Here is a 55,303-nt window from a genome sequence, read left to right as displayed (position 1 = left end):
CAGGCCGTACTCGGTGGCGTTGGCGATCCGCACCGCGTCGCGCTCGCCGCGGAACGGCACCACCGCGACCACCGGACCGAACACCTCCTCCGTGAACGCCCGGTGGTCGGGCGCGATCGGCGCGAGCACCGTCGGCGGGTACCAGAACCCGGGCCCCTCCGGCGTGCGACCGCGGAACGCGACCTCGGTGTCGCCGTCCACGTAGGAGGCGACCCGGCGCCGGTGCGCGGCCGAGATCAGCGGCCCCATCTCGGTCTTCTCGTCGCCCGGATCGCCGACCCGCAGGGCCCGCACCGCCGTCTCCAGCCGGGCCATGAACGCCTCGTAGACGCTCGACTCGACCAGGATCCGGGAGCGGGCGCAGCAGTCCTGACCTGCGTTGTCGAACACCGCGTACGGGGCGGTGGCGGCGGCTTTGTCGAGGTCGGCGTCGGCGAACACGATGTTGGCGCTCTTGCCGCCGAGTTCCAGCGTCACCGGCTTGACCTGCCCGGCGCAGCCCGCCATCACGGACCTGCCGACGGCGCCGGAGCCGGTGAACACCACCTTGCGGACGTCCGGGTGGGTCACGAAGCGCTGCCCCACCACCGGCCCGCGCCCGGGCAGGACCTGCAGCACGCCCTCCGGCAGGCCCGCGCGCAGGCCGAGTTCGGCGAGCCGGAGGGCGGTCAGCGGGGTGAGCTCGGCGGGTTTGACGATCACCGTGTTGCCCGCGGCGAGGGCGGGCGCCAGGGCCCAGGCGGCGATCGGCAGCGGGAAGTTCCACGGGACGATCACCCCGACCACGCCGAGCGGTTCGTGGAACGTCACGTCGAGGCCGCCGGGCACCGGGATCTGCCGGCCGAACAGCCGCTCCGGCGCGCCCGCGTAGTACTCGATGACGTCGCGCGCGTTGCCTGCCTCCCAGCGGGCGTTGCCGATGGTGTGGCCCGCGTTGGCGACCTCCAGCCGGGCGAGGTGCTCGCGGTCGGCGTCCACCTCGGCGGCGAAGCGGCGCAGCAGCCGGGCCCGGTCGCCCGGGCCGACGGCCCGCCAGCTCTCGAACGCGGCCTTCGCGCGGGCGATCGCGGCGTCGGCGGCGGCGGTGCCGGCCAACTCGACGGTGGCGATCACCTCCTCGGTCGCGGGGTTGACCACCTGGTACGGGTCGGGCTGGTCGGTCACGGCACTCTCCTCCGGTGTGGCGGCCGGGCTGTCGGCCGCTCGTCACAGCCGCTCGAAGCCGCGGCGGCGCTCCCAGTCGGTCACGGCTGCCTCGAAGGCGGCGACCTCCACCCGGCCGGCGTGGGCGTAGTGCCGGACCACGTCCTTGCCGAACGCCGCGGTGGCGGCCTCGCTGCGGTCGAACAGCTCGATCGCCTCGCGCAGCGTGGCGGGCACCCGCGGGGCGTCGGAGGCGTAGGCGTTCCCGGTGAACTCCGGCTCCAGCGGCAGTTGGTGCTCCACCCCGTGCAGTCCGGCGGCGATCAGCGCGGCCACCGCCAGGTACGGGTTGACGTCCCCGCCTGGTACCCGGTTCTCGAACCGCAGCGAACCGCCGTGGCCGACCACCCGCAGCGCGCACGTCCGGTTGTCGCGGCCCCAGGCGATCGCGGTCGGGGCGAAGCTGCCCGCCACGTAGCGCTTGTAGGAGTTGACGGTCGGGGCGAGGAGCAGCGCGAACTCGCCGAGGCAGGCGAGCTGCCCGGCCAGGAAGTGCTCCATCGTCCGGGACAGTCCGGCCGGCTCCCCGTGGCCGCCCGCCGCCTGCTGGCCGTTCCCGGGGAACACGGGCCGGTCCTGCTCGTCGCGCAGGCTCAGGTGGATGTGGCAGGAATTGCCTTCGCGCTGGTCGTACTTGGCCATGAAGGTGAGGCTGAGGCCCTCCTGCGCGGCGATCTCCTTCGCCCCGGTCTTGTACACGGCGTGGTCGTCGCAGCAGCGGAGCGCGTCGGTGTAGCGGAAGGCGATCTCGTGCTGCCCGAGGTTGCATTCCCCCTTCGCGGACTCCACCACCAGCCCGGCGCCCGCCATCCCGGTGCGCAGCCTGCGCAGCAGCGGTTCGATCCGGCCGGTGCCGAGGATCGAGTAGTCCACGTTGTACTGGTTGACGGGCGTGAGGCCCTGGTAGTGCTTCTCCCACGCCCGTTCGTAGCTGTCGCGGAACACCATGAACTCCAACTCGGTGCCCACGTACGCCCGCCAGCCGTAGCCGGCGAGGCGCTCCAACTGCCGGCGCAGCACCTGGCGGGGCGACACCGCGACCGGGCTGCCGTCCTGGTGGGCGAGGTCGCACTGCACCATCGCGGTGGCGGGGTGCCACGGCACCATCCGCAGCGTCGTCAGGTCGGGTCGGAACACCAGATCGCCGTAGCCGGTCTCCCAGGAGGACACCGCGTAGCCGTCCACGGTGTTCATCTCCACGTCCACCGCGAGCAGGTAGCCGCAGCCCTCGGCGCCGCCGGCCAGCACCTCGTTCAGGAAGTGCTCCGCCGCGAGCCGCTTGCCCTGCAACCGCCCCTGCATGTCGGTGACGGCCAGTACCACGGTCTCCACGGCGCCCTCGGCCACCAGGGTGCGCAGGCGCTCCACCGTGAGTCGCGCGTCGGTCATCCGCCCTCCACCTTCGCCGCCGTGCCTCCCGGCAGCCTCGTGCGACTGCCGTGCCGCCGGCCACCACGGCGACGATGATCCCGCCCCGGACCTGCTCGCACCAGTGGCCGCGCGCAGGTCGATCCGAACTGATTCATCGTCAGATCTTCATCTGTCCCACGAATATGACGCATCATCAGTTTTCTTCGCCCTTCAATCCACCCTCCCGGGAACCTCCGAGGACCTTCTGCCCCTGCTGGCCTCTCCGAGCCTCCCCGGCCCGGTCGACGTCCGGCCGCAGCCGAAAACCGCTTGCCGCAGCACCGGCTGCGTGCTTCGGTGCCGCGTGCACCATCAGTCGTTCCGTTGTCCCTCCCTTGGAGTTCACCGCCCGTGACGTTCCGTCTGACCGCCCTCACCGACCCCGCCCCGCTGGCGAATTCGAGCCGTCTCACCTGGCTGGCGTCCGCCCCCGACGGCACCCCGCTCGGCACCGCCGTGCTGAGGCTGTTCACCTCGCCCGGCCAACTCCACCTCGCCTCCCTGGCGTTGAACGTCCACCCCGCCAAACGCCGGCGCGGAATCGCCTCGGCCCTGCTGTCCGCCGCCGCCACGGCGGCCGGCGAGGACGGCCGCCGGGTGCTGCTCGTCCAGGCCGTCGAGGGCTCCCCGGGCGACGCCTTCCTGGTGGCGAGGGGGTTTCGGCGGGCGCTGGTCCTGGAGTACGCCCGGCTCGACCTGACCGCTCCCACCGACCCTCCCACCACCACCGACGCTCCGCTCCACCCCGGCTACCGGCTGATCTCCTGGCTCGGCCGCTGCCCCGAGGAGTGGCTGGCCGCCTTCACCGCTTCGCGCACCGCCATGGACGACATGCCGATGGGCGAGACCGACTTCGGCCGGGTCTACTGGGACGAAGCCCGCGTCCTCGCCGCCGCCCAGGCCGTCGCGGACCGCGGCGAGCTCCTGCACACCGTGGCCGCGGTCGAGGAGGCCACCGGCACCGTCGTCGGCTTCACCGAGCTCGTGCTGCCGGACGACCGCCGCGGCGACGGCCAGCACTACGGCACCGGCGTGATGCCCGCCCATCGCCGCCGCGGCCTGGCTCGGGCGATGAAGGCCGAGGCCATCCGCTGGGCCCGCACCGAGCAGCCGAAGATCACCGGCCTGCTCACCGACACCGCCGAGCACAACACCGGCATGCTCGCCGTGAACCGCGCCCTCGGCTACCGCGCCACGCACCGCTCCATCGAGTTCCGCCTCTCGCTCCCGTCCTGACCTCGCTCAACTGCCCACCCGCACCTGCGCGGTCGCCTCCGTCCTCGCCGCCGCCTCCACCGCCGCCCGCCGGGTGGCGGTGAGGCCGGGTCAGTGCCGCCCCGGCGGGGCACGCCAACGCCACCGGCCAGTCCGGCAGCCCGTCCTGTGCCTAGCACTGTCCGGCCCACTGCGCCGGCCCTGTCACGCCCGCCTCAACCGGCGCATTGTCGTTCAGCCACAACCCCCGTTCGCCCGACCGCCTCCGCACGCGCCCCGAGTTCCCAGTCATGCGCTGGGACTCCCGGCCGGTCGTCGACCCAGGTCTGACCAGGTCGCAGTCAAACCCTGGTCAAGGCTGCGGTGGTCCGGAGGGCGGTGGCCCTATCCTGGTCGGGCAAGGACAGACACCTCGTTCGGTGAGGCGTCTTCACGGACACAGGCCACTGATCCCACCCGTCGAGAGACGCTCCGGATCAGGACAGGTCTCCCCGGCCGAAGGGGTGACCCCAAGTGGCTTCCCCTGGCTCGGGGACACACCGTGGAGTGCCAAAGCTCTGACGAGTTGGGGTGCGCCGGGCCGCCGCGGCCCGGTCGCCTGCCGCGCGGCCGCGATCGGACATCGTCGGCCAGTACCGGGAGGAGGCGAGATGGACTGCAGTAGTCCGGGGCACAGTCGGCCCCTTCCCGCTTCTTCCTCGCCGTTGTTCTGCGGTTCGAGGCAGTTCCTCCTTCGCTGACTCCGTGACCCGCCCGGCCGAGTGCCGCGCCGGTTGTCCGCCTTGTCTGTCGTGCCTTCCTGCGGCGGCTCGGCGCGCCGCCGGCAGCGCACCCACGGGCGACCCGGCCGCCACCGCCCCGCCTTGCCCCAGGCCACGGCCGCACCGCCTGCGGTCAGGCCCGATCGGCGCCGGCCACGCCCGGTCTTCCGCCATGGTTTGGCGCCGTACACCGTGGGGCGGCCGCCCCGTGGCCACCGGCCACCCCGGCGGATCGCGACCGGACCGGACCGGACCGCGCCGGCGGACCACCGCACCCGGAACGGGCTCTCCCCCGTACGGGGACGAGCCGGACCCGGACCCGGACCCGGTCCGGGCCGGCGGCACTGGCTGGTCACGGAACCTGATCGGAGCTCATGAGGCGCTGCCCCGAACCGCCCGTCGGCCCCGCCACACCGGGGCAGAGGGGTGTTCGCCATGGCTACCAACACACTCTTCAGTTCGGCTACTTCCAGGCTCCGCGATCGCCGGATCGATCCGGGCCACCGGGCCGCCGCCGGCCGTGCGGTGCGTTCCTCCCTCGTCTCGTTGGCGGGATTGATCGGCTCCCCCGTCACCAACCAGGCGGGTGCCGAGGTGGGGCGGCTCGCCGACGTGGTCGCCCGCCTGTACGGCCCCGACCTGTATCCGCCGATGACCGGTCTGATCCTGCGCATCGGACGCCGTCGGGCCTTCCTCCCGGCCGATGCGATCGGGTGCCTCGCGGCCGGTCAGGTCCGGTTGCGCGCCTCCCGGGTCGACCTGCGGGACTTCCGGCGACGCCCCGGCGAGGTGCTGCTGGCCCGTGACGTGCTGGACCATCAACTCGTGGACGTGGACGGCGTCCAGGTGACCCGGGCCGCCGATCTGTACCTGGCCCCCTTGGTGGGCCGGGTGGTCCTGGTCGGCGTGGACGTCTCGCTGCCGACACTGCTGCGCCGTCTCGGTCCACGCCGCTGGCAGGTCCGGCCGACACCCGAGCGCGTCCTGGACTGGCAGTCCGTCGCGCCGTTCGGCGAGCAGGCCACCGATGGCCCGGCGGAGGTCCGCCTGCGGGCCTCGTGGTCCGCCCTGCACCGCCTCCGGCCGGCCGACCTCGCCGACATCCTGGAGGACCTCGGCCGCACCGAACGCCAGCAACTCCTGGGCTGGTTGGAACCCGAGCAGGCCGCGGACGCCCTGGAGGAGATGGTGCCCGCCGAGCTGGAGAACCTGCTGCGCGAGGCCCTCCCCGAGCACGCCGCCCAGTTGGTCGACGCGATGGAGCCCGACGAGGCCGCCGACGCGCTGCGCGACCTGGCACCCCGCGAGCGGGAGACGCTGCTGGCGCGGATGCCCGACGAGGGGGCCGCCGAGCTCCGTGGTCTGCTCTCCCACCGGGAGGGCACCGCCGGCGGCGCCATGACGACCCGACTGGTCACCGCCCGACTGGAACAGACCGTCTCCGACGTCCGGGCCGAACTGGCGGCGCAGGCCGACCACCGCGCCGAGATCGACGCCGTGGTGGTGCTCGACGCCGACGGACGACTGGTCGCCGACGTGCCCCTGTTCGAGCTCGCGGTGGCCGAGGACTCCACCCGGATCTCCGATCTGGCGGACTGGCTGGCCCAGTTCGGCGCACCCGTCGCACTCGCCCCGGACACCCGGCTCGCCCAGGCCGCCGACCGGCTGACGGCCGCCCGCACCTCCTCTCTCCTGGTGGTCGACGAGGACGGGCGGCCGCTGGGCCGCATCCTCGCCGACGACATCCTCGACGCCCTGCTGCCCGAACGCGGGCGCCTGCACTTCCGGAGGTTCCGCCAGTGAACGCCCACCTCGACCCCGTCGCCGCCGACTCCCCCGCGCAGCACGCCACTTCGGCCCCGGACGGCAACTCTGCGACCCGGCTCGGCGTCACCCCGGTGCCCTCGCTCGCCGCCGCACCCGCACCCGCACCGGCCCGCCGACGCGGGCTGCGCCGGATCGCCGCAGTGGCGATGATCGCCGGGCCCGGTCTGGTCGCCGCCAACGCCGGCAACGATGCCGCGGGCATCGCCACCTATGCCTCGGCCGGCTCCCAATTCGGCTACGACACGCTGTTCTTCATGGTGCTGGTCACCATCGCCCTGGTGATGGTCCAGGAGATGGCCGTCCGGTTGGGGGCCTGCACCGGCAAGGGCCTCGGTGCGTTGATCCGCGAGCAGTTCAGCCTGCGGCTGACGGCTCTGGCGGTCGGCTGCCTGCTGCTGGCCAACACCGGCCTGGTGGTCAGTGAGTTCGCCGGGATCGGTGCGGCGTTCGACCTGCTCGGCGTGCCGAAGTGGGCGGTCGTCCCGCCGGCTGCCGTACTGCTGTGGGCGCTGGTGCTGTTCGGCTCGTACCGGTGGGCCGAGCGGATCTTCCTGGTGCTGTCGCTCGCGTTCTTCGCGTACCCGGTCGCGATGGTCCTCGGCCGTCCGCGCTGGGGCGAGATCGCCGAACACCTGGCGGTTCCGCACCTCCGGCCTTCCGGTGACTTCATCCTCCTCGCGGTGGCCCTGATCGGGACGACTGTCAGCCCGTACATGCAGTTCTACGCCGCGGCCGGGGTGGTGGACCGAGGAGCAAGGCCCGAGGACTACCGGCTGATCAGGGCGGATGCCGTCCTCGGGGCGGTGTTCGCCTGCATCATCAGCCTGACCATCATCGTGGCCACCGCGTCGGCGATCGGAGGGACCGGTCCGCTGCAGTCCGCCGCCGAGGCCGCCCGGGCGCTGGAGCCGGTGGCCGGGCCGGGTGCGGAACTGCTGTTCGCCTTCGGGTTGTTGGGCGCGTCCGCGCTGGCCGGCGCCGTGGTTCCGCTGTCCGCCGGCTACGCGATCGGCGAGGCCGCCGGGGTCGAACGCTCGGTCTCCCGGCGGTTCCGCGACGCACCGCTGTTCCTCGGTGTGTTCACCGCGCAGATCGCCCTCGGTGCGATCGTGGCGCTGACGCCCGTCGATGTCATCCGGCTGCTGATCGGCACCCAGGTGCTCCAAGGCCTGATCAGCCCGATCGTGCTGGTGTACCTGCTGGTGCTCACCAACCGCCGCTCGCTGCTCGGCGACGCCGCCAACGGCCGCCGGTACCGGATCGCCGCGACCACCGTGGTGGTGGGGGTGGCCCTGATGTCCGGCATCCTGCTGGTACAGACCGTCCTCGGCTGGTTCGGCGTGGCCTGATCCCGCGCCTCGCCGGTTCCGCGTCAGCCGTGCCCGCAGCGCCTCCCACCATCCAAGTGCCGTACGCATGTCTGCCTCCTCTGTCGGGGCGCCGGTCCGTGCCCGGCGCCCCGTGTCGAAATCCGGTTGTCCGCCCAGCAGCCGCCCTGCAAGGCTTCGTGTCATGTCCGCCAATGAAACGCCGACCGCCCTCGCTGCTTTCTTCACCGATGGGCGCCTGACGTCGATTCCGCGCAAGCCGGCCCGTCGCACCGCCCTGCTCGACCACCTCGCGCGCTCCCTGTTCGAGCCCGACCGCTCGTACAGCGAGCGCGAGGTCAATGACGTGCTACTCACCGTCCATGCCGATACCTCCATGCTTCGTCGCTATCTGATCGAGGCCCAGCTGCTGGCCCGCACCCGCGACGGATCCAGCTACCGCCGGGCGCATGCGCCCGTCTCCCCGGACGCTCAGCCGCCTGCCGCGTAGCGCCAGAACTCCCGCATGAGCGGCGGCGGGGTGGGGCTGGTCATCTCCTGCTGGGTGAGCAGGATCGTCACCAGCCCGGTCCGCGGAACCAGGTGGGCTGCCGTCCCGGTGCCGCCCACCCAGCCGTACCGGCCCGAGACGTTCCACGGGTCGCGCCGTGTCACGTCCACAGAGCCGCCGAAGCCCCACCCCTGGCCCTCCAGGAACAGTTCGCTGTCGACACGCTGCTGCTCCGTCAGGTAGTTGGTGGTCATCTGCCAGACCGCTCCCTCGGACAGCACGTGGCGACCGTCGTCGGCCCGACCACCGGTCACCAGCATCCGCTGGAAGGCGAGCACGTCGTCCAGGCTCGACACCAGGCCGCCCGCTCCCGAGGGGAAGGCCGGCAGGGTGCTCCACTGGCCGCGCGGCGGGTCGACCACCGTCCGCGTGCCGTCCGCGTTCGGCCGGTACAGCGGGCTGAGCCGGTCGGCCTCGCCCGACGGGGCGGAGAAGCCCGTGTCGATCATCCCCAGCGGTTCGAACAGCCGCTCCGCCAGGGCCTCGTCGAGATTCTGCCCGGTGACCCGCGCCACCAGGACGCCCTGGATGTCCGAGCAGGTGTTGTACAGCCATGCCTCACCGGGCTGTTGGAGCAGCGGGACGCGGCCCAGCGTCTCCAGCCACTCGTCCGGTGGCATCACCTTCTGGGGCTGGGGCGGCCCTTGGAGCAGCTCGCCGACCAGCGGCTCGAGCGCGGGCAGCGAGAAGTCCGCCGAAAACCCGTACCCCGCCCGGGACTCGAGGAGGTCGCGCACCGTGATCGGCCGCCGGGCCGGCACCGTGTCCGTCATCGGCGACTTCGGCGTTCGCACCACTCGCCGGTCGGCGAGCTCCGGCAGCCAGTGCTCCACCGGGTCGTCCAGGCCGAACGCGCCGTCGTCGACCAATTGCAGGACCGCGGCCGCCATCATCGGTTTCCCGACCGACGCGATCCGCACCAGGGACTCCCGGGCCAAGTCGCCCGCCGCCGCGACCTCGACCGCGCCGCCCCAGGCGACCAGTGCCACCGCTCCGGGCACCGTGCCGTCCGCGACCCGGCGCTCCAGCATGCGCTGAAGTTCACGCATGGTGATCCCCTTTCAACTCCTGTGCCTCGTTCGCACCTTCTGTGCCTTGCTGTCTGAAGTGTGCCCGGCCACCATGGCCTCTCTCGAGACGATCGGCTATGCCTGGCGCATCGATCGGTTGACGGCCCATCAGCCGATCGGTTGACCCCGATGTCCACCAACAGGAGATTTCGCGATCGGGAGCTTCGATCCCGGTTACCGCGTCCGATCGTCCGGGTACCTTCGCGAACACCACATTGATCGCCTATGTCCCGGGAGGCACTGATGTCCCAGATCGTCCTGATGATGTCGGTGTCGCTCGACGGCTGCTTCGAGGGCCCGGGAGGCGATCTCGGCTGGCAGTTGATCGACGACCAGCTGCACGAGCACTTCAACCGAAGGCTGGAGGCGATGAGCGGCTTCCTAGACGGCCGGGTCACCTACCAGTTGATGGCGGACTATTGGCCGACCGCCGACCAGGATCCGGCCGCCACCCCGCCCGTGGTCGAGTTCTCCCGCATCTGGCGTGACATGCCGAAGACCGTCTTCTCCCGCACGCTCACCCACGCCGACTGGAACACCACGATCGCCCGCACCGTCGACCCGCAGGCGATCAACGCTCTCAAGGCCGACTCCGTGTCCGACCTGGCGGTGGGCGGCGGCGTCCTCGCCGCCGAGTTCCGCCGGCTCGACCTGATCGACGAGTACAGCCTGTACGTCCACCCGGTGGTGCTCGGCCGCGGCCGACCACTCTTCCCGCCGTCCGACACCCGGACCGACCTGGTCCTGGCCGAGACTCACACCTTCGAAAGCGGTGTCACCATGCTCCGATACCAGCGCCGCTGAGGGCCCGCGCTCCGCTACGGCGAGCCGGAACCCGCCGCCGATCCGCCGCCCGAAGCGCCACCACCCGCCCCGCTCGTACCCGAACTGCCCTGTCCCGATGCCCCCGCGCTCCCGGACGACGAGGCCGACCCAGGCCCGGGCGAGCTCTTGCCGGAGGGTCCGGAGCCCCCGGACGACGGCGCACCGGACGACGACCCGGAGGGCGAGGCGCCGGACGGCGACCCGCTGCCGGGCCCGGTCTTGGACGACGCCGAGCCGGACGCGCTCGGCTTCGCGGAGCTGTCCGTGTTGCCCGTTCCGCCGACCGGGCGGTCGAACTGGCTGCCCGTCGCCTGGTCGACCAGCACGATCTGCGTCACCGGTGCGGCCGCGGGCTTCACCGTCACCACACTGTTCACCTGAAAGGAGGTCCACGCCGTGCCGGTATAGGTGCCGCCCGTGCCGTTCGGCGGGAGCAAGGGGTTGCCGCACGCGCACCGCACCCGTGGCACGCCCTGGTTGTCGACCAGCACTGCCGTGCCGGACTGGAGGACTGCCTGGTAGGCGGTCGCCTGTCCGTTGTGGTAGCCGTGGTTGGTCACCCGGGTGTCCTGCCGCAGCACGACGGGGGTGAGGCCGTGCAGGTAGCCGTCGATCTGCGAGCTGTCGATGCCTTCGACGCCGGCCCAGGCGCGGGCCTTGTCGGCGTTGCCGGTCAGGTAGCCGGAGAGTTTCGGCACGTCGCAGCTGGCGACCTCCCGCGTGCCGCCGTACAGACCGGGCTCGTCACCGTTCACGGTGCCGCCGGCGGCGGACGGGGCGGCAGCGGTCGGCGACCCCGCGCCACCGGTCGAGGAGGCCTGGCCGGATCCGCCGCCTGCGCTCCCGGAGGCGTAGGCGACGGAGTCGGTGAACGGCTCCGGACCGGCCGCCGCGACGGGCTGGAGTGCCACGTCCTGCGACCCGCCGCCCGAGGAGCCGTTACTGAGCACCACGCCCAGCGCCACACCGAGTCCGGCGACGACCACCGCGGTGGCCAGCACCGGCCCCCGCCGCCACCACGGCCGCCCGCCACCTCCGCCACCGTCCCCCTCGCCCCCGACCAGTACTCGCCCGCCGCCACTCGGCGGCTCCCCACCACCCGACGCATCCACCGGCCCGGTCTCGTCCGGCTGACCGGCACCACCCGCCGACAGCGGCCCGGACGGCGGGCCGACCGGCCCCGCTCCGCCCGAGGACGACTGCGGTCCACCCCGGGCCCCACCCCCGGCACCGATGCCGGCGGCGGCAGCACCGCCGACGGTGCCTGACCGCGATCCGCTCGCTCCGCCGCTCGACGGCCGGTCGTCCGGCCGCCCAGGTACCGGCCCGCCCTCGACTCCTGAAGGAGGCCCAACTGCCGTAGGAGGCTCACCCACCCCACTCGCCGACTCGGTCGGAGCCCCACCGACCGAGGCACCGTCACTGCGCGGACTCCGCCCGGAGCGCGCGGAGCCGGCAGCGGCACCGGAGGCCCGGCCGCCCTGCGCGTCCTGCGCGTCCTGCGCTTCCTGGGCGTTCTGCGCGCGCCGCTGTTTCCCGGCCCTCGAATCGTCGACTGCTTCTGAAGGAGGCCCAGATGTTCCGTCCACCAGCTCCGTCGGAGGGCCGCTGCGCGACGCGCCGTCAGGCGCTGCGTCCGGCGCGTCCTCCTCGGATCGCCGCGCGTCCTCAGGCACGGGCGCGGGGCCGTCAACTGCCTCTGTCGCAGGGCCCGGTGTCTCTCCCACCACCTCGGTGGGCGGGCCGGCCGACTCGCCCGCCACCTCGGTGGGGCGGTGGGGCGGCGGTGGTTCGTGGTTGTTCTCGTTGTCCGGTTCTTCGGGTTGCCGGGATGTCGGCTGCTCAGCCACGGGATTGCCTCCGGATCGGACTCCCCCGAGATCGCACTGCGCGTCCACCATTGTCCGTCAGCACCACCGAGTCCGCCGCCTCGCGAGCCAGGGCGCGCAGCTCGCCGGAGCGGCGGCGTCCCCGCCCGGGGCCCCGCCGGGCGGCACCGCGGCGCGCGATCGCGCAATCACCCGGCCTCACCCGAACGGAGGACTCCACTCTGATGGCGGACCGGTGCCGAAGCACGAGTCGCCCCGCCGGCGGGTACGGAGGCGCGGCCGCCTCCGGCCTTCCGCGCCGACCCGGCCCGCCCGACCTGCCCGGCCCGCCCGGTGCGCGTCGGCACCGGGCGGGCGGGGTCGGCGGTCGGAACTCAGCCTTCGATGCGGTGCTGGGTCCAGAAGGAGGTCAGGTCCACGGTCGTCGCGGCCTGCGCGGCGGCCTTGAACTCGGCGGTGGTGGACACCCCGAACCAGTGCGCCGCCGCATAGTTGCGCAGCAGCGTGGTCATCGCGGTGTCGCCGATGGTGCGGCGCAGGTCGTGCAGCGCGCACTTGCCGTAGTTGTAGATGACGGTGGAGTAGCGGGAGGAGTTGGCGTCCCAGTAGGCCATCGAGTTGGTGATCTTCTCGGCGGAGGACGCCCAGGAGACGCTGTTCCAGCAGTTGGTGCCGGTGCCGCCGAGCGCGAGGTCGGTGGCGTAGTCGGTGAACGCCTCGTCCAGCCAGGGGCTGTTGTACTCGTCGTCACCGACGATGCCGTACCACCACTGGTGGCCGATCTCGTGGGTCAGTGCGGTGGTGGAGACCAGGTCGAGGACGAAGCCGGGGTACTCCATGCCGCCGAACCAGAAGTTGTTGTCGATGACCGCGTCGAGTTCGCCGTAGGGGTAGGCGCCGAAGCGGGCTGCGTGCGAGTCGACCGCGGACTTGGCGGTGGTCAGCATGGACTGCGCGCTGCTGGAGCTGATGCCGCTGACGGAGTACACGTTGACGGCGACGCCGTTCGGCGAGGTGCCGGAGATCTTGGTGAACGGCCCGGCCGCCCAGGCGAATTCGCGGACGTTCTTGGCGGTGGCGGTGGTGACGGTCCGTCCGCTGCTGCCGGGGGTGTCCACCGAGGTGCCGGTCGCGGGGACGAGCAGGCTGCTCGGGTGGTCGAGGGTGACGGTGTAGTCGGAGGCCAGCGTGTAGAAGGACTCGCCGTTGTTGGTGTACGGGTCGAGGTGCCAGCCGGCCGCGTCGCGGACGGCGAGCACGGGCAGTGCGTTGCCGATGAAGTTGAACGCGCCGTCGCGCCCGAACCGGTCCGCGCCGGAGGGGACGGCGATGGACAGGTCGAAGCCGACGCTCCCGCTTGCGCCCTGGGCGAGCGGCGCGGGCAGGGTGACCTTGAGCGCGGTGCAGCCGACGGTGAGCGCCGCGGCGGTGCCGCCGGTCAGGTTGCTGACGGTGATCGGCGTCGTGGGGCAGCTGCCGTGGTAGTTGTCCCACAGCCGCAGGTACACCTCGGTCAGCGGGGTTGCCGAGGGGTTGGTGAAGCCGATGCTCTGGTGGCCGGACCAGTTGGCGCCGCTCGCGTCGCTGGCCAGGTTGACGGTGTAGCCGGTGGGCGCGGGGGTGCGGGTGGCGTCGGTGGTCGGTGGGGTGCCGCCGCCGGAGGCGTCGAGTGCGACGTCGTCCAGCACGAAGCTGGTCTGCAGCCCGGAGTCCTCGACGCCGCTGAACGCGAGGCTGACGGTCTGCCCGGCGTAGGCGGACACGTCGAGGGTCTTCTTCACGTAGCCGGCCGCCGCGTCGAGGTTGGAGTACGTGGCGAGGGTGGTGGTGCCGATCTTGGCGGTGAGCTTGTCGTAGGCCGTGGTCTTGGTGGTCTCGGCCGTGTCCACGTGCAGCCAGAAGCTGAGGCTGGCACTGGTGCAGCCCGCCGGCAGGGTGACGGTCTGCGTCAGCGAGTCGGTGTGGGCCGACCCGTAGCCGTCCAGCCAGGCGAAGGACGTTCCGCTGTGGGCGCTCTGGCCTCCGCCGCTGGTGATGACGCCGCTGGAGGTGGTCCACGGCGTGGTGCCGGACTCGAATCCGCCGTTCGCCACCACCTGGGTCGCCGTGCAGGTCGCGGCCGCCGCGCCGGTGCCTGCGGCGGCCTGCGCGGTGGGGGCGGCCAGGGTCGCGGTGCCGGCGGCAACGAGCACGGTGGTGCTCAGCAGTGCGGCGGCCCGGGTGGCGAGGACGCGGAGTCTGTCGCTCATCGGTGCTCCTCTCGGTCGCCAGGGTCTGTGGGGGCCCTGGCCGAGGCGCAGATTGCCAGCAAACTCTCAGGATTGATAGGTGCATGCCAGAGATCGTTACGACTCCCACCCCATCATCAACCTCGGCGAAAGGCACGACCATTGCTCCGAATCCGACCGAAGCGCCGGGCGTCAACGCATCCCGTCCGGGTCGAACACCGGCCACGCCCATGCGGGCGGCATCGGCGGCATCTGACGCTGCTTCTCTCCTGGCCGGGCTCCGGATGCGGTCCGCAGCGCCGCGACGAACTCCAGGCAGCTGTCGTACCGGCTCTCGGGCCGCTTCGCCATCGCGCGGCGGAGCACGGCGCCCACCTCGTCCGGAAGGTCGGCACGCTGCTCCAGCACGTCCGGCGGCGGATCGTTGAGGTGGGCCCACAGCAGCGCCAGGTCGTCGTCCCGGCGGAACGGCGGGCCGCCGGTGAGCATCTCGTACACCACGCAGCCCAGGCTGTACACGTCGCAGCGCCCGTCCACCGGCTTGCCGGAGATCTGCTCGGGCGCCACGTAGTCCAGGGTGCCGACGAACTGGCCGACGCTGGTCAGGCCGGTCAGCGAGAGCGACTTCTTGGTCAGCCCGAAGTCGGTGAGGTAGGCGTGCTCGGGATGGTCGGGGTCGGTGCCCTCGGCGATCAGCACGTTGCCCGGTTTGACGTCGCGGTGGACGAGTTCGTGGGCGTGCGCGGTGTCCAGGGCGCTGGCCACCTGGACGGCGATCCGCACCGCCTGCGAGGCCGGCAGCGGGCCCTGCCGGTCGAGCAGGCCGCGCAGGTCCCGGCCTCGGACGTACCGCATGGCGATGTAGAGCACGCCCTCGACCTCACCGGCCTCGTACACCGGGACGATGTTCGGATGGTCCAGCGAGGCCGCGACCCGGGACTCCCGGACGAACCGCTGCCGGAACGTCTCGTTGCGGGCCAGTTCGGGAGCCAGCAGCTTCACCGCCACGGTGCGGCCCAGCCGGAGGTCCTCGGCCCGGTAGACCACCGCCATGCCGCCCCGCCCGATCACGTGCTCCAACCGGTACCCGGCGAGCGTCCGGCCGCCGAGTTCACCCGGCTCGGCGGCGGCCAGCGACTTCTCCCCGGCCACCCGTCAGCTCCCGCCACGCCCGCTGCCGCCCGCACCCACGCCGCCCGCACGAGCGGGCGATCCGTCGGCCACCGCGTAGCCCTGCACCTGTGCGGCGTCGCTGTAGTACCAGCGGCCCCGTTCGAGGTCGAGCAGCCAGGCGGAAGGTCCGTCGATCACCGCGCCCAGCCGCAGCTCGCGGGTACCGGCTCGGAAGGCCTCCAGGTCGATCCGGCCGGCCGCGTAGTCGTCGAGCAGCCGCCGGTAGGTGGCGAGGCCGTGCTCCAGCGCGTCGAGCAGCGGGCGCGGGTCGTCGCCGGTGGCGAGCGGGAGGCCGTTGGTCGGGGGGCGCTGCGGCAGGGCGACCAGCAGCCGGCCGTCGACCCAGGCGCTCCAGCCGTTGGAGCAGACGATCCGGGCCCAGTTGCCGCGCGCCTCGGCCAGCACGACCGGCAGCAGCGGGTCGAGGGAGACGCCCGCGGCGGCGGGGTCGGGGCCGGTCCAGGTCGGCATTCCGTCGCCGGGGACGACGTGGGTGGGCCGGAATCCTCCGGTGCTGCCCATGGGCTACCGCCGCATCACGGCCGGTTCGTGGCGGCGCAGCAGCCGGGCGACGATCAGCCCGTACAGCACGGCGAGGGCGACCAGCATGCCCACGTCGAGCAGCCAGATGCCGGGCCGGTGCGCGAACAGGGGGTCGTCGGTGAGGCTGCCCGGCACGATGGCGTGCAGGTCGATGGTGGAGGCCATCGCACCGAGCGCCCAGCGCGACGGCACCAGCCAGGAGAGCTGGTTGAGCACCGGAATGTGGTCGAGCTGCAGCAGGGCCCCGCAGAACACCACCTGGACGATGGCGACCAGCACCAGCAGTGGCATGGTCACCTCTTCCTTCTTCACCAACGCCGAGATCAGCAGGCCGAGCATCATCGCGGTGAGCGAGAGCAGCGCCACGGCGATGGTGATTTCGAGCAGCGGTGGCAGGAAGACGCCGCTGCCGCCCTGTGGCCGGAGCCGGACGCCGACCAGCGCGACCATGGTGAGCACCACCGCCTGGACGACGGTCACGGTGCCGAGCACCACGATCTTCGAGCACAGGTAGGCCGATCTGGAGAGGCCCACGGCACGTTCGCGCCGATAGATCGTCCGTTCCTTGACCAGTTCCCGTACCGCGTTGGCGGCCCCGGTGAGCACGCCTCCGACGCACAGGATGAGCAGCGCGTTCAGGGCGGTGTTCTGGTCGAGTCGGCTGCCGGCGAGGGCGTGCGCCATCGCGCCCATCACGAACGGGAGGGCGATCATCACGGCGAGGAAGGTGCGGTCGGCGGCCAGGGCGCTGGCGTAGCGGCGGCAGAGCGTGCCGACCTGTCTGCGCCATCGCCGCGGCCTCGGCCTGGCGGCCGGCAGGTCCGCCGCGGACGCTGCGCCCGCGGACGCCTGGCCTGCGGACGCCGCGGCGGCGGGCCTCGCGGCACCGCCGGGGGGAAGGGCCGCGCCGGGCTGCCGGGCGGCGGGGCGTGCCACGTACCTGCGGTAGGGCTCGGAGGCGCGGAACTGTCCGGCCCAGTCGCGGTCGGTCTCGTTCTCGAACGCTTCGAAGGCCTCGGGCCAGTGCGCGTACCCGAAGTGGTCGAGGGTTTCGCCGGGCGGCCCGTACCAGGCGGTCCGACCGCCGGGGGCGAGCAGCAGCAGCCGGTCGCACAGGTCGAGGCTGAGCACGCTGTGGGTGACCACGATGACGGTCCGTCCGTCGTCGGCGAGGCCGCGCAGCATCTGCATCACGGAGCGGTCCATGCCGGGGTCGAGGCCGCTGGTGGGTTCGTCGAGGAACAGCAGGGACGGTTTGGTGAGCAGTTCGAGGGCGACGCTGACGCGTTTGCGCTGGCCGCCGGAGAGGCTGGAGATGACCTGGTCGCTGCGCCGGGCGAGCCCGAGTTCGTCGATCACCTCGGTGACGCGGGCGGCGCGTTCGCCGGGCGCGGTGTCGTCGGGGAAGCGCAGTTCGGCGGCGTAGGACAGCGCTTTCCGGACGGTCAGCTGGGTGTGCAGGATGTCGTCCTGCGGGACGAGGCCGATGCGCTGCCGCAGTTCGGCGTAGTCGCGGTACAGGTCGCGGCCGTCGTAGCTGACGGTGCCCCGGTCGGCGGGGCGCAGCCCGGTGAGCGCGTTGAGCAGGGTGGACTTGCCGGCGCCGCTGGGTCCGGCGACGGCGAGCAGGCTCTTCTGTCCGACCGGGAAGGTGACGTGGTCGAGCAGGGTGCGGTTGCCGGCGACCTGCACGGTGAGGTCGGAGACGTCGAGGTCGATGTCGCCGGTGTCGACGAATTCCTGGAGTTCGTCGCCGACCAGGCAGAACATCGAGTGGCCGATGCCGACCAGGTCGCCGGGTCCGACGGGGGCCCGCAGCACGGCTTGGCCGTTGAGGTAGGTGCCGTTGTGGCTGTCCAGGTCGGCGATCTCGTAGCGGCCGTCGGCCATGGCCCGCAGTTCGGCGTGGTGCCGGGAGACGGACAGGTCGCCGAGCACCAGGTCGTTGTCCGTGGCCCGCCCGATCCGGAAGACCCTGGTGGGCAGCGGGCGGACGCTGGAGGGCGGCCGGAGCGAGCCGGTGATGGCGGTCAGCGCGGAGGGCCGGCCGCCGGCGGGCGGTCCGGTGCCCGGCAGCGGGTGGACAGCGGTCGGCCTGGCCACGGCGCTGAACGTGCAGCGCGGCCCGTCGGCGGGGCTGCCGAGGCAGAGCACGGTGCCGGGTTCGATCTCCAGGTGGATGATCCGCTGTCCGTCGGCCCAGGTGCCGTTGGTGGAGTCGGTGTCGTCGACGATCCAGTGCCCGTCGCCCGCGTGGAGCCGTGCGTGGTGCCAGGAGACCCTCGGGTCGGTGAGGACGATGTCGCTGGCGGGATCGCGGCCGAGGGCGTAGGTGCGGCTCGGCGTGATGACCGTCGAGTCGCCGCCGGTTTCGACGACCAGTTTCGGCGCGGTGAGCGCTGGTTCTCGCTCTCCCATGTCTCGATGCTATTCCCGGCGGCGAGCGCCCGCCCGGGGGGCGGTTTTCGGCCTTCTGGGTGACAGTGGAAGACGGTCGCCACGGGTTGGGTACCTGTGGGGTCGGGACCGAGCGGCCCTCAGGGCGGCGGATGGGAGCGGGTTTGTGAACACCTGGGCAACCTGGACCACGCAGGGCATTCTGTCCGGCCACGGCGGCGTGAAGACCGTGGAGATCGGCGTCATCACCGGGGATCTGACGGTGCACACCATGTGGATCGAGGGCGAGGCGCGACTGACGGTGCAGTACAGCGGGGCCCTCGACTGGTTCACCGTGGAGGGCAGTCCGGTGCCCGCGGCGGACGAGGCGGCGGCCCGCGAGGTGCATCAGCACATGGTGGAGGCGGTGAAGTCCGGCGGCGGCGCGGCCGCCCCGCAGGCCTGACCCTCCCCGACCCGGATCGCGGCGCAGCCAGGCGCGCGGTCCGGGTTTCGGCCTGCCCACCCGGCTTCCGTTGCGACGCCGGCTTCCGTGGCGACGCTCGCAGCCGTCCGCCCGGCTTCCGCAGCGACCTCGGCTTCCACCACGACGGTCGCCGAACGCTGCGGAACGTGCAGCGGCGCTCACCGGTGCGGCGGTCACGGGCCGCGGCGACTACGGCGTGTCGCGACGGCGGGCGGATTCGACGGCTTCGGCGGCGGTCGAGCCGCGGTGGATCAGCTGCTGCCCGAGGGCGGCCAGGGCGCGTCCGACGGCGAGCTCGTCGCCGATCGCCGGGTCGGCCGGGTCCTGGGCGCTGCGGTGGGCCTCGGCGTCGACCTCGATCAGGTTGACGCCGGTGTCGAGGACGGCGTGTGCCTGGGTGAGGTCGCCGACCTCGACCAGCCGCAGGCGGACGGACCAGTCGGAGACGTGCGGTTCGGAGACCGCTGCGCGGGCGCTCACCGCTCGTTCTCCTGCTGGGGCGGTTCGGCGAGCCGGTCGCCCTCCGCCTGCGACTCCTCCCAGGCGTGCATGGTCTGGTAGGAGGTGATGCCTTCCTCGGGGTCGGCGGCGCGGACGTCGTCCTCGTCGCGCTGTGCCTTGTCGTTGAGCCTGTCGTTCATATCGGACATGCTCGGCTCCTCGCTGTCGGCCCCCGCTGCTCCTTCCAGCCTGCTCCCGCGAATCGTTTCAGTCGAGTTCGATCAGCAGCGCGGGGTTGACGGCGGCGAGGACGGTCCGCAGGTCGGCTTCGGCGACGGCGGGCCACAGCACGGCGCGGGCGTCGCGGTAGCGCGCGGCGAGCCGGGCGCGGTCCGCCTCGGGCAGGCGGGCGGACCGGTCGGCGCGGGAGTTGTGGGCGTTGTCGGCGATCTTGACGAGGGTGGCGGCGTGGTCGGTGACGATGTCGAGCAGCATGGCCCGGTAGTCCGTCCCGGGCGTCCGGGTGACGCGCCGGACGGTGGCGAGGACGGCTGCGGGGATTCCGACGGCGAGCAGCTCCTCGGGGCGGGTCGGGGTGTCCTCCAGCACGTCGTGCAGCAGCGCGGCCATCTGCAGTCCGGTGCCGAACGCGGCCACGCCCGCCGCCACCGCCCGGACGTGCTCGATGTAGGGGACGCCGATCCGGTCGTACTGTCCGGCGTGGGCGCGGGCGGCGAGGGCGTCCACTTCGGCGAGAGTCGGCGAACGCACGACGAGGTCCCCCTGGGATGAGCGACGATCAGGTGTCGGAAAATATAGTCCGGTTGACGGAAGGGATGTGATCGCCCGGTGCGGGTGACCCCGATCTCCCCGGAGCGCCTGGTCGACCTGCTCGCGGAGCGGATCCACGGCCTGCCCGGCGACCCGGACCGCCGCCTTCGGGTGGCGATCGACGGCGCGGCGGCGGCCCGCCCGGGCGAGCTGGCGGACGCGCTGGTGGAGCCACTGCGACTGCTCGGCCGGCCGGTGCAGCGGGTGTCGGCGGGCGATTTCCTGCGCCCCGCCTCGGTCCGCTTCGAGTACGGCAAGCAGGACCCGGACGCCTTTCACGATCTGTGGCTGGACGAGGGCGCGCTGCTGCGCGAGGTCCTCGATCCGCTGGAGCCGGGGGCGGACGGCCGGATCCTGCCGACGTTCTGGGACCCGGCCACCGACCGCTCGACCCGGGCCGGCTACCTGGAGCTGCCGCCGCGCGGCGTGCTGCTGCTGGACGGCCCGTTCCTGCTCGGCCGCTGGCTGCCGCTCGAATTCGCCGTGCACCTCACGCAGTCGCCCGCCGCGCTCGCCCGCCGCACCCCCGCCGACCTGCACTGGACGCTGCCGGCCCACGAACGCTACCGCACCGAGACGGACCCGGCGGAGCTGGCCGACCTGACCGTCCGTGTCGACGATCCCCGCCACCCGGCGCTGGTCGAACGGGACTGAGTGGGCTGCGGCCCGCACCGCCCGCGTCCTCCGCTCAGCCGGTCGGTGCCGGCCCGCGCTGGCAGCGCGGGCACCAGTACGCGGTGCGGTCCTGCGCGTGCGTGCCGGTGCGGATCGGCGTGCCGCAGCGCACGCAGTTGCGGCGGGCCCGGCCGTACACCCAGTTCTGGCAACCGGGCCGGGTGTCGCCGGTGGTGATGTGGCCGTGCCGCAGCTTGTTGGCGTCCAGCAGTTGGTGCGCCCGGTGCAGCAGCCGGTCCAGGTCCGGCAGTTCGGCGACCGGGAGCCACGGGGTGACGCCGGCCAGGAAGCTCAGTTCGTTGGCGTACACGTTGCCGATGCCGGCCAGGTTCCGCTGGTCCAGCAGTGCCGCGCCGACGGGGCGCTGCGGGGCGGCCAGCATGCGGCGGCGGACCTCGGCGACGTCCCAGTCGGGGCCGAGCAGGTCGGGCCCGAGGTGGCCGACCACTCGTGCTTCCTCGGCGGTGCGCAGCAGTTGCACCACGGGCAGCCGGTAGCCGACGGCCGTGCCCTGTTCGGTGCCGAGGATCGCCCGGATCTGGAACGCCGGGCCGCTGCGCCACCGCTCGCCGGGCCGGAACACCTGCCAGCGGCCGTCCATCCGCAGATGGGTGTGGAGGGTCACGCCGCCTTCGAACCTGGTCAGCAGGTGTTTGCCGCGCGGCACCGTCTCCAGCACGCGCCAGCCGGTGAGGTCGGCGGTGGCGTGGGCGGGCACGCGCAGGTCCGCCACCGTCAACACCCCGCCGGAGAGCGCGTGGTTGAGCTGCGTGGCGACCAGGTAGATGCTGTCTCCTTCGGGCACTCCCCCATCATGCCGCCCGCCACGGACACCCGCTCCGACCGGCCCCGGCACCTACGCCGACAGCAAATTCCCTGGTCGGATGGACGGCTGCCGCTCTAGGTTGTCGCGATGACGATCACTCACGAGGTGGCCGGCACCGGCCCCGCGGTACTCCTCCTGCACTCCTCCGTCTGCGACCGGCGCATGTGGGACGGCCAGTGGGACGCGCTGCGCGAGGCCGGGTACCGAGTCGTGCGGTGCGACTTCCGCGGTTTCGGGGAGACCCCCTGCGCGGACGTGCCGTACAGCAATCTGACCGACCTGGAAGAGCTCCTCGACGAGCTCGGCATCGACCGGGTCTCCCTCATCGGTTCCTCCTTCGGCGGCACCATGGCGTCGCAGTTCGCGGCGTACCGCCCGGAGCGGGTGCACTCGCTCACGCTGCTCTGCCCGGGCAGCTCCACCCACGAGCCGAGCGCCGAGCTCGCGGAGTGGGGCGATCGGGAGATCGGGCTGGTCGAGTCCGGCCGGCTGGACGAGGCGGTCGAGCTGAACGTGGACACCTGGCTCGGGCCGGACGCGGACGAGGCCGCCAGGGCCAAGGTCCGGCTGATGCAGCGCAACGCGTACGAGGTGCAGCTCGCGCCCGAGGAGGAGATCCAGCCGACGCGGATCGAGGTGGACCTGCGCGACGCCGTCGCCCCGGCGCTGGTGCTCGGCGGCCGGCACGACGTGGAGGACTTCCGCCGGATCGCCGTCGACGTGGCGGCCGTGCTGCCCAACAGCGAGTACCGCGAACTCCCGTGGGCCGGCCACCTGCCCGCCCTGGAGCGCCCGGCCGAGGTGGCCGAGCTGCTGATCGCGCACCTCGCCGAGGTGTGGAAGGCCTGACCTGGCGTCAGCGCGGTGCGGCGTGCCATCCCTCCCCCGAGTGAACCTCGGCACCGCGTTCGGACCTCCGATCCCTCCCGTCGGCACCCGCGGGAGGGAGCCGCACCCCGATTTCCAGTGCCTTCACGTCAGCTCCCCCAACGCAGAATCGGTTCGCCAATCGACGCCACTGCAGGTCGGGCGGGTCGAACAATCGATGCGCGGGGTTCGAAAAAGTGCGTGCAGCCGTCCGATCGCCCTGCTTTGATTCCGCATGATCAACCTCCACGAGAGGACGCACCACACCTTGGACGGCACGATGCGCGACACCCTGCACGACACCGACTCCACCTCCGCCCCGGACGCCGAGGTGGGCGGGCCGTCGGCCGTTCTGGCCAGGCTCGAAGAGTTCTACGACGCGGTTCCCCGGTTCTCCGCGACCGCCGAGGAACACGGCCCGTTCACCCTGTTCGTCCGCACCGGGTCGGGCTGGCACTACTACGGGCGCCCGACGCTGGGCGGCGACGGGCAGTTCACCGCGGCAGATGTGGATCGCGTCCGGGCCCGCCAGCGCGAGCTCGGCGCGCCGGAGAGCTTCGAATGGGTGCACGAGACCTCGCCGGGTCTGCGCGCCGCCGTCGAGGCCTCCGGGCTGGAGGTGCACGAGCACCCGCTGCTGGTCCTGGAGCTCAACAACCCCTCGACTGCCGCCCCGGCTGGGGAGGACGGGCCGGAGGTCCGGGTGCTGACGACCGACGATCCGCTGCTGCCGAGCGCCGTCGCCGTCCCGCACCTCGCCTTCGCCGAGCCGGGCACCCTGGTCGGCGAGGCGGGCCCGGAGCAGCTCGCCGAAGCGACCCGGGCGGCGATCGCCGACGGCATGGTGACGCGGATGATCGGGCGGATGGAGGCCGGCCGCACCGTCGTCGCCGCGACGGTCGGGCCGGACGGCCTGGCCGGCGCCTCCGGCTGCCACCAGCCGGTCGGCGGGGTCAGCGAGATCGTCGCGGTGGCGACGCTCCCGTCGCTGCGCCGACAGGGCCTGGCGCGCCGGGTCACCGCGCACCTGGTCGAGCACGCGCGGGCCACCGGCATACGCACCCTCTTCCTGTCCGCCAGCGACGACGCGGTGGCCCGGATCTACGAGAGCGTCGGGTTCCGCCGCACCGCCACCGCCCTGATAGCCGAGCCCGCCGCGGAGGCCGCCACGTCCTGACGCCACAGCACCGCAGCGCCACAGCACCGCAGCAGCGCGCCGCAGCACCGCGCCAGCCTTGCGCCGCAGCCCCGGCCCGCCGCCCCGGGTCAGTCGTCTGACCCGGGCAGCGCCTGGTCGTCGCTGAGCAGGCCGGCCAGCAGGTCGCCCTGCTCGGCGAACCGGTCGAGCACCTCGTCCGGGCTGAAGGTCAGCTCGGCCGGGTCGGTGCAGTGCTCGACCTCGCTCCAGCTCACCGGGGCCGACACCCCCGGGACGCCGGTGGCGCGCAGGGTGTAGGGCGCGGCGGTGGTCTTCGCCGTCGCGTTCTGCGACCAGTCGACGAACACCTTTCCCGGGCGCAGCGCCTTGGTCATCCGGGACACCACCAGGGCGGGGTACTCGCGGGCGAGGCGTTCGGCGAGGGCCCGCGCGTAGTCGCTGACCTGCTGGGCGGGGGCGGGGCGGAGCGCGGCGTACAGGTGCAGTCCCTTGCTGCCGGAGGTCTTGGGCCGGCAGACCAGGCCGTCGGCGGCGAGGGCTTCACGGATCAGCAGGGCGACCAGGCAGCAGTGGGTGAGGTCGGCGCCCGGGCCGGGGTCGAGGTCGACGACCAGGCGGTCGTGGGCGTCGGGTCCGCTCTCGGCTGTCCACTGCGGGACGTGCAGTTCCAGGGCGTAGCCGTTGGCGACGGTCATCAGCGTCGGCAGGTCGTCCACGGCCACGCGCTGCTTGGGGCCCTCGTGGCTGGGCGCGGTCACGGTGCGGATCCAGGCGGGCAGTCCGGGTGGCGGGTTCTTGGCGAAGAACCCCTCCTCGCCGACCCCGGAGGGGAAGCGCAGGAAGCTGGCGGCGCGGCCGCGCAGGTGCGGCAGCATCGCCGGGGCGATCTGCGCGTAGTAGTACAGGGCCTCGCCCTTGGTCCAGCCGGTGACGGGCCAGAGGACCTTGTCGAGGTGGGAGAGGACCAGCCGGCGGCCCTCGACTTCCGTGACCTGTCGCTCGGGCATACCGTGGGAAATCCCCGCGAAAGGGCCGTGCCATGCCACAGGTCACCTGGAAAGGCGTCATCACGTTCGGGCTGGTCAGCGTGCCGGTCCAGCTGTATGCCGCCACCGAGGAGCATAGCGGCCCTTCCCTGCACCAGGTGCATGTGAAGGACGGCTCGCGCATCCGGTTGAAGCGGTTCTGCGAGGCGGAGGGAAAGGAGGTTCCGTACAGCGAGATCGCCAAGGGGTACGAGTCCCCGGACGGTCGGCAGGTGGTGCTCGACGAGGAGGATCTCGCGGAGCTGCCGCTGCCGAGCAAGAAGGTGGTGGACGTGCTGGCGTTCGTCCCGGCCGAGTCGATCGATCCGCTGATGTACTCCAAGGCCTACTACGTGACCACGGCCGACAAGGCCCCGGCGAAGCCGTACGTGCTGCTGCGGGACGCGCTGCGCGAGTCGGGGCAGATCGCGGTGACCAAGGTGACCATGCGGACCAGGGAGTCGCTGGCGGTGCTGCGGGTGCACGAGGACACCCTGGTGCTGCAGACCTGCCTGTGGCCGGACGAGGTGCGCTCCGCGGAGGGGATGGCACCGGACGCGAAAGTGACGGTCCGTCCGCAGGAGTTGAAGATGGCGCGCTCGCTGATGGACACGCTGTCGGAGGACTTCGACCTGTCCGAGCTGCACGACGAGTACCAGCTCGCGCTGCAGGGGGTCATCGACGCCAAGCTCGCCGGGGTCGAGGCGCCGCACCTGGAGGAGCAGCCCGAGGGCGGCGGGGCCGAGGTGATCGACCTGATGGCGGTGCTGCGCAGCAGCGTGAAGGCCGCCAAGGGCGACCACGGCCGGGCCGCGAAGGGCGGTCGGGCGACCGGCACGGCGGAAGAGGAGGCGGCCGAGACGGAGCAGGCCGAGGACGCGTCGTCGGGCGGAGGCGGCGCCGCGAAGCGGACCCGGAAGGCAGCGGCGGGTCGGAGCGGCGCGGCGGCGAAGAAGAGCGCCAAGGCGCCCGCCAAGAAGGCCGCCGCGAAGAAGGCCGCACCGCGCAAGGCCTCCTGACGCCCACCGTGCCTGCGCCCGCCGGGAGTTCGGCGATCCCGGCGATCTCACCGATCCGGGCGATCTCCGCGGCCCCGGCACCCGGTGCCCGGGCCGAAGCAGGTGGCCCCGCAGCCCCGTCGGCGCGGGGTCGAACCAGCCGGGCGCGCAGCCCCGTCGGGGCGGGGCCGCGCGGCACGGACGGCTGCGGTCCGGTCAGGAGAACACGACGGAGCGGAGCTTGAGCCGGTCGGAGGCACGGCCGCCGGGGCGCAGCGAGTAGTAGTCGCCGTCGCAGTCGGGGCCGGTGAACACGGTGGCGGTGGAGTGAGTGAAGTTCTGCGGGGCGAAGGCGGGTTCGGAGGAGCCGGGGTCGGCGACCTCGGGGAGGGTGATGCATTCGCGACTACCGGGGTCGATCAGCACACCGGACTCGCGGTTGCCGAAGTCGGAGATGTAGGTGTACCGGAACTCGCCGACTGCCGCGGCGGCGGGGCATGGCGTGGCGAACAGCAGGGCGAAGGAGGCGAGGGCGGCGGCAGCCGTGCGACGCAGGTGCATGGGGTGGTGCGGCCTTTCCGATCGGACGCCCGGGCCGGCGGGTCCGGCCCGGGCGCGCACCACCGTAGTGGCGGGGCCCGGTGGTGAATCGGTTCTGCCGGTGCACGTCGCGCGCCGTCGCAGCGGCGGCGCGGGTGCCGCGCGGGTGCCGTGCGGCGGGTTGCAGCGGGGCGCGTGGGGTGGGCGCGGCGCGCGGGTCATTTGGGTCGCGAGGGGACGAAACACCGGTCGCGGCACGGCGGTTCGGCCCGCCGTTCGCATGTTAGAACCGGCGTGCAGCGGGCAGATGTGTTGAAACCTGGGACGTAGGGACGCGCCGGCGGGGAAGGCCGGGCGCGCCTGCCTGGCGGCGCGGAGGTGGTTGATGGACGGACCGGCACTCTCCCCGCGTGAGCTCCTGATCCTTCATCAGATCGAGGCCGAGCTGGGAAGCGATCTGGAGCTGGAGCGCGAGCTGCGCACGATGCGGCCGGCGAGGTTGGCCCGGCTGCGGCGGTCGCTGGTCGCCCGACCACGGTCGGTGGTCGTGGTGGTCGCGTGCTGTCTGGTCGTTTCGTTCGGACTGTTGGGACTGGCGGTGGCGCTGCGGGCGCCGATGCTGCTGGTCGCCGTGGTGGCGGCCTGGGGCACGGCGTTGGCGGCCTTGATGGTGCTGGCGCATCTGCGACGCGGGCGGAACCGATAGCGGGCGCGCCCACCCGCACGGAGTCGGCGATCGGCCGGCGCACCGCCCGCGGCAGGGTGGGGCGTCGGCCGATCGGCGTGCCAGGGCTCAGACCCCGGGCAGCCCGGTCTGCACGCCGTCCAGGGCATGCGAGCAGAGGCAGTCGCGGGTGGCGGGCAGCGATTCGAGGGCCTTGAACAGGACGGTGCGCAGGCGGTCGACGTTGCTCGCGAAGACCTTCAGCACCTCGGCGTGGGTGACGCCCTCGCCGGTCTCGACGCCGGCGTCGAGGTCCGTGACGAGGTTCAACGAGGTGTAGCAGAGGCCGAGTTCGCGAGCCAGCGCGGCCTCGGGGTGGCCGGTCATGCCGACCACGGACCAGCCGTTGGCGGTGAACCAGCGGGATTCGGCGCGGGTGGAGAAGCGCGGTCCCTCGATCACCACCAGGGTGCCGCCGTCCACGGGTTCCCAGGCGAGCGAGCGGGCGGCGGCCAGTGCGGCGGCGCGGCCGTCGGGGCAGTAGGGGTCGGCCATCGGGACGTGCACCACCTCCGGGACGGTGCCGTCGGGCAGGCTGCGGCCGTCGTAGTAGGTCTGCGCCCGGCCGGAGGTGCGGTCCACGAACTGGTCGGGCACCAGCAGCGTGCCGGGTCCGTACTCGGGGCGCAGGCCGCCGACGGCGCACGGGCCGAGGATCTGGCGCACCCCGAGCGAGTGCAGCGCCCACAGGTTGGCGCGGTAGTTGATGCGGTGCGGCGGCAGCCGGTGGCCGCGGCCGTGGCGGGGCAGGAAGGCGACCCGTCGGCCGGCCGCCTCGCCGATGAACAGGGCGTCGCTGGGCGGCCCGTAGGGCGTCTCGACGCGCACTTCGGTGACGTCGTCGAGCAGCGCGTACAGTCCGGAGCCGCCGATGACGCCGAGTTCGGCGGTCGGGGTGCCGTCGGTGCGGGGCGGGTGGTCGTCGGCCATGGCTCTCCTCGGCTCTGCCGGTCGGACGCGGAGCTGCCGCGGCCCGCTGGTCGGGGCGCGTCCGCGACTGGGCGCCGACCGTCCGCGGGCGGGCGTGGTCGGCACGCTGCCACCCTACGAGCAGTCAGCTCCCGCGTCCCGCACCGGCCCTGGCGGGCGAGGGCCTCCGCGCCCGGCGCCGGGTCGGCCGCCCGCTCCCGCCGCCCGCTCCCGGTCGGCGGCGGCGTCCGCGTACAGTGGCAGCCCAGGTCGGCACGGCGACGGGACGGTGTGATGGACGGCGGGCAGCTGACGGTGCGCTCCGACGGGGCGGCGGCGGGGCATCGGGCGCTGTCGTGGCGGGTGCGGCCCGCGGCGCCGGAGGCGGCGGTGCTGGTGCTGCACGGCGGGCGGGAGTTCGGCGCGGAGCCGGTGCCGGCGCTGAACCTGCCGGGGCTGCGGATGCTTCCGTTCGCGCGGGCCGTGGAGCGTGCGGTGCGCGCCGGCGCGGGCGGGGCCGCCGGGCGGTCGCTGGCGGTGGGCACGGTGCACTACCGCTGCCGGGGGTGGAACGGCGAGCGCGCGGACGCGGCGCGTGACGCGGAGGCGGCGCTGGCGGAGCTGGCCGAGGCGCTGGGTCCGGTGCCGACGGTGCTGATCGGGCATTCGATGGGCGGCCGGGCGGCGTTGCGGGCGGCCGCGCACCCGTGCGTGCAGGGGGTGGTGGCGCTGGCGCCGTGGTGCCCCCGGAACGAGCCGACCGAGCACCTGAAGGGCCGTTCCGTGCTGATGCTGCACGGCGACCGCGACCGGGTGACGCCGCCCGCCGACACCGACCTGTTCGCGCTGCGGGCCCGCGACCACGGCGCGCGGGTGGCCGGCTACCGGGTGTTCGGCAGCGGCCACACGCTGATGCGCCGGGCCGGCGACTGGCACCGCACGGCGGCCGGTCTGGCACTGGCCGTCCTGGGCCTGGCGGCGCTGCCCGAGGAGATCGACGCCGCGCTGGCCGTGGAGGCCGGCGGCTCGGACGGCGTCCGGATTCCCCTGGCGGGCCGCCGCTGACACCCCCGTCGGCCCGTCCGAGGGGCGGCGGGGCGCGGCGGCCGGGTGACCGGTCGATGACGCATGGTGCGGTCCGGTTCCCCGGCTCGACGGAACGGGGTCGGGGGCGCACACTCCGGGGGAGGAGACGCCCGCCATCCGCATGAGGGAGGACCCGGCCATGGGGATCAGCCTGACCACTGACCGGCTCGTCGTCCGCGACTGGACGCCCGACGACGCCGAGGACGCGCTGGCCGTGTACGGCTCCACGGACGTCGCCCGCTGGCTCACGCCCGCGATGGCCCGGGTCACCGACCTCGACGCGATGCGCGCGGTGTTGCAGGCCTGGGCGCAGGAGCAGTCCGGGTTGCTGCCGCCGCGCGGCCGGTGGGCGGTGCAGCGCCGGGAGGACGGGAAGGTGGTCGGCGGGTTCAGCATCCGGCCGCTGCCGCCGTACGAGGAGGACCTGGAGATCACCTGGCAGCTGGCCCCGCCCGCCTGGGGCCAGGGGTACGCGACGGAGGCGGGCCTGGCGCTGCTGCACTGGGCGTTCGAGCAGGACGTGGAGGAGATCTTCGCGGTGGCCCGGCCGAAGAACGACCGGGCGCACGCGGTGGCCAAGCGGCTCGGGATGCGCTGGGTCGGCGAGACGTCCAAGTACTACGACCTGAATCTCCAGGTCTACCGGATCCGCCCCGCCGACCTGCCCTGACTCCCGCTCCACCACCTTCAGGCTCCGCAGAGGCGCGCGGCGAGCTCGGCGGGCAGCGGGTAGCGGCGTTCGCCGGGGAGCAGTCGGCGGGCCTGTTCGGTGCGGCCGGTGCGGACCAGTTCGGCGGCGCGCCGGATCTGCGGCGTGAGGTCGGTGAGCGAGACGATCCACTCCTCGGCGTACCGGCGGACGGTCTCCCGCCCCAGGCCGACCTGGATGCTGTAGTGGTTGAGCGCGGCCCCGCGCAGCGACCGCTCCGGATCCCACTGGACGTGCACCTCGGCTTTCGCCAGCCGCTGCGGGTCCCCGGTGGTCAACTCGCCCGCCGCGAGGGCCTGTTCCCAGCCCCGGCGGGTGATCCGGACGGCCAGGACGCGTTCCTGCCCCGGCCTGGTGGCCCAGTTGCTGCGGTGCAGCAGCCAGGGCAGCGAGGGCTTGATCCAGGTCATCCGCCGGAACGAGAACGGTGCGACGAACCGCCCGGCCCGCAGCGCGGGTTCGGCGATCGCGGGCGTGTAGGCCTGGTAGACCACGATCGTGCTGTCGTCGAAGTCGGCGCGCACGGCGTGCAGTTCGGACGGGTGCCCGGAGGTGCGGGGTCCGCGGGGCGGGTGGCGGGGCGAGCTGCGCTGCTGGGCCATCCTTCGACCCTGCCACCGGCGGGGCCCGCCTGCCACGGATTTTCCGGCAGCGGGCCCCCGGGGGTGCCTACTGTCCGGCGAGGACGTCGGCCCGCGCGGGCCGGACCGGGTGCTTGCTGAGGATCGAGACGCGGTTGAAGGCGTTGATGGCGACCGCGACCCAGATCACGGCAGAGATCTGCTCGTCCTCGAACACGGCCCTGGCCTGCGCGTACGCCGTCTCCTGGGCGTCGGCGTCGGCGGGGTGGGTGGTCGCCTCGGCCAGTGCCAGGGCGGCCCGCTCGCGCTCGTCGAACAGCGCGGTGTCGCGCCAGGCGCTCAGCACGCCGAGGCGCTGCACGCTCTCGCCGGCCTGCAGCGCGGCCTTGGTGTGCACGTCCAGGCAGTAGGCGCAGCCGTTGAGCTGCGAGACCCGCAGGTTGACCAGTTCGACCAGCCGCCGGTCGAGTCCGGCTTCGGCGGCGGCCTCGCGCACCGTCTCGGCGGTGGAGCGCAGGGCTCGGAAGGCCTTCGGGTGCTGCTTGTCGATGTAGACCCGACGGCTGTTCGTGGTGGTCGCCACCTCGGTCACCTGGAGCTCCTCCGCCTGCGCGCTGGTGTTTGTCGGACGATATCGTCCATAATAGTTGAAGCTGAAACGATTTGTGGCAACGAGTCGCACGGAACCCGTGTCCGTACGGCACGGGAGGGAGCACAACCAATGAGCACCATAGAGAACGGGCCCCGCCCGGCCACCGTCCGGGTCCTCCCCCCGCGCGACGTCCCGCTCGGCGGCCCGCGCGCGATGACCGTCCGCCGCACCCTCCCGCAGCGCGAGCGCACCCTGATCGGCGCCTGGTGCTTCATCGACCACTACGGCCCCGACGACGTCGCCACCACCGGCGGCATGGACGTCGCCCCGCACCCGCACATCGGCCTGCAGACCGTCAGCTGGCTGTTCAGCGGCGAGATCGAGCACCGCGACAGCCTCGGCGTGCACGCCTTCGTCCGCCCCGGCGAGCTCAACCTCATGACGGCGGGCCGCGGCATCGCCCACTCCGAGACCTCCACGACGGCCACCACCGTCCTGCACGGCGTCCAGCTCTGGGTCGCCCTGCCCGACGAACACCGGCACACCGCACGGGACTTCCACCACCACGTCCCCGCCCCGATCAGCCTCGACGGCGGCGAGGCCCGCGTCTTCCTGGGCACCCTGGCCGGCGAGACCTCGCCCGTCCCCACCTTCAGCCCGCTGCTCGGCGCCGAGCTCACCCTCGAACCGGGCGCCACCCTCACCCTCGACGTCGACCCCGCCTTCGAACACGGCCTCCTCGTCGACCAGGGCGACATCACCTTCGCCGGCACCCCCCTCCGCCCCGCCGACCTCGGCTACCTCGCGCCCGGCCCCGCCACCATCACCCTCACCAACCCCTCCCCCACCCCCGCCCGCCTGATCCTCCTCGGCGGCACGCCCTTCGGCGAGCAGATCGTCATGTGGTGGAACTTCATCGGCCGGTCCGGTGAGGAGATCGTACAAGCACGAAACGACTGGGAGAAGGGGGTCCGGTTCGGCGAGGTTCAGGGCTACCCGGGCAACCGACTGCCCGCCCCGGAGCTTCCGAACGTCGCCCTCAAGGTGCGCGGAAACCGCCTCTGAACTGCTGAAATGCCTTCTCGAAGCAACCCTGGCCACAGGCGATGAGAGGCGCCTCTCGGCCAGCCCCTCCAACATCGCCGGGAGGGCGCGACCAGCTCCCGCAGAGGTCTCGCCGAGGACTGTCACAATCTTGTCGATTCCCACCTGTGGGCCCGTTCTGCAGGGTCTGGGCGGATGAATGCTGACTTTTTGCTGACTTTTCTGACGGCCCGTCAGTCTTCTCGAGAGAGGCTGGCGGATCTGCGAAGGACGCCAGTGGCGACAGCAGAGTGCCTCGCCACCGTCCGGGCGACCGTGGTGAGTGGTGGCCCTGACCCTTGGCGGCGTCTGGCTGGCTTCAGCCGGTAGGCACCGGACCCACCAGGCACGCTGACGGCCATCAGGCTCGGACTCTCTTCAGCTGCTGTGCCGCCGCCCGGCCGCCTCCAGCTGGTCGGCTACACCTGGGAGAGCCTCCGGCCGGCGATGAAGAACATCTGATCGTGCCCAATGAGGGACCGCGCGCAGATCGAACGGCCGAGGTCGCGGACTCCGGGTCGTGCTGTCCACGTGCTGAACGGGGCGTGGTCCCCTGCTCCCGGTTCGCTGCCGGGTCAGATCGAGGCGGGTCAGGTGGTGATGTAGCCGCGGCGGCGCGCCATGTCCAGACCGGCGGAGCCCGCGGTGGGCGTCTGGCCGCGGGGCGGCAGGCCGCCGGCGGGCGAACCGCTCGGTGCGGGCGGCGACGTCACCGGCAGGGCCTGGACGAACAGTTCGGGGTGCCGCTGCGCGAGCGCGGCGGCGTCGCCGCCCGTACCCTGCTGCCCAACCCCAAGCAAGTCGATCACCTCGATCGCCGAACTCCTCGGCGTCAGCCCCGACACTCTCTACAACCACACCCTGACCTCCAGGAGCTGCGCGAGGCCGGCCGTCCCCCCATCCCCGCCCAGACCGAGGCAAGCACCCGATGCTCCCTGAACCGCATCACTGGCCCGCCAAGATCATCTGACTGCCGCTTTTGGGCTCACCTTGGCCGGACCTCTGGCCCACCGCGACGGCTGCCCCCATGCCGCAGAAGGTTCGGGCCGCAGGGCCGATCGGTCCTCCCCGGACCGCCCCGCCACGGCCGCCGGAGGACGAGGCGTTCTCATCCTGCGGCAGCCGCGACCACGTGCGCAAACGCCACCGCCAGGCCGCCCTCCCGAATTCGAACGCGGTCACCGACGAGGCCTGCCAGACCTGCGACACGAGCCCGGCAGTGCCTTGTACGCCGCCCTTGTCTTCACCAAGGACCCAAAGCGTCGGCGCGACGATCACCGAGAGCGCTTCCCCTTCACTGTCAGCCGCGCCAGGTCCTCGCCGACCATCACCGGACCGGAATAGTCGCGCCGAATCCGGGAGCGCCACTGTCCGGCCGGGATCTTCGGCGGGGTCGGCGCGGTGAGGCCGAGCGGAACGATGTGGGACAGCGCGAGCTGTCCGGCGCCGGCTCGGGCTGCCACGTCACCGACCTCGGTGATGTCGGTGTGGCAGGTGCGCAGGCCGTTCACCATGGTCTCGGCGGTGCCACCGTCGATCATGCGCTGGCCGTCCATGATCTCGTGGACCAGCAGATCCGTACCGCGCGCGAGTTCCACAAGGTTGTCGCTCGGCGTGGTGTCGCCGGAGAAGGTCACGCTGCCGTGGTCGGTGTCGAACCGGAAGCCGAACGACGGGAACGGCCAGTAGTGGTTGACCAGGGTGGCGCTCACCTTCACCCGCTCGTCCTCGAACACCGTGAACGGCCGCATCCGCGGCGGCGCGGGCAGGGCGGCCGAGGCGCTGATGGGGATGTCGTGCGGCGCGACGAGGTCCCGGATGTCCGGTCCCATGCGGCTGGCGATGCCCTGGCTGTTGGTGGTGGTGGCGAACCCCTCCAGGATGCCGTTGTGGACGTCGACCATGCCAGGATGCGGGTTCTGCGGCCGGATCAGCTCCACACCGGGTGCCGGTGTTCCCGGCGGGAGCCCCAGGGACGGCGGGCCGTAGACCTGGAGCGGGTTCCGATAGCCGTAGCCGACACCGGGGATCGGCCGACCGAACAGAATCATCGGAAGGTAGTCGCTGAAATGGTCGGCGTGGAAGTGAGTGATGAACATCGCCCGCACCATGCCGTGCGTGATCCCGGCCGCGTAGAGGTTGCGCACCACCCCGCTGCCGCAGTCGACCACGTAGGCCGCGCCGTCGACCACCACGGCCTGGGACGTCATCTGACGGTCCGTCATAGGCACCGGTCCGCCACCGGTGCCGAGCAGCACGACGTTCAGCCCCGCCCAAGCTTCCTTCTTGGCTCCGGCCACTGCGAGCGGTGTGCTCGCGGTGGCCGTGCCGGCTCCACCCAGCCCCAGCAGGCCCGCTCCGCCGAGTACTCCAGCGGCTTTGAGCAGTGTCCGCCGGGAACCGGGGCGTTCATTCCCCGCGCAGCAGTCGGAGAACTGAGGTCCGTTCATTTCTGCACTCCATTCGAACAGCGGCAGCGATGCCGCTTCCCGTGGGGGTGCCTCGACCGGTCGGTCGGGACACGGCTGTGCACAGGCCTGGTTCGGCACCGCGGGCGGCCGGTCACCGGAGGCGGGGGATTGCCATGCCTCCGGTGACCGTGCCGCCCGCGGCGCCTGCTTCTAACGGGCCAACTGCTCCTTGGCGAAGCCCGCGACGGTCTTGTAGCCGTCGCTGAGGGCGACGATCTCGTCCCTGGTGAGGACGTCGTCGATGTGGTCGAACGGCTGGTCGCCGCTGCGCTCGTGGACCTCACGGAGGATCGCGTCCGGCGGATTGAGCCGGTTGGTGAGGACCACCCGCGCCGTCGCCGGCAGCCGGTTCTCCTCGTAGCGGCGCAGCGCGGTGACCGCGTCGGTCTCGGCGAGGTACTCGGCCAGCACTCCGCCGTCGAGGATCGCCTGCGCGGCGCCGTTGGAACCGCGCGGAACCATCGGGTGGGCGGCGTCGCCGAGGAGCGTGATCCGGCCCTCGGTCCAGTGGTCGAGGGGGTCCTGATCGACCATCGGGTATTCCAGGACCTCGTCGGCGGCCCGGATCATCGCCGGCACGTCGAGCCAGTCGAAGTGCCAGTCCTCGAACGGACCGATGAAGTCCTCGATGAGCCCGGGGGTGTTCCAGTCGCGCTTGTCGCGCTGAGGCGCCTCGCATTCGGCGACCCAGTTCACCAGTTGGCGCCCCTGCTCGTCGACGGCGTTGCGGACCGGATAGATCACCATCTTGCCGGTGGCCAGCCAGCCGGCCCGCACCATCGAGCCTCCGGTCAGGAACTCCGGCCACACAGTGACGCCCCGCCACATCATGTAGCCGGTGTACTTGGGCTGTGCCGCCTCGGGGTGGAACTGCCGGCGGATCGCCGAGTGCACGCCGTCTGCGGCAACCACCACGGCGGCGGCCAGTGAACTGGACGTTCCGTCCGAGTGCTGTACTTCCACGGTCGCGCGGTCCTCGTCCTGCGAGGCCGACACGACCCGGTGGTCGAGTCGCAGCGCGTCCGCGCCAAGACGTTCCCTCACCGCGCTCAACAGCACCATCTGCAGGTCACCGCGGTGGATCGAGAACTGCGGCCACTCGTATCCGGCATGACGGCCGGCCGGCTCGCTGTGGACGTGCTGGCCGAAGCGGTTGAAGAAGGCGGACTCCACCGTAGTCACCGCGACTGCCGCCAACGCCCCCTCCAGACCGAGCCGGGAGAGATTGCGGGTGGCGTGGGGCAGCAGGTTGATGCCCACCCCAAGCGGCTCCAGTTGCGGTGCCGCTTCGAGCACCACGCCCTCGATGCCCCGGTCATACAGTTCGAGTGCCAGCGTCAGGCCGCCGATTCCGGCACCGACGATGATCACTGCTGGCTCAGTGGCCATGGTTTCCTCCGGTTGTCTCCAGCAGCACCTTCAGCGCCGCACCGCTGTCCATCGCCGCGTATCCCTGCGCGGCGTCGGCGAGAGCCAGCGTCCAATCCATCAGGGGCGACGGATCGAGGCTGCCGGTACGCACCTCCTCGATCAGTCCGGGCAGGTAGTGGCGGGCCGGCGCCACGCCGCCGCACAGATGGATCTGGCGTCCGAACAGCCGCATCGGGCGGATCGGCTCCACCCCGTGCGGCACGCCCACGTACCCGATCGCGCCGCCCGGTGCCACCACGTCGAGGGCGGTGTCGAACGCGGACTGCATGCCGACGCACTCCACCACCCGATCGGGCAGCCGACCGCCGAGCAGCTCGCACACCCGGTCGACCGGCGACTCGTCCCGGGAGACGCACAGGGTCTCGACGTCGAAGCCCTCGGCGATGGTGAGCCGGGCCGGCTGCTCGCCGAGAAGCACCACCCGGCCCGCGCCCATCCGGCGGGCCGCGGCGGCCGCGGAGATGCCCACCGCGCCGTCGCCGATGACCGCCACCGTGTCGCCGGCACCGACTCCGGCGAGGACCGCACCATGGGTGCCGGTGGCGTACACGTCGCACAGCGGCATCAGCCGCCGGGCCAGTTCGGTGTCGAGTTCGTCCACCGTCCATGGCAGCAGGACGAGGGTCGCGTCCGCGTAGGGCACCCGGATGGCCTGGGCCTGCGCGCCTGCCCAGTCCTTGCCCCAGATTCCGGAGTGCTCGCACAGTGGCTGGAGTCCGCTGCGGCACTGCTCGCAGTCGCCCTCGGAGAAGACGAACGGTGCGATCACGGTGTCACCGGGCCGCACCGTCGTCACGTCGGCGCCGACGTCGAGGACACGGCCCAGGAACTCATGGCCGATGCCCCCGGGGGCGTGCGGGACGATGCCGCGGAACGTCCACAGGTCAGAACCGCAGATCGCGGAGTAAAGGATCTCCACCGTCACGTCGGTGGGGTCGACCACCTGCGGGTCCGGAACCTGCTCGACAGTGATGTCGAAGGGCTTGTTGAATCGTGTGGCCAACATGGTCGGCCGCTCCTTTCAGGCCGCGTGCACGGTGGTGGGCAGCGCGCTCAAGCCGCGGATCAGCTGGTTGATGCGCCGCTCCGGAGTGCCCACCTCGAATCGGGCGACCCGGTCGGCCAGCGCCTCCAGGATCGAGTGGCCTTCGAGCCGGGCCAGGCCCTGGCCCGCACAGCCGTGCATGCCGTAGCCGAAGGCGACGTGCTCGGCGGGGTTGCGGCGCACGTCGAAGCGGAGCGGGTCGGGCCAGCGGCGCTCGTCGCGGTTGGCGGACGCGTAGAGCATCATCACGCGCGATCCGGCGGGCAGGAGCATGCCCTCGACCTCGACGTCACGGGTGGTGACGCGACAGAAGAACTGGACGGGCGACTCGATGCGCAGGATCTCGTTGAAGGCGCTCGGGATGAGGCTTCGGTCGGCACGGACGACGTCCCACTGATCGGGGTGGTTGGCGAAGTACCAGACGGCGTTGCTGATCGCGTTGATCGTCGTGTCCAGGCCGGCGGTGACGTAGGCAGACATCAGCGGGACGCACGAGGCAGGATCGATCTTCCCGGCCTCGGCGGCCTCGTAGATTGCCCGGCCCATGCTGCCGGGCGCAAGCTGGTCCGGGGTGGCGCGGGTGGCCAGGTACACCAGCTGGTCCTCCAGCAGCGGGAGGGCCTCGTCAGTGCGCCGGCCCGCCGGGCCGCTCGCGGAGAACGCGGCGTCGGCCCAGGTGAGGACCTTGTCTCGGCCGTCCTGGGGCAGTCCGATCAGGTCGAGGACGATGGAGAGCGGGAAGCCCTGCGCGAGGTCGGCGACGGTGTCGAAGGTGCCCCGTCCGACCAGTTCGTCGACCAGTTCGGCGGCACGGCGGCGGATGTCCTCGCCGAGCCGGCGGATCTCGCGCGGCGACAGGCGCTCGGCCAGGACGCCGCGGAGCCGGTCGTGCTCCGGCGGGTCGGTGGCGATGATCAGGCCGCGAGTGGCCTCGTTGGCAACGTCGTTGAGGCCGATGCCGCTGGCCGAGGAGTACGTCTCCCAGTCGCCGAGTGCGGCCCGGACCTGCTCGTAGCGGCCCATCGCCCAGACGCCGAGGCGCGGCAGGTGGCAGAGCGGGCCGGCGTCACGGATCTGCTGGTAGAGCGGCCACGGGTCGAGCAGTGCCTCGTCGGTGAAGAGGTCGATGTCCAGGGTGGGTATGGGGGTGGTGGTCACAGGGGCTCCAGGAACGAGGGAAGTATCCGGGTCATGCGACGGGAGCGGCGGCCAGCTTGTGGAGCTTGCCGATCGGCACGCGGCGGTTGACGGTGCCCGCGGCGATCGGGCGGCCGTCGAGGGTCCACTGGACGAGGGCGTCGCCTTCGTCCAGAGAGCCGTCGAGGACCGACAGTTCGGCACCGGGGCGGATCTCGCCCGCGATCTTGATGTCCAGACCCCACTGTTCGGTCCAGAAGAACGGGCGAGGCCGGTAGGCGGGTGCCTCGTCGCCGCGCACCAGCGCCGCCGCTGCGGTGCGGGCCTGGTCGAGTGCATTGGCCCAGTGCGGCGTCCGGCGGGGGCCGTTCCCGGAGGCGTCGGGCCGGGCGGCGATGTCGCCGGCGGCGACGATGTCGGGCCGTACCCGGCACCGGCTGTCGACGGTGACTCCGGCCGGCGAGGCAAGCCCGGTCCCGTCGAGCCATTCGACGTTCGGTTGGCAGCCGACCGCCGTGATCACGAGGTCGGCCTCGTACACGGTGCCGGATCCGGTGCGCACGCCTGTCATCTCGTCGCCGCTGCCCAGCAGTTCGACGCCGTCCTCGGCCCGGGCGAGGACCACGCCCGCGGCAGTGGCGGCAGTGGTCATCCGCTCGGCGAGTCGGCGGCCGAACTGGCGGACCAGGTGCGGATCCCGGTCGACGACGGTGATGTCGACGCCGAGTGAGCGCGCCGAGGAGGCGATCTCCATGCCGAGGAACCCGCCGCCGATGATCACCGCGGAACGCGCGTCGGCGAGGCGCTCTCGCAGTGCCAGCGCATCGTCGAGGTCTCGGACGACGAGTTCGCCCGGTGAGGTGCCAAGGCGCCGGGCGCGAGCGCCGGTCGCCAGGACGAGCCCGTCGTAGGGCACCTCCTCGCCGTCCGCGAGCAGCACGCGACGGCGGTCGACGTCCAGGCCGGCTGCTCGCGCGTCGGTGCGCAGCGTGATGTCGGACGGCAGGGCGGGCATGAACACCGAGGTCGGCGGTTCGGCGCCTTTCAGGATGGCTTTGGACAGCGGTGGCCGCACGTACGGCGTGTAGGACTCCTGGCTAAGGATGGTGATCGGGCCGGAGTGGCCCTGTTGGCGCAGGGCGTCCGCGGCGGTCGTCGCGGCCACCGAGCCGCCGACGACAACGACCGAGCCCGTGCCGCTACGCATCGGCGAGCTTCAGTGCGGCAACCGGGCAGACCCGGACGGCGGCTTGGGCGGCCTCGGTCTCGGCGGCCGGAACCTCGGCCTGGAGGATCTCGAGTTCGCCCTCGTCGTCGAGACGCAGCAGGGTGGGCGCAGCCTGCTCGCAGAATCCGTACCCTTCGCAGCGGGCGCGTTCCACTGAGATCTGCATGTCATTTCCTCTTTCGCTTGTCCGATGCGCGGCTGTGGGGGCCGGTTCAGACGGGGTAGGTGCCGGGAGTGGTGCGGGCCGTGACCCACTGCCACTGGGTGAATTCGTCGAGGTTCCAGTGGCCGCCGTACCGGCCGCCGTTGCCGGAGTCACGGGTGCCGCCCATCGGGACGTGGGGCGCGTCGTTGATGGTCTGGCCGTTGACATGGACCATGCCGGTGCGCAGTCGTGCGGCCAGGTCGAGGCCGCGTCCCACCGAGCCGGTGTGGATCGCCGCAGAGAGCCCGTAGCGGGTGGCGTTGGCGAGTTCGACCGCTTCGTCGTCGGTGGAGAACCTGGTGACCGGGATGACCGGGCCGAAGATCTCGTCGCTGAATGCGCGGGTCGATGGGGTGACCTGATCAAGGACCGTCGGCGTGTAGAACGGGCCGGCCTGTTCGCCGCCGGTGCAGAGCACCGAGCCTGCGGCTATCGAGTCGGTGACGATCTCGTGGACGCGGCTCGCCTGCCGTTCGCTGATCAGCGGGCCCACCCGGACCTCGGGGCGGGTGGGGTTGCCGACGGTCAGCGACCGGACGTACGCCGTGAGCCGCTCGACGTACTCGTCGGCGAGCGACTCATGCACGAGGTGCCGGCCGGTCGCCATGCAGATCTGGCCCTGGTGCAGGAGCGAGCCCCAAGCGGCGTTGTTGACGGCCGCGTCCAGGTCCGCGTCGTCGAGGACGATATGGGCGTTGTTGCCGCCGAGTTCGAGAACAACGCGCTTGAGCAGGCCGCCGGCAATCTCGCCGACCTTGCGGCCCGCGGCCGAGGATCCGGTGAACGAGACCACCGCCGTGTGCGGCGACCGGACGACAGCCTCGCCGGTGTCGGCTCCGCCGGGTAGGACATGCAGCAACCCCTCGGGAAGCCCGGCCTCCTCGAAGATCCGGGCGAGGAGCACTCCCCCACTGACCGAAGACTCCGGAGCGGGCTTCACCAGCACCGCGTTGCCCAACGCCAGCGCAGGAGCGACGGCACGGATCGCGAGCATCAGCGGGGCGTTCCACGGCGCGATGACACCCACGACCCCGGCCGGGACCCGACGGGCGATCGAGAGGACGCCGTGCTCCTGGTGCGGCATGACCACACCGCAGGGCTGGTCCACCAACCCTGCTGCGGCGGTGAGTTCGCCGACGGCCTTGACGATCTCCTGTGCTGCCTTCGAGCGGGTGCAGCCGGTCTCGCGGATCATGAAACCGACGATGTCGTCGCGGTGGTCCTCCAGCGCCGCAGCGGCGCGGTGCAGAACAGCCGCCCGCTCGGTGAACGTGGTGGCGGCCCAACCGGGCTGTGCGGCTGCCGCGGCGGCACCGGCCGCATCGACGTCCTGGCCGGAGGCCGTGCCAATGATGCCGAGCGATGCGCCGGTCGCCGCCTCCGAGACGGTGGCCGGGCCGGCGGAACCTTCCCGCCAGCCCGACGAGTACAGTCGGCCGGTCCAGATCTCGGGGTCGAGGATGCTCACGTGGGTCTCCATTTCGACGGGCGTCGCACGGCGGCTTCGGCCGGACGCCTTGGCCGAAAAGGTATGCGTGATGACGGTCGGAGAACTCGCTCGGATGTACTAAGGTGAGCCCCAAATTTCCGACACCGTGTCGGATGGGTGGTGAAGCGTTGAACCTTGATGATGTGATTCAGAACCTCGCTGAACAGCTGAATCGCTCGCTCGTCCTCTACGACGCCGAGCTGAATCTGGTGGCGTTCAGTGCGCACGACGACGATGTGGACGATGTGCGCCGCACAGTGATTTTGAGCCGCCGCGGCACGGCACGGGCCCGGGAGATGATTCACCTGGCCGGTGCCCACCGTGCCCACGAGGCGGTGGTGATCCCTCTCGACGAGAAGACAGGCGCACCGGCCCGCGTGGTGTTCCCCGTCCGACGCGGCGAGCGCCTGGTCGGCTACATCGCCTACATCCACCCCGGCACCCACGACCGTGTGGCAGCGCATGAGGTGCTCGACGCGGCCGCAGCCGATCTCAAGGAACTGCTGTACGAGCGGGAGCTCGGTCGCAAGCGCGACCTCATCCGGGTCAACGAACAGCTGGCGCGCATCCTCTCCGGTGATCCCACCACCCGTGCCGACGCTGCGCGGGTGCTGCACGACACCGGAATGATCGGCGGATCGAAGAACTACACGGTGCTCGTGCTCATCGCCGGCTCACCGGACAGCGAACCGTCCATCAAGGACCGGCTCGCACTCGACGACTGCATGACGGAGCTACTGCGCAAGTCGCCCTCCAAGGTCGCGGGCAGCGTCCTGGCCACCCACGCCGTCGCGATCACACCGCGCCGCGTCAATAAGGAACGCATCGCCGAGTACCTGGCCGGGGAGGGGCTTTCACAGCTGCACGCCGGGATCGGTGACCCACGCGAACACCTCGTCGACGCAGTGGAGTCCTATCGGGAAGCTCTCGTCGCCGCTCGGGCGTCCTGGCTCGACGAACCGACCTACGGGCCCATCGCGAAGTGGTCCGACCTCGGGCTGGACCGGCTCCTCGTCCAACTGCCCCTCGGCTCCCTCACTCGCCGGGACCTGCCGCCCCCGCTCCAACGACTCCTCGCCGTCGACGGCGGTCCCGACCTCGTCACCACGCTGGAGTGTTACCTCGACAACGCCTGCGACGCTCAGGCGACCGCTCGAACCCTCATGATCCACCGCAGCACTCTGTACTACCGCCTGGACCGCGTCCGCGAGATCGCGGAGGTCGACCTCGGCATCGGCAACGTACGTCGTGAGCTGCACACGGCGCTGCGCGTCGCGACGCTGGCAGGGCTCAGAAGGGGCCACTGAGCGGGCGCCCGACCTCCGGCATGAGAAACACAGCCTGCCGCACGAACCGGTTACGCCACCTCATAAAAGGCACGGAAATGCGAGCAGTAAGGATAAAATCCTCGCTGCTGATCGTCTCATTTCTTCACCATCATGCTACTTTCTGTATTTTGCGATTTTTTGCGGGTGGGAGCGATCGGCTGAACGGCTGCAGTCTCCTCTATCAAGGGCGCTCTGTCAGTGACTAATCCCTACTTCGACCCCGATGACCATCCGGCCCGCCCTCCTGGGCACGCCCATTCGGAGCATGCTCCGGGCCGGCAGTCGCCAGTAGTGGGGTTGGTGGCGGTGGGGGCGGCCATCGGCGCGGTCACCCGTTACGGGGTGGAGCGGCTGTGGCCCACCGAGGGCACGCATTTCCCCTGGCCGATTCTCGCGATCAACGGCGCGGGGTGTCTGGCGATGGGTGCTTTGATGACGGTGCTGACAGTTCGCTTCCCTCGGCAGAAGAAAACTGCGGGCGCACTGCTCGGCACCGGTTTTCTCGGTGGATTCTCCACGTTCTCGCATTTCACGGACAACATCCGGCAGCTGGTGGACGCGGGTGCGTGGGGCACCGCTGTCGGCTATCTGGCCCTGACGGTGGCGGCGGCTCTTGCGGGCGTCACGGTCGGAGTTCTCGTGGCCCGCGCCTTCGTCGGCATCCCGACTCATCAGGTGGCGTCCGATGCTCGTTGACTGTCTGTTCGTCCTCGCCGGTGGACTGGCAGGCGGTCCGACCAGATATCTCACCGGCGTGGCCGTGAAGTCGAGGGTCCACACCCCGTTCCCGTTCGGAACCCTGACTGTCAACGGTTTCGCCTGCCTGCTCCTCGGATTCCTCTCCGAAGCAGCCTTCCGCGGGGCGTTGGGGCCCCACGCCGTGTTGCTTCTGGCCACCGGCTTCTGCGGCGCGCTTTCGACCTTGTCGACCTTCTCCTACGAGGTGTTCACCCTCACCTCCATCCGCCGTACGGCCGTGGCCGGTATCTACCTCACGGTCACGTTCGTACTCGGCATCGGGATGTCATTCGCAGGTGCGGCCGTGGCGCGCGGCATCTGGTGACGTCGCAGCTGCGGTGCACCATTCTCCACCGGTGAGATGATGCCACGCTAAGAACTCGGAACACGATCTTGCTGATCGTCGCTGGTGGGGCTTTGCCGATGTGACGACTCGTCTGTTCGTGATGACGCGAGCAAGAAGCCGTGGATCGAGGACGACGAGCTGTGGGCCCGGATCGAGCTGCTGCTGCCGGCCTGGCCGGAGCGGTCGCCCAGCCCGCGTCCCGTGGACGACCGGCGCTGTCTGCAGGGCATCCTGTTCGTGCTGTACACCGGCATCACGTGGCAGCAACTGCCCCTGGAGCTGGGCTTCGGCTCCGGACAGACCTGCTGGCGGCGGCTCGGCCGCTGGCAGCAGGCGGGGGTCTTCGAGGCCTTGCACCGCATACTCCTGGCCGAGTTCAACGCGGCGGGCCTGATCGACTGGACGCGCGCCTGCGTGGACGCTTCCCACGTGCGCGCGAAAAATGGGAGCGAGGCAACCGGGCCCTCGCCGGTCGATCGCCGAAAGACCGGAAGCAAACACCACTTGATCAGCGACGGCGGCGGCATTCCGTTCCATGTCATCACCACCGCCGCCAACGTCAACGACGTCACCCAAAGGAACTTCGCAAGCGCCGAATCCTGCCGGTCATCTCCCGTAAGGGCGCCGGACATCCTCGGCCTCGGCAAGCTCCGCTACGTCGTGGAGCAGACCTTGGGCCCAACTCCACCAGTTCAAGCGCCTCGCTGTCCGCTGGGAACGACGCCTCAACCTCCACAACGCGTTCGTCTCACTCGCCTGCGCACCCATCCGCCGGCGACGCCTCAACAACCCATCCTCATGATCGTGTTACGAGTTCCAAGAGGTTCCGGCCGGCAGACCCTGATGGCGCGTCTCACCGGTTGATACGTCCGGAGAGATCATTGAAGACGTCGAGCTTGTCCGGGCAGTAGACCTCGACGACGTGCCGATCGTAGGCGATCAGGTCGTCCGCATGGTCGCCCGGGGTATGCGTGAGAGTGGTGCGTCCCCAACTCAGCAGGATGCCGGCCGGGTTGTCGCGGAGCGCGGCACAGATCGCCCCTCCGTCCTCGCCGTAGAGCGAGGCGGCGATCTTCGGCGTCATTTCGGGCGCGAGGCCCGAATCCCGCACGGCGGCTGTGAATCGGTCCGCTCTCTCGCTCTTCGTGTGGGAGGCTCCGCAGCCGGTGAGCACGGCCAGGGCGGCGAGGAGGCTGAGGATGGCGGTCGTGGTCCGGCGCATGTCAGCCCTCCGCTTTGGTAGTCACGGCGGAGTCCTGAGGCCGCTTGCGCATCCAGCCGGGTTTGCGGAAGTGGTAGAAGAGCAGCGGCGGCGCCCCGAGGACGATGATCACGACGACCATCATGATGGGGTAGAGATGCGGCGGGATGCCCGAGAGCCCCTGGGGCGGGACGAATCCGAGCGCGAAGGCTGCTGCTGAGGCGGCGAACCCAACGCCGGCCACCAATTTGATCGCTGGGACGCGGTAGGCGCGTTTGACGTCCGGGCGGATGTGTCGCAAGCGCAGGGCAGTCGCAAACATCAGCATATACATGATCAAATAGAGAGCTGCGGCCATGTCGACGAGGGTGAAGAAGGCCGTCGAGACATTGGGGATGGCGATGAACAGGGCGGCAAGGCCGGTAACAATCAGGCCCTGAACCAGAAGGATGCTCTGCTGGACCCCGGCCTTGTTGCGCTTTTGCATCCACGGAGGCATGAGACCGGTCTCGGCGGCGGCCAGGACACCCTTGCTCGGGCCTGCGATCCAGGTGACCACTGATGCGAGCGCACCGATGGAGATGGCTGCCGACACGACGGCGGTCGCCCAGGAGACGCCCCAGTGGTCGAAGAAGATCTTGAAGGCAAGGTTGATGCCCGTGGTCAAGCCGAGTTCTCCCTTGGGGACGGCGAGGGCGACGGCAATGGTGGGCAGGATGAAGACACCGAGGATGGCCGCGACGGCGATGAACACGGCCTTCGGGTAGCCCTTGCCGGGGCTGCGCATGTCGTTGGCGTGGATGGCGTTGACCTCCATGCCCGCGTAGGCCAGGAAGTTGCTGACGATCAGAACCAGGCTCGCGAAACCGGTGAACGGCGGTACCACGTCGCCCCAGTGGAGCGGCACCTGGCTCTTCTGGCCGGTTCCGAGCCAGCAGGCGCCGAGCACGATGAGAAGGAGGCCGGGGGTGATCGTGCCGATCAGACCGCCCCAGGAACCGACCTTGGCGAAGAGGTTGCCGCCACGCAGCGTCAGGGCGGTCGACAACCAGTACAGGACGACGATGACGATGGCAGTGTAGAGCCCGGAGCTCGACAGCTTCTGATCGGCGAAGACAAAGGTGAAGCTGGCGGCGATGAACGCGAGTTGGACGGGGAACCAGACGACGTTTTGGATCCACTGGAGCCAGATCGCCGTGAAGCCCCAGCGCGAGCCCATCGCCTCTTTCACCCACACGAACACACCGCCGCTCCACCCCGTCGCCAGCTCTGCCGCCACCAGCGCCACCGGGACCAGGAAGAACACGGCCGGGATGACGTAGAGCGTGATGCTGCCGAGCCCGTAGGTCGACATGGTCGGCAGGCTGCGCAGGCTCGCCACCGCCACCACGGTCAGGATGGCGAGGTTGAAGACCGACAGATACGCGCGGGCGCGTGGCGCCCCGGCCGCCCCCGGATCCCCCTGGGCCGGCGGCGGGGTGGCGGCGGCCATCAGTGGTGGAACCCGGTGGTCTGGCCCTCGGACGGCATCGGCCCGTCGAGCTGGTCGAGGAAACGGACCGAACTGCGGATGTCGTCGAGCAGGGAACGGGCCAGATCCATGCTCAGCCCGTTGCGTACGACGATGCGCTGCACGGTCATGTCCGCAAGATTGTCGGGCAGCGGATAGGCAGGAACCTGCCAGCCCTTCATGCGCAGCCGGTCCGAGAGGTCGTACAGCGACCAGTTCCGCGTGTGCCCCGCCTTCTGTCGCCAGGCGAACACCGGGATGTCCGAGCCGTCGTTCCACAGTTCGAAGGCATCCAGTTCGCTGATCCCTTGCGCGAGGAACTTCGCGACGTCCTGACTGGACTGCTGAACAGCCCGGTACCCGCTGCGCCCCTGCCGTAGGAACTGGTAGTACTGCAGCAGTACCTGGGCGCCGGGGCGCGAGAAGTTGAGTGCGAAGGTGGGCATGTCTCCGCCCAAGTAGCTGACCCGGAAGATCAGGTCCTCGGGGAGCAGATCGATGCTGCGCCAGACCACCCAGCCGAGTCCGGGGTAGACCAGACCGTACTTGTGCCCGGAGGTGTTGATGGAGTGCACGCGCTCGAGCTGAAAGTCCCACACCAGGTCGGGCTGGAGGAACGGGGCGATCATGCCACCCGAGGCGCCGTCCACGTGGACGGGGACGTCCAGGCCGGTGTCGCGCTGGATGGCATCGAGGGCGGCGGTGATCTTGGCGACCGGCTCGTACATACCGGTGTACGTCACGCCGAGAATCGCCACCACACCAATGGTGTTCTCGTCGACGTAGGAAGCCAGGTCGTGCCCGTCGAGGCACTTGTGCTCCTCGGTGATGGGCACGTACCGCGCCTCGACGTCCCAGTAGTTGCAGAACTTCTCCCACACGACCTGGACCGCGGAAGACATCACGAGGTTCGGTTTGTCGGCCGGCTTGCCCGCCGCCTGCCGGGCGTGCTGCCAGCGGCGCTTGAACGCCAGGCCGGCCAGCATGCACGCCTCCGACGAGCCGATGGTGGAAGTGCCGATGGTGCCGGTCGGGTCCGGTGCGTGCCACAGGTCGGCCAGCATCTTCCAACAGCGATCCTCGATCGCCGCCGTCTGCGGGTACTCGTCCTTGTCGATCATGTTCTTGTCGACGGACTCGGCGTACAGCTTTGATGCGTACGGATCCATCCAGGTGCCGACGAAGGTCGCCAGGTTCAGTCGCGCATTGCCATCCAGCATGATCTCGTCGTGAACGATCTGGTACGCCGTCTCCGGGATCATCGAATCAGCCGGGATGCGGAACTTGTCTGCTCTCGTGGCTTCTCCGGGACGGGCGAACAGGGGGTTCACCGCCACGACGTTTTCGTCGGACATGACACGCCTTTCTGCTGAGGACCTTGCCCTGGATCTTTCCTCCGCCCCTGAAGCTCTGCCATGCCGCTCTGGACCGTTTCGGTGAACGACAGCAGCAATTGCACCGAGATGGCGGCAGGCTTCCCGGCACAGAGCCGACCAGCACGCCCCCGGATCGCCATGTCTCTCCTCGTCGTAGGCGCCCGAACAAGGAATCACCCCTGACCAGTCACATCACGATCTGCGACTGGAGGATGGGCCGATGGGTGATCACAGGCGGACCGCGCCCTCGCAGGTGGCCGACGACCGAGCGTCTCTGACCGGCTTCCTCCGGTACCAGCGGGAGACCGTGGCATGGAAGCGCCGGACTGACGGCCGAACAGCTCAGGGAGCGAGCCGTTCCTCCCTCGGCACTGTCTCTGCTCGGACTGGTCCGACACATGGCCGAGGTCGAGCGGAGCTTGTTCCGGAACATGGTGAAAGGCCGGACCTCCCCGGCGCATTGGCCGCGCCAGGATCCCGGCCACTTTGCCGAGTTCGACGTAGACTCCGCCGATCCGGAAGAGGCATTCAGGGCCTGGAGGGAGGAGTGCGCGCGGTCACGTGCCACGGTTGACGCCGAGAGTCGCTCGACACCACCGTGCACTGGCGCGACGAGGTCTTCACGCTCCGATACATCATTACGCACATGATCGAGGAGTACTCGCGCCATAGCGGTCACGCCGATCTGCTCCGCGAGCGCATCGACGGGACCACCGGGGAGTAGGAGGGCAAGGAGTTCTGGTCAGGCCGCCCGACGAGGACTCCGGTGTGCAGATGCCGGCGGCCACCGTTGATCATCGTGAGTCACATCGACAAACGAAGACCATGCAGCAGCAGCACGTCACAATGTGGGACGTGTGACGTACGCGGTCGGCGCGATCCTCGATGCCTTCACGAGGTGAGCCCGCACACGCAGCGGATGTGGGCCTGCACCCGTTATACGGCCCATCAACTGGTCGAACGCAGGCCGCCACTGAGCTCGCCCTGCCCGTCACGGCCAGGGCTGTCAACACCGCAATCACGGTGATCCAGATCCGGTGCGTGGGCAGCGGCAGCACGATCGCCAGCAGCCGCAGCAGCGCACCCACCGTGAACGATGCGAAAGACGCCCACGCGCGAACTCGCGTCGCCGCAGCACGAATGCGTATGCCGCAGCAGTGTCCGGCCGGGAGTGGCCGACGCCCCTTCGACGATGACGGCGTCGAAGGGGCGGCGGAGAGTGGGAGCCGGGGATCACAGCCAGGCGGAAAGGCCCGGCAGCGTCGTGCCGGCCGGGGTGCTCAGCCCGGGAGGCGTTCCCCGGCCGGTGAGCCACCGCGCCAGAGCCGCGGAGGGCCCCTGAACGCAGTTCGGCACCGGCGGTTCTTCGTCCGGCTCTACGGCGCGGTCAGTGGGGCGCACCACAACATCGATGTCCTGCGCAGTGCGCCGACGGTCAAGTGCGTCGTCGATCAGGGCGTCCACGAAGCCGTCTGGGAAGGCGGTGAAGTCACCCCCGACGGGAAGATCGCAGGCGTGGATCCATACCTCGCGGGCACGCAGCCATGGGATGACACCTGCCGGAACCGTGCGCCCCTGGGCGGTGACGACCTGGGCTCGCCAGGCTGCGTCGCCGAGCCCGTTGAGGGCGACGGCCAGCTTCTGCTGTTCCTCTTCGACGAACGCCCGCAGCCGCGCGACCGGCATCAGTGCCCCGGCCTCGATCTCTTCGGCCCGGGCCTGCGGGCTCGCGTACATGGGGGTGGCTTCCCCGGTCGCGGCCCAGTGGACGAGCCGTCCGAGCGCTGCCGCATTGTGGCCCAGGTGGGAGAGCAGGTGCCGACCGGACCAGCCGGGCAGGCGGCTCGGGCCATCGACGTCCTGGTCGCTGTTGAGCCGGAGCGAGGCGAGGAAGTACGCCTCGCCGTCGGCCATCCAGCGTCGGCACTCCGTCAGATCGGAGCTCAACCTGCCTCACCCCGGTGCACCGGATTGCGCATTGCGCCGATGCCGGCGACTGCGGTGACCAGGTTCTGGCCGTCCTGGAGGTAGCGCTGGGGCCTGCGGGCGTGGCCCACACCACCTGTGGTGCCGGTGGCGATCAGGTCACCGGGGTTGAGCGTGATCATGGTCGAGATGTAGCTGATCAGGTCGGCCGCATCGAACAGCAGGTCGGAGATGGTGGATCGCTGGACAACCTCCCCGTCGACGTCGCAGCTGATCACCGCGTCGGGGGCGACCTCGTCCGGGGTGGCGAGCCAGGGACCGATCGGAGTGCTGGCCTCCCAGGTCTTGCCCTGGAGCCACTCCATCGTGCGGAACTGCCAGTCGCGCATCGACACATCGTTCATCACCGTGTAGCCGGCGATCGCGGCCTCGGCCTCGGACCGGTCGGCCCGCCGGACCCGCTGTCCGACGACCACGACCAACTCGGCCTCCCAGTCCACAGTCGGGGACTCGGGCGGCAACTCCAAGGTGTCGTAGGGGCCGATCAGCACCTCGGGGTACTTCGCGAACAGGGTGGGGTACTCGGGCATCTGCCGACCCATCTCGGCGATGTGAGTACGGTAATTGAGGCCCACACAGACGATCTTGCCGGGGCGAGGCACCACCGCCGCCACCTGGGAGGGCTCGACGACGAACGGCTCGCCCTCCGCCGCCTCGGCGAACTCCCGCCAGTCGGGGCGCGCGAGCAGGCTGCCCACGTCGCCGGGGCCGAGGTCGACGTAGCCGCCGTTCTCGACCCGGGCCGCGTGCAGTCCGTCGTCCATCCGCAGGGTTGCCAGTTTCATGCGTTGTTCTCTTCCTCACGGGAGCGGAGCAGACCGAGCCGCTCGACGACAGGGGCGTCACTGAAGCGGAACAGGTCCAGACCCGTCTCGGACGACATGGTGAAGGGCGCCCAGGACGGGACGACGAACAGGTCGCCGCGTTCCACTGCCCAGCGGTGCTGACCGACGCTCACCTCGCCTGCGCCGTCGAAGACCTGGAAGACCGATGATCCGGTCTCCCGTCGGGTTGCGGTGGCCGTGTCCGGGGCGAGCCGGTGGAACTCGGTGCGGATCGTGGGCAGGACATCCCCGCCACTGGTGGGGTCTGTGTACCGCACCGCGGCGTGGCCGGGCTCCATGGTGGCCGGGTAGCCCTCTGCCTCCAGGGCGAGCTGTTCGGCCAGGGCCCGGTCGGTGTGCTCCCAGCGGTAGGCGAGGAGGGGCGTGCCCGGTGTCGGTGCGATCCGGGTCAGCGGGCGCAGCCCGGGGTGGCCCCACAGCCGTTCGGCCCGGGAGCGCTCGGGAGCGTCGCGGGTGTCGACCTCGTCCGGTCCGAACTCGAAGAACGTCGCATCGGCGAAGTACTGAAGGGGGATGTCGAGCCCGTCGATCCAGGCCATCGGCCGGTCGCTGCGGTTGTGGTGGCCGTGCCAGTGCCAGCCGGCCTGCGGCAGGAAGTCTCCGCGCCGCATGGCCACCGGGTCGCCGTCGACGACGGTCCACACGCCCTCGCCCTCGACGACGAAGCGGAAGGCGTGCTGGGTGTGGCGGTGGACGGGGGCGTCCTCACGGGGGTTGAGGTACTGAATGGCGGCCCACAGCATGGGGGTGGCGAACGGGCGGCCACCGAGGCCGGGGTTGGCGAGCGCGATCGCTCGGCGCTCACCCCCGCGTCCGACCGGGACCAGGTCGCCGGCCTGCTCGGCCATCGGCATCAGGGCCTGCCAACGCCAGAGGTGCGGCAGGGCCTTGGAAGCCGGTCCGGCGGGCATCAGAGTGCCGATCTCGGTCCACAGGGGGACCAGGGAATTCGATTCGAAGCCTCGGTAGAGCTCCTCCAGTTGCGGAGTCCGCTCGGGCTGGCCGGGGCCGTCGGTGGTGTTGATGCGCACGGGGGAAATGGGGGTGGTCATGCCTGTTCTCCCTGACTCCTGAGCGGAACGGACGGGAACGCCGACGGGCGGTACCCGCCAGCGTTCCGTCCTGCGGGACCGAGGTCGTGCGGGGTGGGCGTCGTTACTGCGGGCACAGCCGCGCGCCCACCGTGGCGAGGTGGTCGGTGACCAGGTCCCGAGCACGCTCCGCGTCGCCCGCTTCGATGGCGCGGCAGATCTCCTCGTGTGCCTCGATGGTGCGGGCCATGGACTCCGCGGTGGTACCGGTGGCGTAGTGGGCCCGCCGGGAGCGCCCCAGTGCCTGGACCGAGGCGGCGATCGCGGGATTCTCCGATGCTCCGCCCAGCGCGTTGTGGAAGCGGAGCGCGGACTCGGTGAACGCCTCCGGTTCGTCGGTGAGGGTGCGTGACTCCGCCAGCGAGGTACGCAGTGCGGAGAGGCCGGCCTCGGAGCGGATCTGGGCGGCGAGTGCGCTTGCGGCGGGCTCGAGGGCGAGCTGGGCGTCGAGAAGTGCTGCGCTGTCGAGACCGGCCAGGTGCAGCTGTACCGACATCGCGTCCGCGTAGCGCTCGACGGCTTCGTCGGAGCCGGGCGATCCGGCAGTGTCCAGTTGGCGGTAGTTGCCGTCCCAGTAGAGCAGCGGTGCGCCTTCCCGGCCGCCGGCCGCCACCACCTCGCCGATGAGGATCTCGTGGTCGCCGCCGGGCAGGATGGCGTGGAGCTTGGCGTCGAACCAGCTCAGGCAGCCTCGGACGATCGGTGAGCCGGTGGTCATCCACTCGGTCGGCAGGTCGGGGAACTCGCCTTCGGCGCGGCCGCGGCCCCGGGTGGCGAAGTAGCGCGACACGTCCTGCTGGTGATCGGCCAGCACGCTCACGGCCAGCCGCCCCGATTCCCGCACTTCGTCGAGGAAGGGGCTGTTGGAGTTGACCGAGACCGTCACCAGAAGGGGGTTGAGCGACAACGAGACGAACGAGGAGCACGTGATGCCGTAGACGTACTCGCCGTTGCGGGTCGTGACGATGGTGACGCCCGAGGCGAAGTGGCCGGCGGCCTTCTTGAACCGGGTCTGCGGGTCTGTTGCGGTCGGCCCGACGGGCAGGGCGGAGGTCATCGGATCTCCCGGAACTCGTAGATGTCGAGCGTCAGTTCGCCCGAACGGAGCCTGTCCATGTAGGCGTCCTCCGTCTCGTACCGGGCCCGTGCCGCCGCAACGACGTCGTTCACCCGGTCGGCGGGCAGGACGACGATGCCGTCCTGGTCGGCGACGACCAGATCGCCTCGGCGCACGGTGCGCCCCCGTACGGTGATCGGCTCGCCGACCGTGCCGGGCCACGCCTTTCCGGTGCCGCGGATGGCGATCGAGGAGGAGAACGCCGGGAATCCGAGCTGTTCCAGTTGTGCGGTGTCGCGGACTCCGCCGTCGATGACGAGTCCGCGCACTCCACGGGCCTGGGCGGCGACGGACAGAACCTCGCCCCAGAAGCCGCAGCGGGATCCTCCGGCGTCGACGACCAGGACGTCGCCGGGGACGGCTTCCTCCAGCGCCCAGTGCAGCGGCAGGTTGTCAGCGGCGGCGGCGAGCACCGGCAGCGCGGTTCCGCACAGGCGGGCGCCGGGCCAGGCGGGTCGCAGCTCGGGGTCGAGCTCGCAGTCGAAGCGGGCGGCCTCGAACAGCGTCGCGGTGCCCATCCCCAGCAACTCGTCCTCGTCGTACGTGTAGGCGGTGGTGCTCATTGCGCTCCTCTGCGCTGCAGGTGGTGGTAACCGTGGGCAGCCCGGGCCTCGGCGATGGTGGCCCCGGCGAGCGCGTCGGCGAGGATCTTCTCCTCGCGGGCGGCGATCGCGACGGCGATGTCGAGAACGTCGGCCACCGCTCCGGCGGGGATCGCCACGACGCCGTCCTGGTCACCGACCAGCAGGTCACCGGGGCGAATCTGCACGCCGCCGACGGTCACCGGGCCACCGACCTCGGCGACCTCGACGCGGTCCTTGCCGGTGCGCATGAACCGGCCCCGGCTGTAGACCGGGTAGCCGAGGCCGAGCGCACGGTGTACGTCGCGGCAGACGCCGTCGATGACGGTGCCGGCCACACCCTCCGCATGCGCCACGGCCGTGAGAATGTCGCCCCACACCGTGCAGTCGGTGCGGCCCTGGTTGTCGAGAACCACGACGGATCCCGGCACGACGTCGTCGAGGTAGTCGCCGACGGTCCCGGGCGGGCTGCCGACCGGCTGGTAACGGACGGTGAACGCCGGACCGACCAAGTGCTGCCCGGGGCCGAGCGGCGCGATGCCGTGCAGGCTGCCAGGCAGCCCGAGCTTGTCGAGCGCGTCGGACAGGGTCGCGGTCGACAGGCCCGCAACCCTCGGGTCGACGAAAGTGTCTGGCGTGGTCACGAGGCCTCCTCGGCACTGACGGTGGGGAACTGCGAGTCGTGCATGACATCGACGATCGAACGGCCCGCCCGTACCGCCTCGGCCATAGCGGCCTCGCGGGCGGCGATCCGTTCGGCCAGTGCGACGACCCGCTCAGCGTGCTCGGCCCCGACGAACGCGACACCGTTACGGTCGGCCACCACCAGGTCTCCGGAGCTGACCCGCACGCCGCGGATCTGGACAGGAACGTCCATGTCCTCTTGGACGATCCGGCCGCGAGCGCTGACCGGGACGGCCGCCTTGGCGAACAGCGGCAGGTCGAGAGCGGCGCATTCGGGTACGTCGCGGCAGGCGCCGTCGACGACGACTCCCGCTACTCCGGCAGCCACCGACGCCTCGGCGAGCAGTCCGCCCCAGCAGGAAACATCGGTCCGGCCGTGGTTGTCGATCACGATCACGTCGCCCGGACGCGCTGAGGCGACAGCAGGAGAGGCGATGTGGGTGGTCGGTCCGGCGACCGCCCGGGGTCCGGCCTTGACGGTGCGGACCCGCCCCGCGACGGTGCGACCGGAGGGCCACATCGGGGCGAGGCCCACGGTCGCACCGGGCAGCCCCAGGGTGTCGAGAGCGTCGGAGACAGCGCACACGTCCAACGTGCGCAGCCTCGTGAGCACGCCGGGCGCGGCGGCGGGCACGTTCAGCGGATCAGCCATCGGTACGGCTCCAGGTGACGAAGCCCATGGCGTTTCCGGTGCCGGCCTCGGTGCGGTAGCAGGGGTGATACTCGGCGGAGTCGACGGCCAGTCCGGTCTCGGCGGCAATGCCCGCGACCGTGATCCAGTTGCGCAGCTCGGAGGTGCCCGAGCGCATGAGGGCCGGGTCGATCGAGGTCAGGAACTTCTCGTCGCCGGCTTCCAGGGCGTCCAGGAAGCACCGGTCGAGTTCCTCGTCGATGACGAAGTGCGACAGGCCGCCGGAGGCGACGACGCCGATCCGCAGGTCCTGCGGAAACTGCGTCAGGGACCGGCCGAGTGCCCGCCCGAATCGGTAACTACGAGCAGCCGTGGGTGGGTTGGGCTCGTAGAAGGTGTTGACGAAGACCGGGACGAACGGGATGGAGCAGGCCTCCCCGAGGATCCGCTGATAAATGAAGCCCCAGCCGTGCGGGATACCGTGGTTGGCGTACCGGCCCGAGGGCAGGGTGCGCGAGGCAGCCACGTCGAAGCCCGCCTCGCCGGCCTGTTCGACGAGGTGGCGAGCAAGCTCCGAGTGGCACGGCCGGACGATCGTCCGCTGCGGGACATCGCCGAGCGCGGCCTCGGCCAGGCCCGGTGCCATGGCGGCGAGTTGTTCCTCGGTGAACGGGACGTGTGCGACGTCCTCGCCCCAGTACACGGCGAACGCGGGCAGCAGCTCGTCGCCGTAGACCTCCTTGTGGTCGCTGCTGACGATCACCAGCACGTCTACATCGGCGTCCGCCAGGTGCCGGCCGAGGCGGTCCATCGCTGCCTGCGAGGCATCCCAGTTGGCCTGCATCGCCTCGGGCGTGCAGTGCTCCGAGAAGTCCTCCCGCAGCGCCTTCAGCGCCGCGAAGTCGTAGGTCCGGCCCTGGAATTCGAGTGCCGGGTTGCGCCGGTCCGCCAGTCCGCGCTCGGGCCAGCCGGCCGGCGGCGTCTTCAGCTGG

Annotated in this window: 54 protein-coding genes, 2 pseudogenes and 1 riboswitch (2 of these 57 only partly in view); of the genes and pseudogenes, 19 read left to right on the top strand and 37 right to left on the bottom strand. The window is 71.3% G+C overall.

Annotated elements, in window-relative coordinates; genetic code table 11:
• Together ACWEMJ_RS04995 and ACWEMJ_RS04990 are read right to left on the bottom strand one after the other, a co-directional pair.
• Window positions 1-1,164, bottom strand: the 5' portion of a protein-coding gene (locus ACWEMJ_RS04995) for an aldehyde dehydrogenase family protein (RefSeq protein ID WP_452135555.1). Its footprint begins 213 nt before the window's first position; 1,164 of the gene's 1,377 nt are visible here — the first part of the coding sequence; the start codon lies at window positions 1,162-1,164; its stop codon lies beyond the left edge, outside the window.
• Between the two features lie 42 nt (window positions 1,165-1,206).
• Window positions 1,207-2,592 (bottom strand): glutamine synthetase family protein, encoded by a 1,386-nt coding sequence (locus ACWEMJ_RS04990; protein WP_452135554.1) that lies wholly within the window; start codon window positions 2,590-2,592, stop codon window positions 1,207-1,209.
• A gap of 372 nt (window positions 2,593-2,964) precedes the next feature.
• Here ACWEMJ_RS04990 and ACWEMJ_RS04985 point away from each other — a divergent pair, with 372 nt between their 5' ends.
• The 4 genes from ACWEMJ_RS04985 to ACWEMJ_RS04970 all read left to right on the top strand — a co-directional run bounded on the left by ACWEMJ_RS04985 (window position 2,965) and on the right by ACWEMJ_RS04970 (window position 8,234).
• A complete protein-coding gene (locus ACWEMJ_RS04985; protein ID WP_452135553.1) occupies window positions 2,965-3,849 on the top strand; it encodes a GNAT family N-acetyltransferase in 885 nt (294 codons plus the stop codon).
• 383 nt (window positions 3,850-4,232) lie between these two features.
• Window positions 4,233-4,405: riboswitch (M-box (ykoK) riboswitch) on the top strand.
• Window positions 4,406-5,135: 730 nt separating this feature from the next.
• Window positions 5,136-6,392 (top strand): magnesium transporter MgtE N-terminal domain-containing protein, encoded by a 1,257-nt coding sequence (locus ACWEMJ_RS04980; RefSeq protein WP_452135552.1) that lies wholly within the window; start codon window positions 5,136-5,138, stop codon window positions 6,390-6,392.
• The gene (locus tag ACWEMJ_RS04975) at window positions 6,389-7,765 is read left to right on the top strand and encodes an NRAMP family divalent metal transporter (protein WP_452135551.1); all 1,377 of its coding nucleotides are present in this window, start codon (window positions 6,389-6,391) and stop codon (window positions 7,763-7,765) included. Before ACWEMJ_RS04980 ends, ACWEMJ_RS04975 begins: the two co-directional genes overlap by 4 nt.
• A 163-nt stretch (window positions 7,766-7,928) precedes the next feature.
• Window positions 7,929-8,234: a DUF2087 domain-containing protein gene (locus tag ACWEMJ_RS04970; RefSeq protein WP_452135550.1), complete on the top strand. Its 306-nt coding sequence runs from the start codon at window positions 7,929-7,931 to the stop codon at window positions 8,232-8,234.
• On the opposite strand, the gene ACWEMJ_RS04965 is transcribed toward ACWEMJ_RS04970, so the two are convergent.
• Window positions 8,216-9,343, bottom strand: coding sequence for a serine hydrolase domain-containing protein (locus ACWEMJ_RS04965; RefSeq protein WP_452135549.1), 1,128 nt, complete (start codon window positions 9,341-9,343; stop codon window positions 8,216-8,218). The genes ACWEMJ_RS04970 and ACWEMJ_RS04965 overlap by 19 nt on opposite strands.
• Window positions 9,344-9,607: 264 nt before the next feature.
• On the opposite strand from ACWEMJ_RS04965, the gene ACWEMJ_RS04960 reads away from it, so the two are divergent.
• Window positions 9,608-10,168: a dihydrofolate reductase family protein gene (locus tag ACWEMJ_RS04960; protein WP_452135548.1), complete on the top strand. Its 561-nt coding sequence runs from the start codon at window positions 9,608-9,610 to the stop codon at window positions 10,166-10,168.
• A 14-nt stretch (window positions 10,169-10,182) separates the two neighbouring features.
• Here ACWEMJ_RS04960 and ACWEMJ_RS04955 read toward each other — a convergent pair whose 3' ends face one another.
• The 5 genes from ACWEMJ_RS04955 to ACWEMJ_RS04935 form a co-directional block, all read right to left on the bottom strand.
• The gene (locus ACWEMJ_RS04955; protein WP_452135547.1) at window positions 10,183-11,190 is read right to left on the bottom strand and encodes a DUF6777 domain-containing protein; all 1,008 of its coding nucleotides are present in this window, start codon (window positions 11,188-11,190) and stop codon (window positions 10,183-10,185) included.
• Window positions 11,191-12,392: 1,202 nt separating this feature from the next.
• Window positions 12,393-14,267 (bottom strand): M1 family aminopeptidase, encoded by a 1,875-nt coding sequence (locus ACWEMJ_RS04950; protein WP_452135546.1) that lies wholly within the window; start codon window positions 14,265-14,267, stop codon window positions 12,393-12,395.
• Window positions 14,268-14,438: 171 nt separating this feature from the next.
• Entirely contained in the window at window positions 14,439-15,398 is a 960-nt protein-coding gene (locus tag ACWEMJ_RS04945) for a serine/threonine-protein kinase (RefSeq protein ID WP_452135545.1), read from the bottom strand.
• Window positions 15,399-15,401: 3 nt separating this feature from the next.
• Window positions 15,402-15,941, bottom strand: a complete 540-nt coding sequence (locus ACWEMJ_RS04940; protein WP_452135544.1) for a hypothetical protein — start codon at window positions 15,939-15,941, stop codon at window positions 15,402-15,404.
• Between the two features lie 3 nt (window positions 15,942-15,944).
• A complete protein-coding gene (locus tag ACWEMJ_RS04935) occupies window positions 15,945-18,380 on the bottom strand; it encodes an FHA domain-containing protein (protein WP_452135543.1) in 2,436 nt (811 codons plus the stop codon).
• A gap of 145 nt (window positions 18,381-18,525) precedes the next feature.
• Here ACWEMJ_RS04935 and ACWEMJ_RS04930 point away from each other — a divergent pair, with 145 nt between their 5' ends.
• On the top strand, window positions 18,526-18,804 hold the full coding sequence (locus ACWEMJ_RS04930; RefSeq protein WP_452135542.1) for a hypothetical protein: 279 nt from the start codon (window positions 18,526-18,528) through the stop codon (window positions 18,802-18,804).
• Between the two features lie 210 nt (window positions 18,805-19,014).
• Here the strand turns inward: ACWEMJ_RS04930 and ACWEMJ_RS04925 are convergent, their stop codons facing one another.
• The 3 genes from ACWEMJ_RS04925 to ACWEMJ_RS04915 are packed head-to-tail and all read right to left on the bottom strand — an operon-like array spanning window position 19,015 to window position 20,037.
• The gene (locus tag ACWEMJ_RS04925; RefSeq protein ID WP_452135541.1) at window positions 19,015-19,305 is read right to left on the bottom strand and encodes a dsRBD fold-containing protein; all 291 of its coding nucleotides are present in this window, start codon (window positions 19,303-19,305) and stop codon (window positions 19,015-19,017) included.
• Window positions 19,302-19,475, bottom strand: a complete 174-nt coding sequence (locus ACWEMJ_RS04920) for a hypothetical protein (protein ID WP_452135540.1) — start codon at window positions 19,473-19,475, stop codon at window positions 19,302-19,304. The genes ACWEMJ_RS04925 and ACWEMJ_RS04920 overlap by 4 nt, the downstream gene beginning before the upstream one ends.
• Window positions 19,476-19,533: 58 nt before the next feature.
• Window positions 19,534-20,037 (bottom strand): HD domain-containing protein, encoded by a 504-nt coding sequence (locus ACWEMJ_RS04915; protein WP_452135539.1) that lies wholly within the window; start codon window positions 20,035-20,037, stop codon window positions 19,534-19,536.
• A gap of 78 nt (window positions 20,038-20,115) precedes the next feature.
• Here ACWEMJ_RS04915 and ACWEMJ_RS04910 point away from each other — a divergent pair, with 78 nt between their 5' ends.
• Window positions 20,116-20,751, top strand: coding sequence for a uridine kinase (locus ACWEMJ_RS04910; RefSeq protein ID WP_452135538.1), 636 nt, complete (start codon window positions 20,116-20,118; stop codon window positions 20,749-20,751).
• 34 nt (window positions 20,752-20,785) lie between these two features.
• On the opposite strand, the gene ACWEMJ_RS04905 is transcribed toward ACWEMJ_RS04910, so the two are convergent.
• Complete coding sequence (locus ACWEMJ_RS04905) at window positions 20,786-21,577, bottom strand: DNA-formamidopyrimidine glycosylase family protein (protein WP_452135537.1); 792 nt, start codon at window positions 21,575-21,577, stop codon at window positions 20,786-20,788.
• A 108-nt stretch (window positions 21,578-21,685) separates the two neighbouring features.
• On the opposite strand from ACWEMJ_RS04905, the gene ACWEMJ_RS04900 reads away from it, so the two are divergent.
• Together ACWEMJ_RS04900 and ACWEMJ_RS04895 are read left to right on the top strand one after the other, a co-directional pair.
• Window positions 21,686-22,447 (top strand): alpha/beta fold hydrolase, encoded by a 762-nt coding sequence (locus ACWEMJ_RS04900; protein WP_452135536.1) that lies wholly within the window; start codon window positions 21,686-21,688, stop codon window positions 22,445-22,447.
• A gap of 253 nt (window positions 22,448-22,700) precedes the next feature.
• Window positions 22,701-23,642 carry a GNAT family N-acetyltransferase gene (locus ACWEMJ_RS04895; protein ID WP_452135535.1) on the top strand — a complete coding sequence of 314 codons (942 nt, stop codon included), beginning with the start codon at window positions 22,701-22,703 and terminating at the stop codon, window positions 23,640-23,642.
• 89 nt (window positions 23,643-23,731) lie between these two features.
• Here the strand turns inward: ACWEMJ_RS04895 and ligD are convergent, their stop codons facing one another.
• On the bottom strand, window positions 23,732-24,631 hold the full coding sequence (ligD, locus tag ACWEMJ_RS04890) for a non-homologous end-joining DNA ligase (protein WP_452135534.1): 900 nt from the start codon (window positions 24,629-24,631) through the stop codon (window positions 23,732-23,734).
• A 32-nt stretch (window positions 24,632-24,663) separates the two neighbouring features.
• Between ligD and ku the strand changes: the two genes are divergently transcribed.
• On the top strand, window positions 24,664-25,668 hold the full coding sequence (gene ku / locus ACWEMJ_RS04885; protein ID WP_452135533.1) for a non-homologous end joining protein Ku: 1,005 nt from the start codon (window positions 24,664-24,666) through the stop codon (window positions 25,666-25,668).
• A gap of 195 nt (window positions 25,669-25,863) precedes the next feature.
• Here the strand turns inward: ku and ACWEMJ_RS04880 are convergent, their stop codons facing one another.
• Window positions 25,864-26,208 carry a hypothetical protein gene (locus ACWEMJ_RS04880; RefSeq protein WP_452135532.1) on the bottom strand — a complete coding sequence of 115 codons (345 nt, stop codon included), beginning with the start codon at window positions 26,206-26,208 and terminating at the stop codon, window positions 25,864-25,866.
• A gap of 364 nt (window positions 26,209-26,572) precedes the next feature.
• Here ACWEMJ_RS04880 and ACWEMJ_RS04875 point away from each other — a divergent pair, with 364 nt between their 5' ends.
• Window positions 26,573-26,893, top strand: a complete 321-nt coding sequence (locus tag ACWEMJ_RS04875) for a hypothetical protein (protein WP_452135531.1) — start codon at window positions 26,573-26,575, stop codon at window positions 26,891-26,893.
• An 87-nt stretch (window positions 26,894-26,980) separates the two neighbouring features.
• On the opposite strand, the gene ACWEMJ_RS04870 is transcribed toward ACWEMJ_RS04875, so the two are convergent.
• Complete coding sequence (locus tag ACWEMJ_RS04870) at window positions 26,981-27,841, bottom strand: S-methyl-5'-thioadenosine phosphorylase (protein WP_452135530.1); 861 nt, start codon at window positions 27,839-27,841, stop codon at window positions 26,981-26,983.
• Between the two features lie 273 nt (window positions 27,842-28,114).
• Between ACWEMJ_RS04870 and ACWEMJ_RS04865 the strand changes: the two genes are divergently transcribed.
• Both ACWEMJ_RS04865 and ACWEMJ_RS04860 read left to right on the top strand, forming a co-directional pair.
• Window positions 28,115-28,885 (top strand): alpha/beta fold hydrolase, encoded by a 771-nt coding sequence (locus ACWEMJ_RS04865; RefSeq protein ID WP_452135529.1) that lies wholly within the window; start codon window positions 28,115-28,117, stop codon window positions 28,883-28,885.
• 160 nt (window positions 28,886-29,045) lie between these two features.
• Complete coding sequence (locus ACWEMJ_RS04860; RefSeq protein ID WP_452135528.1) at window positions 29,046-29,576, top strand: GNAT family N-acetyltransferase; 531 nt, start codon at window positions 29,046-29,048, stop codon at window positions 29,574-29,576.
• A gap of 17 nt (window positions 29,577-29,593) precedes the next feature.
• Here ACWEMJ_RS04860 and ACWEMJ_RS04855 read toward each other — a convergent pair whose 3' ends face one another.
• Window positions 29,594-30,217, bottom strand: coding sequence for a DUF4291 domain-containing protein (locus tag ACWEMJ_RS04855; protein WP_452135527.1), 624 nt, complete (start codon window positions 30,215-30,217; stop codon window positions 29,594-29,596).
• 67 nt (window positions 30,218-30,284) lie between these two features.
• The gene (locus ACWEMJ_RS04850) at window positions 30,285-30,788 is read right to left on the bottom strand and encodes a carboxymuconolactone decarboxylase family protein (protein ID WP_452135526.1); all 504 of its coding nucleotides are present in this window, start codon (window positions 30,786-30,788) and stop codon (window positions 30,285-30,287) included.
• A gap of 129 nt (window positions 30,789-30,917) precedes the next feature.
• Between ACWEMJ_RS04850 and ACWEMJ_RS04845 the strand changes: the two genes are divergently transcribed.
• A complete protein-coding gene (locus ACWEMJ_RS04845) occupies window positions 30,918-31,853 on the top strand; it encodes a pirin family protein (protein ID WP_452135525.1) in 936 nt (311 codons plus the stop codon).
• Window positions 31,854-32,461: 608 nt separating this feature from the next.
• On the opposite strand, the gene ACWEMJ_RS04840 is transcribed toward ACWEMJ_RS04845, so the two are convergent.
• The 9 genes from ACWEMJ_RS04840 to ACWEMJ_RS04800 all read right to left on the bottom strand — a co-directional run bounded on the left by ACWEMJ_RS04840 (window position 32,462) and on the right by ACWEMJ_RS04800 (window position 40,856).
• Window positions 32,462-32,680 (bottom strand): hypothetical protein, encoded by a 219-nt coding sequence (locus ACWEMJ_RS04840; RefSeq protein ID WP_452135524.1) that lies wholly within the window; start codon window positions 32,678-32,680, stop codon window positions 32,462-32,464.
• A gap of 136 nt (window positions 32,681-32,816) precedes the next feature.
• A complete protein-coding gene (locus ACWEMJ_RS04835) occupies window positions 32,817-33,149 on the bottom strand; it encodes a hypothetical protein (RefSeq protein ID WP_452135523.1) in 333 nt (110 codons plus the stop codon).
• The gene (locus tag ACWEMJ_RS04830) at window positions 33,146-34,171 is read right to left on the bottom strand and encodes an MBL fold metallo-hydrolase (protein ID WP_452135522.1); all 1,026 of its coding nucleotides are present in this window, start codon (window positions 34,169-34,171) and stop codon (window positions 33,146-33,148) included. The genes ACWEMJ_RS04835 and ACWEMJ_RS04830 overlap by 4 nt, the downstream gene beginning before the upstream one ends.
• Window positions 34,172-34,492: 321 nt before the next feature.
• Window positions 34,493-35,731, bottom strand: a complete 1,239-nt coding sequence (locus ACWEMJ_RS04825) for a flavin-dependent oxidoreductase (protein WP_452135521.1) — start codon at window positions 35,729-35,731, stop codon at window positions 34,493-34,495.
• Window positions 35,721-36,779 carry an alcohol dehydrogenase catalytic domain-containing protein gene (locus ACWEMJ_RS04820; RefSeq protein WP_452135520.1) on the bottom strand — a complete coding sequence of 353 codons (1,059 nt, stop codon included), beginning with the start codon at window positions 36,777-36,779 and terminating at the stop codon, window positions 35,721-35,723. The genes ACWEMJ_RS04825 and ACWEMJ_RS04820 overlap by 11 nt, the downstream gene beginning before the upstream one ends.
• Window positions 36,780-36,794: 15 nt before the next feature.
• The gene (locus ACWEMJ_RS04815) at window positions 36,795-37,976 is read right to left on the bottom strand and encodes a cytochrome P450 (RefSeq protein WP_452135519.1); all 1,182 of its coding nucleotides are present in this window, start codon (window positions 37,974-37,976) and stop codon (window positions 36,795-36,797) included.
• A 31-nt stretch (window positions 37,977-38,007) separates the two neighbouring features.
• Window positions 38,008-39,162 carry an NAD(P)/FAD-dependent oxidoreductase gene (locus ACWEMJ_RS04810; RefSeq protein ID WP_452135518.1) on the bottom strand — a complete coding sequence of 385 codons (1,155 nt, stop codon included), beginning with the start codon at window positions 39,160-39,162 and terminating at the stop codon, window positions 38,008-38,010.
• The gene (locus ACWEMJ_RS04805) at window positions 39,155-39,349 is read right to left on the bottom strand and encodes a ferredoxin (protein ID WP_452135517.1); all 195 of its coding nucleotides are present in this window, start codon (window positions 39,347-39,349) and stop codon (window positions 39,155-39,157) included. The genes ACWEMJ_RS04810 and ACWEMJ_RS04805 overlap by 8 nt, the downstream gene beginning before the upstream one ends.
• Window positions 39,350-39,395: 46 nt before the next feature.
• On the bottom strand, window positions 39,396-40,856 hold the full coding sequence (locus tag ACWEMJ_RS04800) for an aldehyde dehydrogenase family protein (protein WP_452135516.1): 1,461 nt from the start codon (window positions 40,854-40,856) through the stop codon (window positions 39,396-39,398).
• Window positions 40,857-41,020: 164 nt separating this feature from the next.
• Between ACWEMJ_RS04800 and ACWEMJ_RS04795 the strand changes: the two genes are divergently transcribed.
• The 4 genes and pseudogenes from ACWEMJ_RS04795 (at window position 41,021) to ACWEMJ_RS04780 (ending at window position 44,091) form a co-directional block, all read left to right on the top strand.
• The gene (locus ACWEMJ_RS04795) at window positions 41,021-42,184 is read left to right on the top strand and encodes a PucR family transcriptional regulator (protein ID WP_452135515.1); all 1,164 of its coding nucleotides are present in this window, start codon (window positions 41,021-41,023) and stop codon (window positions 42,182-42,184) included.
• A gap of 327 nt (window positions 42,185-42,511) precedes the next feature.
• A complete protein-coding gene (locus ACWEMJ_RS04790) occupies window positions 42,512-42,901 on the top strand; it encodes a fluoride efflux transporter FluC (RefSeq protein ID WP_452135514.1) in 390 nt (129 codons plus the stop codon).
• Window positions 42,891-43,268, top strand: coding sequence for a fluoride efflux transporter FluC (locus ACWEMJ_RS04785; protein ID WP_452135513.1), 378 nt, complete (start codon window positions 42,891-42,893; stop codon window positions 43,266-43,268). The genes ACWEMJ_RS04790 and ACWEMJ_RS04785 overlap by 11 nt, the downstream gene beginning before the upstream one ends.
• 144 nt (window positions 43,269-43,412) lie before the next feature.
• Window positions 43,413-44,091, top strand: a pseudogene (locus ACWEMJ_RS04780) (IS5 family transposase).
• Between the two features lie 51 nt (window positions 44,092-44,142).
• On the opposite strand, the gene ACWEMJ_RS04775 reads toward ACWEMJ_RS04780, so the two are convergent.
• The 3 genes from ACWEMJ_RS04775 to ACWEMJ_RS04765 are packed head-to-tail and all read right to left on the bottom strand — an operon-like array spanning window position 44,143 to window position 47,355.
• Window positions 44,143-44,511, bottom strand: coding sequence for a hypothetical protein (locus tag ACWEMJ_RS04775; protein ID WP_452135512.1), 369 nt, complete (start codon window positions 44,509-44,511; stop codon window positions 44,143-44,145).
• Window position 44,512: 1 nt separating this feature from the next.
• On the bottom strand, window positions 44,513-45,982 hold the full coding sequence (locus ACWEMJ_RS04770) for an amino acid permease (protein ID WP_452135511.1): 1,470 nt from the start codon (window positions 45,980-45,982) through the stop codon (window positions 44,513-44,515).
• Entirely contained in the window at window positions 45,982-47,355 is a 1,374-nt protein-coding gene (locus ACWEMJ_RS04765) for a glutamate decarboxylase (protein ID WP_452135510.1), read from the bottom strand. Before ACWEMJ_RS04765 ends, ACWEMJ_RS04770 begins: the two co-directional genes overlap by 1 nt.
• Window positions 47,356-47,702: 347 nt before the next feature.
• On the opposite strand from ACWEMJ_RS04765, the pseudogene ACWEMJ_RS04760 reads away from it, so the two are divergent.
• Window positions 47,703-48,100: pseudogene (locus ACWEMJ_RS04760) on the top strand (mycothiol transferase).
• A gap of 509 nt (window positions 48,101-48,609) precedes the next feature.
• Here the strand turns inward: ACWEMJ_RS04760 and ACWEMJ_RS04755 are convergent.
• The 8 genes from ACWEMJ_RS04755 to ACWEMJ_RS04720 all read right to left on the bottom strand — a co-directional run.
• Window positions 48,610-49,290 carry a maleylpyruvate isomerase family mycothiol-dependent enzyme gene (locus ACWEMJ_RS04755; protein WP_452135509.1) on the bottom strand — a complete coding sequence of 227 codons (681 nt, stop codon included), beginning with the start codon at window positions 49,288-49,290 and terminating at the stop codon, window positions 48,610-48,612.
• A gap of 29 nt (window positions 49,291-49,319) precedes the next feature.
• Window positions 49,320-50,147, bottom strand: a complete 828-nt coding sequence (locus ACWEMJ_RS04750) for a fumarylacetoacetate hydrolase family protein (RefSeq protein ID WP_452135508.1) — start codon at window positions 50,145-50,147, stop codon at window positions 49,320-49,322.
• Entirely contained in the window at window positions 50,144-51,259 is a 1,116-nt protein-coding gene (locus ACWEMJ_RS04745; RefSeq protein ID WP_452135507.1) for a cupin domain-containing protein, read from the bottom strand. Before ACWEMJ_RS04745 ends, ACWEMJ_RS04750 begins: the two co-directional genes overlap by 4 nt.
• Window positions 51,260-51,362: 103 nt before the next feature.
• Window positions 51,363-52,355 (bottom strand): flavin reductase, encoded by a 993-nt coding sequence (locus ACWEMJ_RS04740; RefSeq protein ID WP_452135506.1) that lies wholly within the window; start codon window positions 52,353-52,355, stop codon window positions 51,363-51,365.
• Window positions 52,352-52,978 carry a 4-carboxy-4-hydroxy-2-oxoadipate aldolase/oxaloacetate decarboxylase gene (locus ACWEMJ_RS04735; RefSeq protein WP_452135505.1) on the bottom strand — a complete coding sequence of 209 codons (627 nt, stop codon included), beginning with the start codon at window positions 52,976-52,978 and terminating at the stop codon, window positions 52,352-52,354. The genes ACWEMJ_RS04740 and ACWEMJ_RS04735 overlap by 4 nt, the downstream gene beginning before the upstream one ends.
• On the bottom strand, window positions 52,975-53,640 hold the full coding sequence (locus ACWEMJ_RS04730; RefSeq protein ID WP_452135504.1) for an RraA family protein: 666 nt from the start codon (window positions 53,638-53,640) through the stop codon (window positions 52,975-52,977). The genes ACWEMJ_RS04735 and ACWEMJ_RS04730 overlap by 4 nt, the downstream gene beginning before the upstream one ends.
• Window positions 53,637-54,332: an RraA family protein gene (locus ACWEMJ_RS04725; protein ID WP_452135503.1), complete on the bottom strand. Its 696-nt coding sequence runs from the start codon at window positions 54,330-54,332 to the stop codon at window positions 53,637-53,639. The genes ACWEMJ_RS04730 and ACWEMJ_RS04725 overlap by 4 nt, the downstream gene beginning before the upstream one ends.
• Window positions 54,325-55,303, bottom strand: partial view of a DODA-type extradiol aromatic ring-opening family dioxygenase gene (locus ACWEMJ_RS04720; protein ID WP_452135502.1) — the 3' portion only. Its footprint extends 41 nt past the window's final position; the window shows 979 of its 1,020 coding nt (coding positions 42-1,020); the start codon falls outside the window, past its right edge; it ends in the stop codon at window positions 54,325-54,327. Before ACWEMJ_RS04720 ends, ACWEMJ_RS04725 begins: the two co-directional genes overlap by 8 nt.

The sequence above is a fragment of the Kitasatospora sp. NPDC004531 genome (genome assembly GCF_053602195.1).
The sequence above is the reverse complement of the archived record's forward strand: the minus strand, read 5'-3'. Positions and strand labels throughout refer to the sequence as shown.

Coding starts and splice junctions, on each gene's coding strand:
- ACWEMJ_RS04940 (WP_452135544.1), bottom strand. CDS start 15,941: ATGGGCAGCACCGGAGGATTCCGGCCCACCCACGTCGTCCCCGGCGAC.
- ligD (WP_452135534.1), bottom strand. CDS start 24,631: ATGCCCGAGCGACAGGTCACGGAAGTCGAGGGCCGCCGGCTGGTCCTC.
- ACWEMJ_RS04960 (WP_452135548.1), top strand. CDS start 9,608: ATGTCCCAGATCGTCCTGATGATGTCGGTGTCGCTCGACGGCTGCTTC.
- ACWEMJ_RS04775 (WP_452135512.1), bottom strand. CDS start 44,511: ATGCGCCGGACCACGACCGCCATCCTCAGCCTCCTCGCCGCCCTGGCC.
- ACWEMJ_RS04820 (WP_452135520.1), bottom strand. CDS start 36,779: ATGTTGGCCACACGATTCAACAAGCCCTTCGACATCACTGTCGAGCAG.
- ACWEMJ_RS04875 (WP_452135531.1), top strand. CDS start 26,573: ATGGACGGACCGGCACTCTCCCCGCGTGAGCTCCTGATCCTTCATCAG.
- ACWEMJ_RS04810 (WP_452135518.1), bottom strand. CDS start 39,162: ATGCGTAGCGGCACGGGCTCGGTCGTTGTCGTCGGCGGCTCGGTGGCC.
- ACWEMJ_RS04900 (WP_452135536.1), top strand. CDS start 21,686: ATGACGATCACTCACGAGGTGGCCGGCACCGGCCCCGCGGTACTCCTC.
- ACWEMJ_RS04770 (WP_452135511.1), bottom strand. CDS start 45,982: ATGGCCGCCGCCACCCCGCCGCCGGCCCAGGGGGATCCGGGGGCGGCC.
- ACWEMJ_RS04785 (WP_452135513.1), top strand. CDS start 42,891: ATGCTCGTTGACTGTCTGTTCGTCCTCGCCGGTGGACTGGCAGGCGGT.
- ACWEMJ_RS04845 (WP_452135525.1), top strand. CDS start 30,918: ATGAGCACCATAGAGAACGGGCCCCGCCCGGCCACCGTCCGGGTCCTC.
- ACWEMJ_RS04965 (WP_452135549.1), bottom strand. CDS start 9,343: ATGCGTGAACTTCAGCGCATGCTGGAGCGCCGGGTCGCGGACGGCACG.
- ACWEMJ_RS04970 (WP_452135550.1), top strand. CDS start 7,929: ATGTCCGCCAATGAAACGCCGACCGCCCTCGCTGCTTTCTTCACCGAT.
- ACWEMJ_RS04950 (WP_452135546.1), bottom strand. CDS start 14,267: ATGAGCGACAGACTCCGCGTCCTCGCCACCCGGGCCGCCGCACTGCTG.
- ACWEMJ_RS04735 (WP_452135505.1), bottom strand. CDS start 52,978: ATGAGCACCACCGCCTACACGTACGACGAGGACGAGTTGCTGGGGATG.
- ACWEMJ_RS04855 (WP_452135527.1), bottom strand. CDS start 30,217: ATGGCCCAGCAGCGCAGCTCGCCCCGCCACCCGCCCCGCGGACCCCGC.
- ACWEMJ_RS04935 (WP_452135543.1), bottom strand. CDS start 18,380: ATGGGAGAGCGAGAACCAGCGCTCACCGCGCCGAAACTGGTCGTCGAA.
- ACWEMJ_RS04740 (WP_452135506.1), bottom strand. CDS start 52,355: ATGACCTCCGCCCTGCCCGTCGGGCCGACCGCAACAGACCCGCAGACC.
- ACWEMJ_RS04880 (WP_452135532.1), bottom strand. CDS start 26,208: ATGCACCTGCGTCGCACGGCTGCCGCCGCCCTCGCCTCCTTCGCCCTG.
- ACWEMJ_RS04870 (WP_452135530.1), bottom strand. CDS start 27,841: ATGGCCGACGACCACCCGCCCCGCACCGACGGCACCCCGACCGCCGAA.
- ACWEMJ_RS04825 (WP_452135521.1), bottom strand. CDS start 35,731: ATGGCCACTGAGCCAGCAGTGATCATCGTCGGTGCCGGAATCGGCGGC.
- ACWEMJ_RS04805 (WP_452135517.1), bottom strand. CDS start 39,349: ATGCAGATCTCAGTGGAACGCGCCCGCTGCGAAGGGTACGGATTCTGC.
- ACWEMJ_RS04865 (WP_452135529.1), top strand. CDS start 28,115: ATGGACGGCGGGCAGCTGACGGTGCGCTCCGACGGGGCGGCGGCGGGG.
- ACWEMJ_RS04990 (WP_452135554.1), bottom strand. CDS start 2,592: ATGACCGACGCGCGACTCACGGTGGAGCGCCTGCGCACCCTGGTGGCC.
- ACWEMJ_RS04725 (WP_452135503.1), bottom strand. CDS start 54,332: ATGGCTGATCCGCTGAACGTGCCCGCCGCCGCGCCCGGCGTGCTCACG.
- ku (WP_452135533.1), top strand. CDS start 24,664: ATGCCACAGGTCACCTGGAAAGGCGTCATCACGTTCGGGCTGGTCAGC.
- ACWEMJ_RS04755 (WP_452135509.1), bottom strand. CDS start 49,290: ATGGCCGACGGCGAGGCGTACTTCCTCGCCTCGCTCCGGCTCAACAGC.
- ACWEMJ_RS04860 (WP_452135528.1), top strand. CDS start 29,046: ATGGGGATCAGCCTGACCACTGACCGGCTCGTCGTCCGCGACTGGACG.
- ACWEMJ_RS04765 (WP_452135510.1), bottom strand. CDS start 47,355: ATGTCCGACGAAAACGTCGTGGCGGTGAACCCCCTGTTCGCCCGTCCC.
- ACWEMJ_RS04920 (WP_452135540.1), bottom strand. CDS start 19,475: ATGTCCGATATGAACGACAGGCTCAACGACAAGGCACAGCGCGACGAG.
- ACWEMJ_RS04895 (WP_452135535.1), top strand. CDS start 22,701: ATGATCAACCTCCACGAGAGGACGCACCACACCTTGGACGGCACGATG.
- ACWEMJ_RS04745 (WP_452135507.1), bottom strand. CDS start 51,259: ATGACCACCCCCATTTCCCCCGTGCGCATCAACACCACCGACGGCCCC.
- ACWEMJ_RS04750 (WP_452135508.1), bottom strand. CDS start 50,147: ATGAAACTGGCAACCCTGCGGATGGACGACGGACTGCACGCGGCCCGG.